The following is a 57671-nucleotide window of genomic DNA, read 5'->3' as shown; positions in this document are numbered from 1 at the left end:
TCAGCCTCTTGGTAAGTTAATGGCTTTGGAATAATAGTATTATTTACTTTTTCAGCTATAACAGCTAAATCTTCATCTTCTTTTTTAATATTAGATATAACTAATGTCACAGTGCTTATTACAAGGATGCACAAAGCAATAATCAAAAGCTTATTATTTTTAATCTTCAAATTTAATCCTCCTTAAAATTTCTTTCAACACTATTTTATGACCTAAAATTTATACTATACATTTGTTGAAATTATTCTTTATTTTTATGAACATATCCTTTAAATAACATAGCTTTTTCTTTAGGTAATTTCTTTTTAGATAAAATATCATAAAATGCAGAAATAATATAACTAACTGTCATCACTAAAATTATTGCTATCATTTCTTCTCCACCAAAATATTCTAAAGCCATAGCTATTGAAGTCATTGGCAGAGATGTTGCACTACAAAATACACCTATCATTCCAAGGGCCGTTACTGATGGTAATGGTAAATTAATATACTGTGAAACAAAACTTCCTAATGTAGCCCCTACAAAAAATGTGGGATTTCCCCTTCCACCTTGAAATACTGAGCCTAATGCTACAGCAGTAAATATTATTTTCCATATACAATCCATTATACTTACATAGTTATTAAAGGAATCATTTATAAAGGATTGACCTAAACCATTATAGTTATCTCCTACTAAGAAAAACAAAATTATAGTTATTACTCCACCTAAAATAGCTTTAATATATGGATTCTTGGTTATCTTGTTATAAACCCTACTGCTATTATCTAAGACAAAATTAAATATAAATCCGCCTAAGCCGAAAATAATACCTAATATTATTAACTTAATAATTACCATTACACTTAAGTCATCCAATATTAAATTTGGATATTGTACCGACTTACTTCCAACTCTTATAGCAATTTCATTAGATACTACTGTAGTAAAAAAAGCAGGAATCAAAGCTGTATAATGAAATCTTCCCTTTAATACTAATTCCATTCCAAGTATCGCTCCTGCAAAAGGAACATCATATATAACTCCAAAAGCACTTCCAACTCCACAGATAACAAGGGTTCTTTGCTCATCATCTGATAAGTTAAATTTCCTAGCTATAAAATCTCCAAAAGTTCCTCCCATCGCTACCGCTGATCCTTCTTTACCTGCAGATCCACCAAAAAATGTTGTTAAAACTGATCCTATAAATACTACAAAGCTCATATAAAAAGGTATATCTTTCGCAGCAGATTGAACTTCTGACTTAAGTAAATTTTCTCCTGAATAAGCATTTCTCTTAGTTCTTAAATACATAAAAGTAATTAATATCCCTGCAATTGGTAAGAATAATATTAATAATTCATGTTCTTTTCTAAAACTATTTGCTGCTGTTAACAACCTATTATACAAACCTACTACAATACCAATTGGTATTGCTAATAAAATGCTAAGTCTCACCCATCTCACTACTTTTTTTATTAATATATAATACTCCTTATTACCATTACTATTTACTTCTTCTATCATAAGTTTTTCCTCTTATTTTCTCTCTTTATAATTATTATCTTTAAAATAAAGAAAACAATTCATAAAAAGGTAAATCGATGACTTTTAATCTTTCTAGGCTTCACTTATATTAATAACTAACTTATAAATCCACACTTAATCTAAAGAAAATATAAAAAAATAGCTATACCAGAATATAACTGATATAGCTATTATTTTAATATTTAATTATATAATTACTTTCAGATGGAACATCTACTTCCTTATTTCTTTGGAAATAATCTATTATAAGTTCGCTCATATCCATATTTATTTCCTTAACTACTTCAGCATTTTCATAAGCTGGATATATAGCAGTGTTACTTGCTCTATAGTTATTTAATACTATAGTGTAGTCTTTATTTAAATCTATCTCTTCTCCATTTTTCTTCATGGAAACCACACGGTCTCCAAAGTCCTTATTTAAATCTATTTCATAAGTTAAACCTGCAAAAGTATCATAATTGTAATTTTGAACCTTTGGCACTAAAAATTCATTATTTATTTTAACTTCATTATTTTCTAAAACAAAATATGTGGCACTTTTTTCAATAGCCTCTTTAACTTTACTTCCCTTTATTTTTAGGACCTTTAAAGTATTAGGATATGGATAATTTATTAGTACATCTCTAATGGAGACATTTCTCTTAAACCCAATAGCAGTATCAAATAATGATAAAGCTGAAAAATCTGCATTAGAAACATCTAATTGAACATCATGTAAGAAATTTATAAAAGGATGTCCTTTAAGTCTTGCAATAAATATATTATCAAGAATTATGTCATTCTTAAAATGTCCTATTTCTTTATCTAAGTACTTTTGTAATTCTATATTAGTTTCAACAAATCTTTTTTCTAAATCTTTATTAACTTCATCTTTTAATGAAGAAACATCTACTAATTCATAGCTTGATTCCATAGTTTCAGTATCTATCACTATCTTACTGAAATTTTGTCCGTTATGCATAGGTTGTGTGCAAATAACACCATTTATCTTAGTTATAAATGATCTATGCTGATGACCACTTAAAACTATATCAATTGAATCATAAGTTTCTAATAATTCACTAGCTTGATTTTCTTTATTTAGCTTCTCAGTAGGAATATTTTTACCATCTATACTTTTTTCAAATCCTCCATGATAACAAACTATTATAATATCACTTTTTTCTTTTAATTCTTTTTCATATTTACCATATACTTTAACTGGATCTAAAAATTCTAATCCCTTAATATTCTTTTCTTGTTCCCAGTTAGGTATAAATGATGTAGTAAATCCAATACATCCTACTTTAAAACCATTAAAATCAAAAATTCTATATGGCTTACTATCAAAAGATAGTCCTCTAATATTAGCATTAATAATTTTTCTTGAAATATCTCTGTATGCTGTATTTAAATAGTCTAATCCATAATTAAATTCATGGTTACCTAATATATAAGCATCGTATCCAATATCCTCTAAAAGTTCTGTAATTGGATTAGTTTCCAATTTCTGTTTGGATAAATAGTGAGTTAATGCTGAACCTTGAACTAAATCACCACAATCTATTTTTAATGATGCATCATAATTTTTTTCATCCTTTAATATATATGTTCCTATTTTTAGAATCCCTAAAGATTGTTCAGTAACATAATTAGTTGGATATACAAATCCATGTAAATCACTAGTTTGATAAATTACTAATTTCATAGTACCTCCTTTATAAAAAGGGATGTTAAAAAACTTCCTAGTTTTCTAACATCCCCCATGATTTATTTAATAAAAATATCTATAACCTTATTCCCAAATAGAAGTTAAAGTAGTTTTAAACTCTTCTAATTTCTTAGTTACATCAGTAGTTGGGTCAGCTAATGTTGCTTCTAAAACAGTACCAGCTTCACGATATGCTGCATCAGCACCAGTCATAACTGGATTAGTGTAAAGATTCTTAGTTGCATCAGCAAGTATTGGAGCTATTAAGCTTCCAGAGTTCTTGTATTCATCTGATTCAATAGCACTTTGTCTGATTGGCATATATCCAGTTTCAATACCCCATTGAATTTGCTTTTCTTTGCTAGTTAAGAACTTTAAGAATTCATAAGCAGCAGTCTTTTGCTCTGGAGTAGCACTTGAGAATACATATAAATCAGTACCTTGTTGTAGTGATGCATTTGTTGGGTATGGAGCAGCTCCTACTTCAAACTTATCGCCTACACCTTGCTTAACAAAGTTTTCACCAGCATTTGAACCAACGTACATTCCTACAGTTTCATTACCAAATGGTCCTGATAAGTACTTATCTGTTCCAGCAATTCTAAAGTAACCTTCTTTAACTCCTTCTAAATAGTAGTTAAAAGCTTTAGCTGATTCTTCACTAGTTACATCAAAGTTATTATCGAAGATTTTTCCTTCGCTCTTTAAGAAAGTTGTATAGTAGTTATTTAATGAGTCAAATCCAGCTCCTGGGATGCCCTTCTTTTCTTTTATTGTCTTAGCAACTTGAACAAGTTCATCATAGTTTGTTGGAGCTTTTAATCCTAATTCATCAAATAAAGTTTTGTTATACCATATAACTTCTGTTGACTTATTAAATGGCATACCATATATTTTTCCATCTATAGTAGCTGCTTCTCTAAGACTTGGTAATATATCTTCATAATTATCAAATTTTAAAGTTTCATTTTCAATATATGGAGCTAAATCAGTTACTAGTCCATCTTGAATTGGATTGAACATCCAATCTGGATAAGCTTGAGTTAAAGTTGGTAAATCTTTAGGGCTTGCAACTGTAGCAGTTATTTTTTGTTGTAAATCTGGGTAACTTGATTGATTTTGTAAAGTTACTGTTATATTAGAGTTTTGAGCCATAAACTCATCTGTTAATTTTTGTAGAGATTTTTCTAATTCTCCATTCATTGCATGCCAGAAAGTAATTTCAACAGGTGAAGTAATTTCTGTAACAATGTCTTCGTTAGATGTTTCTGCTCCCTTTGTTCCACATCCAGTTAATAAACCTAATGAAAGTGTAAGAGCAATTAACTTTTTAAATTTCATTATTTTCCCCTCCGGTTATATAGTTTGTTTCTTTTCTGGTAAAAGAACGTCGCCATTTTCATTATAAAGTTTTTCAGGACGATAAGAATGTATTGGTACTAATAACTTAGGTTTAATTAAGTTAATTATCTTAATTAAATCATAAGGATGAGCATGCCCACTACATGAAACTCTTTCGAATTTAATATTTCTTTCTTCAAATTTGTTTACAAATGGTGTGTATGCTGGATCAAAATCACCTAATGGCACTGCATTAGAATGAATATAAATTCCACCTTCCTGTAATTTATCTATATATTCAATGGCAAGTTTATCTAATTGCCAGAAAAAGCTACCTTTATCATTTAATAATTCTTCAAAATCAATCTTAAGCTTTTCATCTAATCCATAATCTGTATTATCTAATTGATAGTAATAAGACTCATATCCTGTTGCTTCCTTAAGAACATATGAATAATATGCATCTAGCACAACTTTTCTTGAATTAGTTTTTATAATATTTAATATTCTTTCTATATTAGAAATATAGTAATTAAATGTTATTTGCTTATTAGGATTATTATTAACTATTTCATTTATCTTATCTATTAATTCTGGTTCATTTGATATTTCTCTATCACTTACATCATCATCAAAGTCTTGGAATGAAACACTTACGCCTTCTATTAATAAGACGTCACAGTTTTCACTTTCCTTACAGAATTTTAATGTTGCATCTTTTCTATATCCATGAAGTCTTATATCTCCAGTATAAGAGATAACTAAATCTGGAGTTTCAATTAATAATCCACAAGCACCATAGGCATCATGATCAACTGGCATTACCTTAACTTTAATCTTACCAATTTCTATTATGTCATATTCCTTAACTCCAATTATGTCCCTTGTGTTCTTACCATTATTTTCATATAGAGGGAATAAGAAATCATTATTAATATTTAAGGTATTTAATAGTGATTTTGTTCCTTCTAACATATATAAAGGTACTTCTGGATTTAAGTAGTTAATAATCTTAGAATGATCTAAATGCATGTGTGATAAAAATACTGCTGTATTCTTAAATTTATTTTCTTTTGACTCAAATCCTTTTAATGGAATCTTAGGATCAAACATATTATCTAAATATGGTACTAAATTTTCATCTAATAAATCTTGTAAGTTTTCAGGCTGTACTGGAGCCTTTGGGTTGTACTCACTACCAAAATCGAAGAATATATGACTATCCTCATAAACTACTTCAATTATTGTTCCACCAATAGTTAATATACCATTGTGAAAAGTGATTTTTGTCTTCTTATCCTTTAACGCCACTCTTAACAACTCCTCTAATTATTTGTTTTCTAAATATTAAGTATAGAATTAGTATTGGAACAATAGCTATTGTTGATGCTGCCATTTGAAGATGTACATTAGTACCACTTTCTGTTGCAAAGGAGCTTAATCCATTACTTAATAATCTCATTTCCTTACTATTTGTAACTAGAATTGGCCATAAGAATGAGTTCCATCCATTAATGAAACTTAAAATTCCCATAGTAAATAATGCAGGCTTTGCTAAAGGTATTAATATTCTTTTAACAAATTCCATATCTGAACATCCATCTACTTTCGCAGCTTTGTAGTAAGATATAGGAATACTAGTTAAATACTCTTTTAAGTAAAATATATAAAATACACTTGCAAGAGATGGTATTATTAATGCCGTATATGTGTCTAGCAAACCAAGCTGTGCTATAGTTTTATAGTTTGTAAATACTGTAACTTCATAAGGAACCATTAATAAAGCAGCCATACCTAATACTAAGATATTTTTGTATTTGAATTCCAATTTAACTAGCGCAAAACTAGCTAATATAGATGTAATTACCGTTCCAATTGTTGATATACCAGCAACAAATATTGTATTAAAGAAATATCTTACAAATGGAGCCTGCTCCATTGCAAGAGAAAAGTTATTCCATTGTAATTCCTTTGGAAATAATGTTGGTGGTATACTTGTTGCTTCCTGATAAGTCATTAAGCTTGATAAAATCATATATACAAAAGGAAATAATGTAATAATTGCCATTAATACTATAAAGGTTTTTGATAAAACTAAATTAACTTTTTTCATATTTTCACCTACTTAGATATTCTTTTTAATATACGATTTTGAATTAATGTGAAAACTAAAATTAAACCAAATAAGATAACTGCTGCTGCCATACCTTGGCCATAACGATTTTCTACATAGAACTTATTGAATATATAGAATACTGCTGTTGTAGCACTATCAGCAATACCCGCTTTACCGTTAAATATAGAGAATACTTGAGCATATACCTTAAATGCATTAATAAAATTAACCATTAATAAAAACGTAATAATTGGTATCATTTGAGGTAAAGTTATTCTAAAGAACTGCTCCATCTTTGTTGCCCCAAACATATCTGCAACCTTATAATAGCTTTTATCAACATTTCTAAGGCCTGAAAGTAATATTATTATATTAAAGGCAAGTCCTGACCAAATTCCAAATATTATTAGAGTAATCATACTCATATTTGGGTCATCTAAGAAATTAAATGGTCCTACATTGAAAAACCCTAATACGTAATTTACAAATCCATACTCACCATTTAATAAAAATCTAAATACAATACCAACTGCAATTACACTTGTTAAATATGGTATAAAGAATATTGTTTCAAATACATCCTTATACTTAATTTTTTCATATATTGTAATAGCAATAAACATAGATATAATTAACCCTACAGGTACTACAACAAAAGCAAAAAGCGCAGTATTACCTATAGCTGTATGAAACTTAGGATCTTTAAGCACTACTTCGAAATTATTAAATCCATTAAATGTTAAGTTATTTAAAGTTCCCTTTTGGAAAGACATAATAAATGTTCTTATTAAAGGTAACACATTAAATATTCCGACGATTATTAAAGCAGGCATTAAAAACAGCCATGCTTGTGGTGAATTCTCTGCTCTATACTTAAACTTCTTCATTAGTACACTCTAACTCCATTCTCTTGGAATAAATAAATTCCGTTATAGTCAATATCAAAGCCTATTTTATCTCCCTCTGATACTTTCTTACTTATATCTGTAATAGACTTTACATTTGTATCATTAACATTAAAGTTTATAATACAATCTTTACCTATTAATTCTATTGATTCAACTTCAGCTGTAAATAATGGATTTGTACTTAATTCAAAGTATTCTGGTCTTATACCTACTATATAGTTTTCTTCTGTTAAGTCGCCTTTAAATCTATCTTTATTTAGAAGACTTAAATCAATATTAAAATCATTAGACTTTAATATATTTCCCTCTTTTTTCATATCAACTAAATTTATAATTGGATTTCCCATAAACTTAGCTACAAAAAGATTTTCTGGTTCTAGATAAAGATTTTGTGGAATATCAAATTGTTGAACTATACCTTCATTCATTAATACAATTCTATCACTTATAGATAATGCTTCTTCTTGATCATGAGTAACGAAGATTGTAGTTATACCTATTTCTTTAACTAATCTTCTAATTTCTTCTCTAATTCTTAATCTTAATCTAGCATCTAAATTACTTAAAGGCTCATCAAGTAATAATATTTTTGGATTTTGAACTAATGCTCTTGTAATTGCTACTCTTTGTTGTTGTCCACCAGACATCTCACCTGGTTTTTTATCTGCAAGTTCTTCAATACTAGTAACTTTCATATACTTCTTTGCTATTTCCATAGCTTCATTCTTTGACTTTTTATTTTTACCAACAGTAAGTGGAAACATTACGTTCTCTAAAACTGTCATATGAGGATACAAAGCATAGTTTTGGAATACTAAGCCAATACCTCTATCTTTAGGATGTTTGTCAATAACTGATTCTCCATCAAATTTAATGTCCCCACCACTAGGATCTAGAAGTCCAGCTAATAAGTTAAGAATAGTTGTTTTTCCGCAACCACTTGGACCTAAAAGACAAACAAGTTCACCTTCGTTAATTTTAAGATCGATGCTTTTTAAAGCCTCATAACCATTGCTATAAACTTTTTTAAGTTTTTCAATATGTATCATGTGCCACCTCATGTATTTATTTTTTATCTTCATCATTTATATCTACTTGTATACTATACTAAATATATATTTCTATGACAATATATTATATATTTTTACTTAATTTTTAACATTATATTAACTTTTAAAATCCAATTAAATTATACTCATTATTTATTTAATATATTTACTTTTCTTTTATTAATAGTAAGTTTTTCTTTCAATACTTTAATTGTTTTAATATTTAATCATTCTTATTATTTAATATTTTAATTATAGTTTTTGAAATATATAATTAAATATACTAGCTCAAATTTTATTAATTCGTAACATTATAATATACCATATTTTTCATATATATTGAATAATTTTTTCTTCATTTTTTATAATTTTCATAATAATAACCGAATATATTATCATAAATATAATAAATCATATGTAAATTAACCCTTTTCTGTGATATTATAAAATCTAGAGGTGATTTTACTGTGAAGAATATTATTAAAGTTGTTGGAGCAATAATAGAGAATGAAAATAATGAAGTTCTTTGTTCCCTTCCTTCGAAAAATATGAGTATAAGTAAACTTTGGGAATTTCCTGGTGGTGAAATTAATGATGGTGAAAATCCTGAAGTAGCTATTGTAAGAAAAATAAAAGACACTCTTAATTGTACTGTTAAATTTGAATCTTTATTCAGCGCAACTACATATGAATATGAAGATTATATACTTAATCTAATGGTAGCTAAATGCTCTTTAGTTGATGGACAACCCCTTCCTAAAGATTATCTAAAATTAATATGGTTACCTATTGAATACATAGAAAGTTTAAACTGGAGCCAAACTGATATTCCTACTGTAAAAAAACTAGTTTTAAAAAACAGTAAAAAAGCTAGAATATAACTTTCATTTTTATTATTAAATACATTGAATAATTAAATTGTACATAATTCAAAACTCTATTATTTGAAAGTTTATGAATAATTATAAAATATTTATTCTACTCTTTCATTAAATTTATAAATCAAAATAGAAAAAGAGGTTTCTGATACTTATTCAGAAACCTCTTTTTTTATTTATCTATTTCATTATAATACTCTTCTTTTTTCTTTTCCCAATACACCTTATCTTCTTCAGTAATTTTTCTTAAAACCCTACAAGGATTTCCTACAGCTATTACATTATCAGGTATGTCCTTTGTTACTACTGACCCAGATCCTATAACTACGTTATTACCTATAGTAACTCCTGGGTTTATAACTGTACTACCTCCAACCCATACATTATTTCCAATCTTAACAGCTTTACCAAACTCTAAACCAGTATTTCTAACTTCAGCATCTATAGGATGCCCTGCTGTATAAATACATACTCTAGGAGCAAAAAACACATTTTCTCCTATATCTACATTACATACATCTAAAATTATACAATCAAAATTAGCATAAAAATTATTCCCTACAGAAATATTGCATCCATAATCACATTTAAAAGAAGGTTCAATATAAATATTATCCCCAGTTTTTTTAAATAACTCTTTTAATAGTTCTTTTCTATACTCTTTTTGCTCTTCAGTAGTGCTGTTAAATAATCTAGTTAACACCCTAGATTTCTTTGCATCAGCTTTAAGCTCTTTATCATTAGCCATATATAAATCTCCAGCTAACATTTTTTCTTTTTCAGTCATTACATCAACCTCTTTCCCAAAACTTATTATTCAGAATTATATTTTCCTTTATCTCATATAGATTATTAAAGCTTTTATAGCAGTATTTTTTTATTTCCTCATCTGCTTCCTTAAAATCTACAACATGAAAAACTGTCATACCAGCACTATATGCTGCTTTAACCCCAGCTAAAGAATCTTCTATAACTAAACAATTTTCAGGACTAACTCCCAACTTCTTTGCAACTTTTAAATATATATCTGGATTAGGCTTTATCTTTTCAACTTCATCTCTACATATTATTTGTTCAAAATATCCTCTAATATTTGCTTTCTCTAAATGATTATTCATTCTCTCTCTATCTGAAGAAGTAGCTAAAGCAATTCTATACCCTTCATCCTTTAAATAACTTAAAATATCAAACACTCCATCTTTTATAGGTAGATTTTTTTCTATTTCTTCCCTTAAAGCAATATCTTTTTCTAAATACATCTTATCTATAGGAAGATTTGCTCCAAATTCCCTAAGGAAAACTCTTTTCACATTATCTCTACCAGTAGCAATAACTTGGCTATATATTTCCTCAGTCATTATATAACCATATTTTCTAAATATATTTTTCCAAACCTTTAAATATATACTTTCTGTATCAAAAAGTACTCCATCCATATCAAATATAATTGCTTGTATTTTATTCATAAAACTAGTATAACTCTCCATTAACTTTTATCTAAAATATTATTAATTGCTCTAATAATCTTACTTATTATCTAGATATTCTACTAGCTCACCGTAATTTTTCTCTGATATTGCAAGCTTATCTTTATAATGTTCTTGATTAACACTAGAATTAACTATTTCATCATAATTAGATAATGTTTCTAAAAGGGACTTTTTAAATTCTGGAATAGTATCTATTATTTTTTTCATTCCTTTTACATATTCATCGTCACTTATATTAAAACATTTAAATATTCCTGAAGTATATCTTCCATCAGAGAACATATAAATATATCTATCTTTCATTTCATCAGAAAAATCAATTTCTATTTTATGTTTATATAACCTATAGGCAATATTATCACTTTTCACTAATATAGGAAAAATCGCTGAAAATAGCATAACTATCTTCTCTTCATCATCTGCTAACCCAGTAAAATCATGTTCATTTAACTTTTCTAAAATATCATCAGTAAAAATACTATCTTTTATTTTTTTAGCAAGCCTACCTTTTAATTTTTGTTCCTTTTCTTCACTAAATAAATTATCTATTGTACTAAATAAATCACTAATTTTCCTCATGATATCTCCTTTCAAGAAAAAATTATTTCTTTTGTATTCTAAGTTTTTCTATATCATTATTATACTATATAATTATTAAAATCCCCTAAATAAACTTAATAGACTTGAACATACAGCTGTTCAAGTCTTTATTAATTTAAAGATTATTTTCAGATTTTAAAATTTTATTTAACTCATTATCAACTGCATAATTAATTGCCTTCGCAACACCTAAATCATTATTAGATGAAGTTATGTATTTTGCTATAGCTTTAACTTCATCTATTGCATTTTCCATAGCGACACTTTCTTCGAAGATTTCAAACATAGAATAGTCATTAAAACTATCTCCAAGAATCATAACCTCGTTGTTTGCAAGACCATTTCTTGATGTTATTTTTTCTAATATAATTCCTTTTTGAGCATTAATATCTGTAACTTCAATATTATCTCTAAAAGAGGAAGAAACTGCTAATCCTTCTATTTCACCTAATGTCTTTTTCATCTCATCAATAAGCTCAATATCATTATGGAAAGCAACGAATTTTCTTACTTCTACTCCACCCTTAAAAAACTCTTCAACATCATCTATATATTGAAGCGAAGTAAAGAACCCTAAATTTTCAGCCACTTCTCTAGCTTCATCTTCAGATAATTCCGGATTAAAGCTCATAGTTCTAAAGATAACTTCTCTTAAAGCTTCCTCCTCAGTTGATGTTGTAAATGTTCCTTTATCAGTAAAAATCCTAGCAGAAAGATGATTCTTATCTAATAATTCTATTATTTTCTTTGCACTTTCTTCTTTAATATTAATTACTTCTAAAATATTTCCATCTTCATCTCTGTACTCTGCCCCATTTGAAAGAACACATTGAACTCTTAAATTATGCTTTTCTAAAAGTCCTTTTACGCTTTCATATTCTCTACCTGTAGATATCGCAAAAGTAATTCCTGCATTTTCTGCTCTATTTATTGCTTCTACCGTTTCCTTATCTATATCATGATCTCCATTTAATAATGTTCCATCCATATCAGATGCTATAAATTTTATCATAACTCATTGCCTCCATTTTATATTTTATCCTTTATTGTATATTATCCCTTACTTTATATTATCATACCTATTTAATAATTCAATTAATAGTCACTATAGCCTATTTCTTTACCTCATTAATACTATTCACAATATTATCTTTTTTCCTCAATTCGTATTTCATATCATTTGCTGTCATAGGTTTAAAATAATAATACCCTTGCGCAATATCAAATCCTTTTTCTCTTAAGAAATTAGCTTGAAGAGTATTTTCCACCCCTTCTGCAACTGTACAAATATTTATATCCTTGGCCATATTAACTAAATTATGCAATATTGATTGACCTTTTTTATTATCCTCTAAGTTAGTTAGAAACTCTCTATCAAATTTTAAATAATCTACTTTTAAATCCTTTAAAGTATTTAATGATGAGTATCCTGAACCAAAGTCATCAATATATATTTTAAATCCTGCATCTTTTAGCTTGTCCATCATATTAATAATTAAATCCTTATCTTCAAAGAATGCACTTTCTGTAAGTTCAATACCAATTCTATTAGGAGACACATTATGTGCTTCTAGTATTCTAACTAGTTTATCGGATAAATCTACATCAGATAAATGAATTCTTGATAGATTTATAGAGAAAGTTTTAGGAAGAGCTATACCTTCTGCCTCCCAATTTTGAATATAAGATGCTACCTCATTAAACATATAATAATCAAGTTTTTTTATGAATTGATTTCTTTCGAAAAGTGGAATGAATTTGTCTGGATAGATTATACCCTTTTCTGAATGATACCATCTTACCAATGCTTCAGCCCCTATAATTTCCCCAGTAGAAAAAGATACCTCCGGTTGGAAATACACTTTAAATTGCTTTTCTCTTAAAGCTTTATCCATATAGTTCTCTAATTCTTTCTCCATCAGTATTTTTTCCCTTAAATCTTTTGTATAGAAAGCTCCTGTAGTTTTATGACTACCCTTTACACTTTTCTTTGCAAGATTAGATCTATCAACTAATATATCTAAAGGATCCTTCCTATTCTTTATAATACAAATTCCATAAGTTAAAATAAATTTATACGAGTCCACTCTTTCATTCATACTTTTAATAACTGATTCTAAACTAATCAATATATCATTAGTCATATCTTCCATACGCTTTAAAATATTTTTATCACTAGTATATTCTAAAATTATTAGAAAATTATCTGCATTATATCTAGCATAAATCTCATTAGATTTTAAATTTTTACAAATCCCTAAAGCAATATTTTTTAAAATAGTATTACCATTTTCATATCCAAAAGCATCGTTAATCACTTTAAATTTATCCATATCTAACGAAACTAAAGCATAGTTTACTCCATCATCTTTTTTCATAATATCATTAAAATCAGATATAAATGCATTATAATTAGGACCATTTATAAGTGGGTCTACAAATGCTATGTTTTCTAGTTTTTCATCACTCTTTCTTCTAGAATATATAATGTAACTTACTACAATTAAAAGTAAAACAGAAACACTTATCCACATAAATGCAGAAATTTTGTTTAAACTGGTAATACTTTTTTCAATAACATTAGCTGGTACTATAGATATTATATACCAATTATTTATTCCTATAGGTGCATATGCAACATATTTGCTATTACCAGTATCTGATTTAGTTTTTAATACCCCTTTATCTGATTCATTTAAATTATTCTTAAAAGTTTCATTATTTTCAAATTTGACCTTACTTAAATCTTTAATGCTACTATCATAGTTTTTATGATTTTGATTAATAACTACACTACCATTAGAATTTGCTAAAATTAAACAACCTTCCCCATCTAAAATGTTTACATTTAATATATCCTTAAATTCAGATATTGGTTTAGATGCCGCTAGCACTCCAACAACTTTATTGTACTCATCATAAACTGGTACTGCAAATGTACTCTCTATTTCTCCGCTTACCCTATCCTCCATAAACTTTGAAATATTCTTTTCACCATTCATAGCTTTTTGAAAATACTCTCTATCTGAAAAGTTAATTCCCTTTAAATCCTCTGAATATCCATCACCGTTTGCCTTAATAAAACCCATATTACTAAAATTAGATACTTGAACATAGTTATCTAAAATATTTATCAATTCATCTTCATCATATCCGCTTTTTAAAGAAAGTATTGTACTTAAATTTTCAAGTTCAGTTATGCTTGATTCAAACTTAATATTCATTATATCTGTAGTTTCATCTGCTATTTCTAATAATCTTTCTTTCGTATTTTCATCTAAAATATGACTCATATAAGTTAAATATGTAAATGAACAAATCAATGCAAATACTATCGTAACAAAAAAAGCAGTAACTACTTTCAGAATATAGTATTTCTTCAGTTTCATTATTTTACCTCCTATGTCCAAAGCAAGTATTAATATAATTATTTTCTATTTTTACATATTTTTATTATAACATAGACAAGAAAATTTTGTCTCTATTTTCTATAATTTAGCATTTCAAAAACATTTAGAAAGTATATTTTTAGATTATATTTAATTGAATTAAACATATACATGAACTTCCCTTATACTTAAGCCTTTTTTACTTATAATTAATCTCCATTTAATATATAAAATATAAAAAAATGGGCTAGAACAAACCAAAAGTTCTAACCAATTTAAGAGTTGATACTATTCAATACATTCTACAATAATTCCATTTTTTTATGTTAATTATGCTATTTGATTATTTTCTTTTCTAAATTGTGTATCATACAACTTCTTATATAATCCACCTTCATTTAACAATTCATTATGACTTCCCGATTGAACTATTTTCCCCTCTTCAAAAACTAAGATATTAATCGAGACTTTAGATCTCAACTATTATTAGTATTATATTAAATATTGTGGTAATATTAGATATATTAATAATAGAAAAATAAATTTATATATTATCGGAGGTACCTGTGGCTAATAACAAAAGTGTAAAAAGAAATTTTCATTACAATAATATAGAAAAGAAAGATAAAAACTTTATGTATCAAAATCTTGAAAGAAGCAATTGCTACAACTGCAATTTTTCAGGATCTAATTTTGATTATGTAAACTTTAGAGGAGCTCATTTTAAATCATCTAGCTTCTTAAACTGTAGCTTTAAATGGTCTGAATTTATAGGAACAAATTTTAGAAAGAGTAATTTCAAAATGGCAAACTTTGAGAATGCTATATTTGATTCTGTTAAATTAGATGATATTAATTTCAAAGATGCAAAATTTAAGAATACGATTTTTGTTTCTTGTGATGTAAGTAAGGCTAAAAATTTAGATCTAGACAATCCCGAAATAAGAGTTTTTAATGAAATGCCTAATATAGAAATAAGTGAAAATCTTAAAAATGCTACTCTTAATACCTTCAATAATAAATATGTAAAAGCTTCAAGAATATTAGATACAAAGGATGGAGACCTTAATACCTTAAGCCTTATGATTCTTTTAGAAAATTTTGATGAAGAAACATTAATTAATGGATTAAATTATATTAGTGATAATTTAGATAGGGATTTCTATACTCTAAGCTACTTAATAAAATATATTAAAAATATGCCAAGAGATTAATTCTATCCTTATTAGTAATTATTACAGTAAAATATATGAAAGGATAAGTATATATTAAATAAACATAATTATATATAATACATTACTTATCCTATAATACTTTTCTTATTTAAATCACCCATACAATAAAAATTTTATTTATAATTATCTATAGCAATATCATCTATAGCTTCATTATTATAAAATAAATCCTCTATAACTTTAGACAAATTCATAACTTCCTTCATTTCATAAAATCCAACTTTATTATAGATAAATTCTATTGCTTTTATAGCTCCTGCTGCAAATATTTTTCTTGAAAATGATTCATGAGAAATTGTAATTCTATCATCTTCTCCTACTATAAGCACTTCATGTTTACCCACTACTCCTCCAGCTCTAACTGAGTTAATAGGAATAATATTTTCACTTATATTCTCTCCAGTATATTTTAAACCATTAATTATTTCATCTTTGATTTTCACCGCTGTACCTGATGGTATATCTTTTTTGTGCTTATGATGAATTTCAGTAATTTGAAAATCATAATTATTCAACAACACAGATGATATTTTTGTTAATGTCATCAATACATTTACACCAACAGTAATATTAGGTGCATAGATTATTCCAAATTTCTTTAATCTAGCTATGTTTTCTATCTTCTTTAGATCCCCTTCTGAAAATCCTGTAGTCCCTATAATAATATTAATTCCTAGTTTTGAAATAATACTCATATTATTTATAGTTGCCTCTGAATTTGAGAAATCCACTATTACATCTGGCTTTGAATTAATCAAGTTTTTCTCTAAATTATCACTACTATCTATAAATACTCCAAAGTCCCTTACTCCAATTACTTCACCCAAGCTTTTATTTTTCTTATCACTATTAGGTCTACATATAGCTGATACTAACTTCATATCATCTCTATCATAAACCATCCTGGCTATTTCTTTACCCGCTCTTCCAAGACCTATTAAGCAAACTCTAATCATAAATTCTCCTCCTACATAAAATATGTGACAACTTCATTTTATCATTAAGTTGTATTATTTGTCAATTTTTTACAGTTGTGTTTTGAAAAATAAAAACTCCCCTATTATATTAGAGGAGTAAAGCTTAATTTTAATTTTTAATATAAATTATCCATATTCTAATTATTTTGCCTTAGAAAACAATATAGGTATTGTGGTAGCTACTACTAAAATTATAAGTAGTATTATTGCCATTAGATTACTTGAAGAGAATCCTAAAGGTATTCTTGGAGTTATTACTCCTGTAACTTGTAGTATTATACCTATTAATCCTATTATGGAACCTCCTGCAACAAGCCCTGAAGACAGACTGATTCCATTAGACACCTTAACTTCTTTATCTTGCTCATTAGCACTCATCTTTTCTACAAATACACGTATTAATGCACCTACTAATATTATTGAAGTAGTTGCTATAGGTAGATAGAATCCTATAGCAACAGTCATTATTGGTAAATCTAAAAAGAATAAGAATAAAGCCATAACAACACCTACTATTATCATTGGCCAAGGTAAATCTCCAGACATTATTCCTGAAGTTAATGTTGCCATTAAGTTAGCTTGTGGCAATGCAAATTGTGCATCTACTCCTGTAACTGCTAATTGATTAGATAATAGCATTATAGTTCCTGTAACAACAATTACTCCAATTATACTCGCAATAGCAAAGGAATTTTGCATTTCCTTCTTACTTCCGCCTATAATATAACTTACCTTTTGAGATTGACTATATCCTCCTGCTACAGATATGGCTACTACCATAAAGGCAGCAAATAATAATAATGATTTATTATCTGCATTTGTAGTCCATCCAAAAACAACAAAGAATAAAGTTAATATAACTAAAGATGCTATAGTCATTCCTGATACAGGTAAGTTAGAAGTTCCTATTGTTCCTGTTAAACGTCCAGAAACTATTACAAACAATAGTGAAAGTATTAATGCAACTATAGTTGCAATTATAGCCATCTTAATACTATGAGAAATTATAAATCCAGCTACAAAAGCAATAACTACCCCTGCTAGAAGTATTATTATTTCTCCTGAATTCTTTTCTGATTTATCTTCATTACCTGACTTTGCTTTTAATGTTTCTTTTATTGATACAACTATAGTTGGAATAAGCTTAAGAGCTCCAATAATCCCTCCACATAACATCATCCCAGCACCTATATACTTTACATAACTACTAGATATTGAGTTTACATCCATTTGATGAAGTAATAATGAAGCATCATTCCAAGATTGTATATTCTTATCAGCTAAATCAGTAAAATATCCTATTAATGGAGCAATACCAAAGTTAGCTAATATTGAACCAGCAAACATAGTTAAAGAAACTTCTAATCCTACTATAAAACCAATTCCAACTAAAAGTGGATTTACCTCAGTAGCAAACTTCCATTTATAAAATCTGCTACCTAAATAAGAAATCGTATTATTAACTATATTTAAAAATGACCCTGTTAAAACATTTATAATACCACTTATCACAAATCCAATCCCCATATATTTAATAGCATCACCACCACCTTCTGATGCTATTAGAGTTTCAGAAATTGCCATTGATTCAGGATACATAAGACTTCCATGCTCTTCAACAATTAGATAATTATATACTAAGGATAGTGATCCAATTCCAAATAATATTCCTCCTACACCTACTATAAGACCTTCAAAAAAAGTAATATTATTTCCTATTAATATAATTGCAGGTAGGACATAAATCATACCACTTGCTATGGACTCACCACCACTAGACATACCTTGGGTAATGTTCTTCCCTAGAATACCTTTGCTCTTTGCAAATACTCCAATAAGCATAGATCCTATTATAGCTCCTGGGATACCCGCAGCAACAGTCAATCCAGATTTCATACCTGAATATGCAGTAGATGCAGCAAAGATAGCAGATAAGACTGCTCCAATTAAAATTACAGATATATTAGTTCCTTTTTTAGTTTTATCGGTTATATAAGGAACATAATCTTTACCATGTACACCGCCATAAGCTTCTTTAGGTAATTTCTTTTCCATATATATTCTCCTTCTTTTGTTTATAATTTGAATAATCTTTAGTATATCCATTTATACGAAAAAAATAACCAGAACTGATTTTTAACAATTCTGGTTAAATACTATTTATCGCTATTTATTAAAGTAATCTTTTCTTCAACTGATGTTCTAGGTCGTGAATTTGGAATCATCTCTGGATATCCAACATGTAATATTGCTACAATCTTCTCACCAGGTAATACGCCAACCGCTTCCCTAAATGAAGGTAAAGTTAAATATGCATCACTTTTCCAAAATACTCCTATACCTCTTTCCCAAGCTGCAAGTTGAAAGTTTTGAATTAATGCGCATACAGCTGCATAATCTTCTTCCTTAATTAATGGCTGTGGATCTTCAGGCATTACTACTAAAATATGTGTTGGAATAGATGAAAAATATTTTTTCATTTCTTCAGGATTTTTCTTCATGTTTCTTCCATTAGAAGCTACCTCATAAATTATATTTCCTAAAGCCTTACTTCCATCACCTGAATAAACTATAAATCTCCATGGTTCCTTTAATTTATGATTAGGAGCCCAAGATGCTACTTGAAGTAATTCATTTAAAACCTCATTTGGTATATTTTCTTCTTTAAATTTTCTTATTGTTCTTCTATTTGCTATTAAATCTGCAACTGGATATTTATTTTCCATTTATATCATCCTTTCTAAAATTTATATGTACAGTGAACATGTATAAACTTAATTAGCATGTCCACATAATAGGTGTGTAAATTTATTATAAACTTGCATTTATCTAATTGATATTAATTATCATTATCTTTTAATTGTATTCTAATACTTTTTTCTTGATATTGTCAATAGCGGTGCTGTCGCACAATGAAAAATTAAGAAGTTAATTTTAGTAATTCTGTAAGAATTACATCAATAATTCTTCATTTTTAATTTTCAATTCTTAATTTGGGTTGTTTGTGCGACAGCCCCATTCCAATATACTATTTTATTAAAATAATCCTTATACCAATTTACTTATATTTAATAAAAGGAGCTGTCGTAATGACAGCTCAATCTTCTTTGTGCGACAGCTCCTAATCTTTATAGATACTAATTATATTCTTATTGATTGAGGAAAATTAAAGAAATTTAAGGGATCAAATTTCTTCTTAACTTCAACTAACCTACATGCATTTCCTCCATAATATGCCTCTTCATAGTTTGATAATAAATCATATGGAAAGTTTACATAAAATCCTTCTGTTATCTTTTTCAAATAATTAACTTTAGAATCTAGCCACTTTCTATTTTCTTTAGCATATTTTGACTCTTCCCATACTGATTGCATACCAATAATATAATTTGAATCTCTATAATAAAAAGCTGTTTCTTTATTGCTTTTATCTTTAACTGCCCCTCCAAGACCATAGAAGGTTACTGCAGTAAAGACAGACCCTTGAGGTCTACTATTTACAACTCCAGCTAAATTATATAGTTCATCTTTTGTATACATCCTATTAGAAAAAGCTCCTGTTGATTTAAATTTTTCACTAGCAGGGTATAATTCTTCAATTATACTTATTGCTTCTAAGAATGTTGTATATCTAAACAAATACTGTGCATTTGGAACTCTTAAAAATTGTTTTAGTATTTTTTTTATTTCTTTTTCTTTTCCATAAAATAATCCTGCAATATCTATTCCTTTACCTTCTACATAAGAGTTATAAAAACTAGCCCGTAAATTAGCTCTTCTATCTAAATGTTTAAATAAATTTTGATAAAGATTCATTATATACGCTTGTTCTTTTTGACTAGATTTAGGATAAAGAATTCTAAATATAGTTACATTCTCAACCTTAGGTGGAAGCTTAAACTTTAAGGAAGTAACAACCCCAAAATTGCTACCCCCTGCACCTCTTAAGGCCCAAAACAAATCTGGATTAACTCTACTATTTGCTTTAATAACTTGTCCCTTATAATTAACCATTTCAACTTCAACTAAATTATCTGTTCCAAGTCCAAATAGCCTTGCAGATAATCCCCATCCACCACCTAGCGCATAACCTGATAATCCTACTGTCGGGCAAGTACCTCCTGGGAATGGATATCCCCTTTTACCTAGAAAATCGTAAAGCATAGAATTTTCTACACCAGATTGAATTTTTACTGTATTCTCTTTGTAATCTATACTAATCTTTCTCATCTTACTAACATCTATAACTACAACGTTATTGCCTACTGAATACCCTTCATAGTTGTGTCCTCCTGATCTTATTCTTACTGGACTATTCTTTTTAAAGGCATCTTTTACGGCACAAGCAACATCAATTGTACTTTTGCAATATACTATTTCTTTAGGAAATTTCTGAATAGATTTATTATATATTTGCCTATCTTTATTATAATTTTTACTTTTCTTAGTTACTATTTTCCCTTTAAAACAGGTTTCTTCTTTTGATTTCATACTATCAATCCCCACTTTATAACTTTATAATGATTTATCTATCATTACAGTATATGGAGAAATTTTCTTTTTTGATAAACATTTATAACATAATAATAAATTTAAACTATAATATTACTAACGTCTAATTTTTTAATAGACTTTATTAAATATCTTCTAGAAATAATTCCAGATAATAAATCTGCAAAGGCATATGATAACCAACAACCAATAGGTCCAAGCAGATTCCCTAGTATTGAAATACATGGTATAAAAATAATAACCATTCTTAAAAGTGAAAATAAATATGCCTTATTTGCCATACCAATAGCTCTAAAAGCAGTTCCTCCTACCCATTGCAATGCTCCAATAGCTGCAAATAATAATGCAATTCTTATATTAGGCACTGCATATTCTAAAATAGATGCATCTCCTTCAAGAAATAACCAAGCTATTTCTCTAGTGAATACCATTGCCATCATACTAGTAAATAAAACTATAAAAAATACATACTTTAATGTTAGTTTAATAGCTTTAAGTACTTTATCTATCCTCTTATCACCATAGTTATATCCTAATATTGGTTGCATTGCTTGAGTTACTCCTGAAACAGGCATAAAAACAAGATTTTGAATCATTCCAAAAAGACCTATCGCTGGCATTAATTCTATTCCACCAACATTTATCATTACTTTATTAGCAACTAATAGTCCTAAATTTGAAACAATCTGGCTAATAAAAGAAGATACTCCTATAGAAAACATTTCTCTCACTAACTTAAAATCTAATTTAAAGTATTTCCACTTTATTTCTAAGATACTACTGCCTTTTAACATCTTAATAATTCCATATATAAAGGATAAAAAATTTGCAATTGTCGTTGCTAAAGCTGCACCCTGTATCCCCCATTTAAAAATAATCATAAAGATATAATCTAAGATTATATTTGTAAGTGAACCAATAACTAATATAATCATTGATTCCTTTGATTTTCCCTCTGATCTAAGAAGTTGTCCAAATATAAATGCAGTAGCCATAAATGGTATTCCAATTAGAAAAATACTAAAATATTCTTTTCCTAATAGTAATATCTCACCTTTTGCACCTAATATTCCTAAAATAGGTTCTAAAAATATTATAGAAATAATAGATATAATTATTGAAATACTAACTATAATAGTCAGGCTATTACCATAACATGCCTTTGCTCTTTCTATATTCTTTTCTCCAAGACTTCTTGATAAAATATTTGCTCCTCCAGTTGCTACTAACATAGTAAAAGTCATAATTACTCCTATAAATGGAATAACAATAGCTACTGCTCCAATAGCTAACTCACCTATAATTCTTCCTATAAATATTGAATCAATAACTTGATAGAGATTATTGACAAATACAGCTAAAATAGATGGTATAGCTATATTTATTAATAATCTACCGATATCGTCATCCCCTAAATCTACTTTTCCAAATAAATATTCTTTACATTTATTTATACTATTCATAATATACTCCCCCTAAAACCTTATATTTAGATTTTAACAAGAATAATATTTTATATGTTGTTTCCTTTTGCTGTATTTATCATCTTATATTGCTTTCATTTATATTCTTTATTCGTATTAATATCTATAGCAATTTTTATCTATTAATCTCTACAAAATATTGCTCTCCTACCTTACAGCTTAATGTAAATTCCTCATTGTCAATTATATTAAAACTGCACTGTGGCATTGCACTTCTCCTTATAACTTCTTTTTCTCTTTCATTAATAGGAAATTGATAACTAGGATAATTTAAATTTAATTTATGGACAATAATTTTATTAAATCCTTTTGGTAATTTAATAGTAATATCTTCTCTTACATCTTTATTATTTATATCTTCTTTCTTACCTATAATAAATATTTTATATTCTAATTCCTCTTCTCCAGTTATTAGATAATTTTCAGTACACTCTAATATATTGGGATTAAGTATATTTAAAAAAACATAGAAGTAATATAATGATGTTTCTATACCATTTTCTAATATTAAATCATTTATAGAAATACATTCTTCATAAACAATATCTTCTTTTATACTTCTTAATAAATTTCTATATCTATAATAAATATTATATTTCTTATCACTTATTTCATTACTAATATTAAATCTCCCTAAATCAAGATTATATAAAGAATCTCTATCTTTTAGCTTTAAAATATCTTCTATAGGACTAGTACTATTTAAAATAAAATTGAATTTCGGCATAAGTTTTTTGCTTTTTTTATTTATAGATGATAAATCAATGATAGTGTCCTTCTCAGTATTTCCCTTAAATTTCTCTATAAATTCTAAATAGTTTTCCATATTATTTTTAAGAAAATCTTCGATATTATCATCTTCTAATTCAGCATATATCTCATCTTCCTTCACTATTTCATGCATTTTTCTATATTCACTAGGAGTATATGAAAAAATTTCTTTAAACTTTTTAATAAATGCTGCCGAAGAGCTAAAACCAATAATTTCACTTATTTCATTTATATTTTTATTTGTCTTAAAAAGTAAATCTCTCCCCTTATATACTCTTATATTATTTATATAGTTATTTAACCCTCCAAAACCTTTATAATTTAAAAGGTGGGAGATATAGTACTTATTAAAATTTAGGATTCTTGCTAATTTATCTAAGGTTATTTTTTCTCTATAGTTTTCACTAATATATCTACTGAATTCATAATTTTTTTTAAGAATATCCTCATCTAAATTTGCAACTCTTCTATAAAATTCCGTTAGATCAAATTCCTCAATAATTAACTCAATTAAACTTTCTTCATAATAATCATATAAGGACTTATTATTATTTAACCATTTAAGTTTACCTTTGTTCCTAGAGGCTTCTTCAAATAATTTATTAATTAAATAAATTTTTAATATATATTCTATAACTTTATCTACAGCACTCTTTTTTTCCACTAAATATTCTGGATTGCAAAGATAATCATCATCAGCAATACTTCTTATATATCTACATCTAAATATTTCTCCACTAAGCTCACCATGAAGTTCTCTTATTAATTCTTCATTTATATGTACCATAATTATTGAATTTTCTTTTCCAATAGTTTTTATTTTATGAATATCTTCATTATTAAGTATGTATAAATCACCAGAAGCTAGAATATATTTATGATCTATTTTATTTACTTCTAACTTCCCATTTATTACATATAACATCTCTATACTATTGTGATAATGATATGATGTTCCTATTTCTTTAATAAATTTTACATTTATTTTAATATCCTTATCTAAATAATCAACCCTTTTATACATAACTCTCCCCCATATCTCAATTCTCATATCTATATTTTACTATAAATACCATTCATATTATTGATTATTTTTCCAAATATACTGTATTAAATTACTTTCTTAGACTATAAATAAATTAGAGCTATCTCTAATGAATTTTTACCTTCTTATAGATAGCTCTAATTTATTATATTAAGTTGCTTTTACTTTGTTTTATTCATTCTAGGTATAAATACAGCTAATGAAAATTTATTAATTATAAATGTATTCAATACTTTTATTTACTATATCTATCATTTCATTAATTGTAAGCTTATTATTTTCAGAATAATACGGACTTTTTTCACATTCTATTTTATTAAACTTTTCAAGTACATTATTTGATATATCTAACATCTTAGCATTATTAAGCATTTTTATATATCTTTCATTCATTATATTTAAGTCATGATCTTTTGAACAATCTTCTATAATTACTTCATAACCTTTATCTTCTAATCCATTTAAGAAATTCTTATAAGCTAATATTTTATCTAATATTTCTCTACCGTAAGTACTTCTTTTTAAGATAAATACTGATGAAGACAAAGCTATAACTGGTGCTATAGTCACTGATAATAATGTACTAAATTGAACATTAACTTCCGATGCAGACATCTCATACAATATAAATCCTATATATATAAAGCATACTAATATTGTATTGATTATATTCTTCGCAGTAAACCTCTTATCATTTATAGCTTTGTTATTAAAAAATAAAATACTATAAATAGTAATTAAAATCGGAATATACATTACTACGGAATTCAAAGATTCACTATAAGTGTAAAGACTAAACTTAGATACTTCTAAGTGAAACTGATTTATAGGAATAAATGATATTCCCAAAAGTACAATTGATAAAATAACTGAAAATATACTTATTAATTTTTTTGATCTCTTAAATTCTGATTTAACAGCTTTCATTGCTTTTTTAATCTCTTTATCTATCAATTCACTTTTTAAGTTTTTACTAGTTATCTTATTTTCATATTTAAATAATGCATTAAAAAGATTAATCTCATAGTTTTTATGATTACCTTCTAAATCTTTAATTCTAGTAATTGTAAACTCGTCCTTATTTATAACTTCTATACTTAAATATCCTTCTGCTGCCCAATTATTAATTAATGATATAATATCTTTTGCTGAAATACTATTTTTGTAAGCAAAAGCTAATTCAGCAGAGTTAAATTCATCAAAACTATTATATTTCGATTTAAAGGAATATTTTTTTTCCTTGAAAATTAAAAACATTAGAATAGAAATTATAACTACCGCACCTGAAGTATATGCTATAGTTGTTTTTGCTTCTATATTCTCTCTTACAAACAAATTACTATCACTCTTTAATGTCATAGCAACAGTATCTTCTGGATAAATTCTTCCTAAAACTTTAAAGGCTAATGTGTTATCTGTAGTTTTTAGTGTATACCCCTCATTTTCACTGCCGTAACCATTAATTAATGTTACTTCATTGGATAGTATAGGAATTTCAGAATTTATATTTACTTCTAAATTATTTAACCAATAGTATCCACTTTGCATTTTAAATATAAACTTTTGATCTCCTTTTAAATCTGGTGTTACTTTATAGGATGCAATAAATTTATAAGTCCCTTTTTCCTTTGGAATTCTTATATATATTCCATCAAAGACTTCTATTTTACTATTATCCATACTAGTTTCAGTTATATCTATTTCACTAACTATATCAGCAAAGTCTCCCTTCCAAAGGATAATATAATCATCATATGGATATACTTCAGCAGAGTTAACAACTATCTCAAATCTTCTCTCAATTAAATATTCCTTTGCTTTATTAATATTTATATTCATTATGTCTTTATTAACAATGTACGGATACTTTTTCACTGGTGCATTCTTAAAAAGCCCATCATTGAACTTTGCCTTAATAACAATATCATCATATATATTTATAGGTTTAATTGATTCTATAATAATTTTATTATCCTCAAGACTATATTTAGCTAAATCAGTCTCTTTACTATCAGTAACATATTCACCCAAATTTAAGTCCTCAATTTTACCATCAGTTGGATATACTATTTCCACTTTAAACTTCTCTACTCGTGCATTTAAATCTCCTAATAGATTTAATCTAAAATAATCTCCATCAGGAACTTCGTTTTCATAATAATTAAGAGTATAACTAATTACATATCTTTTATTACCAGATACCCCACTATTATTTATTTCAATATATGCATCCCTACTATCTTCTCTTACTTCAATAGCCTGGCCATCAACATATACATCTGATATTGTCCACTCTTCATAAACTCCATTTAATTCAATTGTTTGAGTTATAAGATCTATTGGTTCTTTAAAAAACATATCTATTGTTTCAGTAATCATACATTGCTTTTTATCATTTACCTCAACATTTACATTGATATTCTTTATATAATAACCTGGATCATAACTATAATCTTCATCATCAGCTTTAACACTTACTGTAGTTGATAAGAAAAAGATTATAAAAATACTTATAAATATAGTAAGTATTGTTTTCGTAACCCTTCTCATAATTAACACTCTCCCCTAAAAGCATCTTATATAATAATTATTACATATGAATTTTTAAAATAAAACTAAAAATGAATATTTTTCCATAATTTTTGTAAACGTATTTTTTTATTTACTTAATTGCAATTTAAACCTCAATAATTATCAATTTATAATCTAATAATATAAAGTAATATTTTGATTAATTCCCCCTAAAAAAAGAAAAAGTGCCAACTTCGTCGACACTTAAAATATAACTAAAATAATTCTTTGTTAAATTGTTAATATATAAAAACTTTATTATTTAATCTGCATTATAAACTGCTTCGTCAAGCATTCCCTCAGATTTTGCAACTACAACACTTGTTGCTGCATCTCCTACTACATTTAAAGATGTTACAAGCATTTCTATAGGTCTATTTATAGCAAGAATTAATGAGTAAGCTAGTATTGCAGCATCATTGTTATATCCCATACCTGAAAGTACAGTAAATAATATTATTGCTCCTGCTCCTGGCGCTGCTGGAGTACCAACTGATGCTATTAATGCTATTAATGAAATAACAACTATATTTCCTAATGTTACATCATATCCTGCTGATGATGCTATAAATATTGTTGCTATAACTTGCATTATTGCAGTTCCGTTCATATTTATAGTCATTCCAAGAGGTAATATAAATGATGCTATATCCTTATCAACACCTAACTCTTCAGTTGTAGTCTTTGTATTTAAAGGTAGTGTTGCCGCTGATGATGAAGTTGAGAAACCAAATAAAGCAACTTTCCCCATTTTCTTTACAAATTTAATTGGGTTAAGTCTAGCTGCTATTGCCACAAATATTGCATAACCAAATATTAAGAATAGTAATAAAGATATTACTGTTACTACTACATACACTAATGCTGGTTTTAAATTATCTACTCCATATATTGCAAAAGTTCTTGTTATAAGTACAAAGATTGCAATTGGTCCAAACTTAGTTATTACAAAAGTTAAAAATACAGTAATAATTGAATTAACCTCTTCTAATACAGTCTTTAGTACTTTTATCTTATCACCTAAATTATTAATGCATAATCCTGTTACCACTGCTATAAATACAACTGCAAGTACTTCACTGTTCTTTGAGAAAACAGATAAAATATTATTTGGTATTACATTTACTATTACAAGTAATGGATTTTTAGAACTTGCAACTCCAACTTGTGCTGTAACATTATCTACATTTGCAGTAAATAAACCTAAGTTTTTAATTAAAAATCCTATTATTCCAGCTAATGCTAATGCAAATATTGATGTTATTAAAAATCCTGATATAGTTTTAAATGAAATACGTCCAAGCTTCTTAGTATCACTTATCTTACACATAGCTAACGCTATAGAAGTAAATACCATTGGTACAATTATAAGTTGAAGTGAGTTAACAAATAACTGTCCTATAATATAAAAAATACCTAAAGCATTTGTTGCACCTTCTGCTGATATATCTTGGAATAAAATATTATTTATTTTTGTCCATGTATCTACATTTCCATTTGAAACTAAACTTTCTCTTAGTAATAAACAACCTATACCTACTACTAATCCTAAGATAAGAGCAATTGCCATTTTTATAGCTACTTTATTAGTATTATTGTTATTTCCTTTCATGTCACATTCTCCTAATTAGTTATTTCCCTATTTATAAAATCTAAACAACTATAAGAGTTACTAGCTAGCTTGTCTTTTATAATAAATAAAAAAGCCTTCCTAGTAAGGAAGGCTAATATAATTCTACTCTTAGTTTTCTATAATTATATATTTCTTATTATAGAACTAAAACTTATAAGCATACTATAACTTCCTTGCTGATTTCTCGAATCAATTTAAAGGGATTTTTTCTTATGTTAGATTATCATCCATTGCAAGTCTTGTCAATGCTTTCAGCTGATTTTTATACAATATACTATAAGTTTTTATTTTCTAAATATTCATTCAGTAATACTTTTACATATATTAATATTATTTTTATCCTAATTTCTAATTTTATATTACTAATTATTCATCTACTTTATCATTATCTGCTTTAGAAGCCATTAACTCTAATATATCCCTAGAAGTAGCCATTAAATCTGTTTGCTTACTAGAATTTTTAAGCATTTTTATCATCCATTCACAAACTGCATATAAAAATACTGATATAACCATTGCAAATGTGCCAAAAATAACATTGACTAAAGAAATCCCTTCTGAATTTCCATAAAATACTGTATAAAAGCTTTTACTCACCATTAGTAATACTCCACCAATCATACCAGATATAAGTATAACAATGCCCACAATTTCTAACAATCTACATAACTTATTATTCTCCACTTCTAATACTCCTTATATTTAAAGTTTTATAGTCTCTACCTTTTTTCTCAATCCTTTTACAGCTTCATTAGTGTCGTTAGCTTTCATAATAGCTGAAACTACAGCTATTCCACTAATCTTAGCTCCTTTAAGTATATCAGAGTTTTCTTCATTTAGTCCACCAATAGCTACAACTGGTATATCTACTAATTCACAAATTTCTTTTAGTGTTGAAACTTCAGTTATTACAGTTTTAACCTTTGTTGTAGTTGGATATATAGCCCCAACTCCTAGATAATCTGCACCCTCTCTAACAGCTTCTTCAGCCTGCTTAAGGGTTTTAGTTGTAGCACCTATTATCTTATTACTTCCAAGTATTTTCCTTGCATATCTTACATTAATATCACTTTGCCCTAAATGAACTCCTGCAGCATCTACAGCCATAGCAATATCTATTCTATCATCAATAATTAATGGTATATTGTACTTATTAGTAATTTCTTTAACTTTAAAGGCTAATTCAAGATATTCTCTACTTGTTTTATCCTTTTCTCTTAATTGAACTAAGGTAACTCCTGCATTACAAGCCTCTTCTATTTTATTTAAAAACTCCTTTTCTTCAAATCCTGTACTATCTGTTACTAAATATAAACTACAATCAAATTTCATTTATTCCACCACCCTTATCTTAGATTTTTCTATTATATCCTTATCATTAATAGTTGAAATATTATCTAATAAATCTACTTTAAAGGATGCTGTTCCCTTTGCTTTATTAGATAATTCTCCACTTATTCCCATAATCAAAGTTCCAAGTATTGCTCCTTCTAATACAAAGCCACTACTTATACATGTTGCAATTAAAGCATTTAACATACATCCTGTACCAGTTATCATAGAAAGTTCTATGCATCCATTCTCAATTACATAAGTTTCATTTCCATTACTTATTAAATCTATCTCACCAGTTGCAACTACTATTGAATTAGTTTTATTTGAAAGATTCTTTACTATATTAATATTATTATTAATAGTCTTCTCAGTTGTATTATCTTCATCATTAACATCGACGCCTTTAGAATTAGTAACTAATCCTAAAACTGCTTTTATTTCTGACATATTTCCCTTTATAACATTTGGTTTGCATTTATTTATAAACTCTAATGCAAACTTTAACCTAAGGTTACTACAATTAACCCCAACTATATCAATAATTGAAGGTATATTATTTTTATATGCTACCTCTCCAGAAATCATCATTGAAATCATTCTATTATCACTTATATTACCTAAGTTTACTGCTAAGGCCTTAGCAGAAGTTGTTATATCTGAAACTTCTCTTTTGTTTTCTGCCATTATAGGTTTCCCACCAATAGCTAGTACAACATTTGCACAGTCATTAATAGTAATATGATTGGTTATACAATGAATAAGAGGCTTTTCAATTATTAATTTATTTTTGATATCCAGTAGCTTCTTTATTGAAAAATCTTCTTCCTTCATACACCTTGCCCCCTAATCTATCTTGAATTTTAGCAAGCATTCCAGTTTTTCTAAGAGCAATTAAGAATACATATGCCGCAGCTCCTCCCATAATAGTTGCTGTTATAAACATTGGAACATAGAAAAATGCTGTTAATCCTTCTTTTCCAACTAAGTAAGTCATCACAGGATATGAAACTATTGCACCTATTACTCCTGTTCCAATAATTTCACCCAATACAGCAAAAATAAGATTTCCCTTAGAAAATCTATATAAAACTCCTGATAAAAAGGCTCCAAACACTGCCCCAGTTAAAGCTAGTGGAGGTATACCCATAAACATCATTCTAATAATTCCTATTAATGTTGCACATAAAAGTGAATACCAAGGTCCTAAGAATACTGAACATACAATATTTATTAAATGAGCTGTTGGACACATACCCTCAATACGCAATATTGGAGAAATTACTACTCCTATAGCTACCATAATTGATAAAAAGACTGTTTTTAATACTTTTGATTGATTATTCATTTTGTTCCTTCCCTTCAGAAAATATTTATTTTAAGCTTTTTGCTTAATGACTAACTATTTATGATAGAGTCCTTTCTTAAAACAAATATTGCTAAAGGCATATTGTAAACAAAATAAACAGCGCGTTAAAAGAAAGGATCCTATCCTCTTCTAAATCGGTCGCAGCTCAAAAGCTACCTCTCATCTTGAAACACAAGCTCCCTCGCTATTTAATTGTTCTGCCCACACATACCTTAAGGCGCTCCCCTAAAGATATGATAAAAACTATTGGTATTTTTAAAATAATTTTTATAAGGCTTTTATGCAAAATAAAAAGCTCTCCTCTTATAAGGAAAGCTTTTACTAACATTCATATCAATATTAATATTAAAATCAATTTGCTTCCCTTCGTAAGAATTACCTTAATCAGGTTATTAGGGTCTTTGAGTTTAGGCTCTTTTCTCAGCTGCCCGATTGCAGCTCCCCTAGCTATATTATTTTGTATCTCTTTTTGAATTTTATAATTTTATGGTATCACTATAAAAATTATTTGTCAATATATTGATATTAAGCCTTTATTATCTATTTACCTTTGATTCCTTCATAATCTCTAGGATTTTTTAAACATATTAATTAATGTATTTTTTTAATATTTATACTTAGTATTAATATATATTTCACCATATAAATGTAATTTATATAATATTATTTGCTAAAAAGTCCAGCTCCCTCTACTATCTCCTGCTCATTAAATAAATCTAAAACCGCTTCATTATATCCCTTTATATTTTGAGATTTTTTAATTTTCTTACCATATTTCTTGTTATCAGAAAAAATATAAATCATATATCCCCAAAGTTCTTTCATTCTATATAAGGCTATATTATCATCTTTAAATACTTCTCTATAGTTAAATAAAATATCATCATGGAAATCTTTTAACACTTTCTTATCTAATAGTTTTCCATCAGTAATTTCATATATTAATCCTGGATTTGCAAGAATACCTCTTCCTATCATTATTTCATTTGCTTCAGAAAAGTCACTTTTAAAATCTTTATAATTCTCTACTGTAAAAATATCGCCATTATAACATACTGGATTAGTACTAGATGTTAAGGCATATTTAAAAACTTCTAAATTAGGTTTATTACCATAAAAATCTTCTCTAGTTCTAGGATGGATTATCAACTCTTTTATAGGATATTTATTATATATTTTTATTAACTCATAGAACTCTTCTGGTTCATCTCTTCCTATTCTAGTTTTTATTGAAATTTCTATATCATCTTTTTTATATATTTCATCTAAAAATCTATCTAACTCTTCTCTTTTAGCTAAAAACCCTGATCCTCTTCCTTTAGATACAACCGTTCCAGAAGGACATCCTAAATTTAAATTAATTTCATTATATCCAAGATGTTGCAATTTTTCTGCTGTATTTATAAACCCCTCTGAGTCATTAGTAAGTATTTGAGGAACTATGTACATTTCTTTATTGTTTTCAGGTAATATATCTCTAAGCTCTTTTGTTTTAAAACTTCTACTACTAGTGGGAACTATAAAGGGTGTAAAGTATTTATCTATATTATGAAAATATTTTTCATATGAATTTCTATATACGAATCCTGTGATTCCTTCCATTGGTGCTAAATAAAATTTCATTTAATGACTCCTTTATTATTAATCTAGAAATATTATATCAGCCTTCTTTTATATCATCTACTTATTCTATGTTTTTTCTTTATAAAAATTATTATCCACACTTTATAATATTCTATTATTTCCTAGGTAATAAAATGCGAAGCATTTTGAAATAAAAAAATAGAGATAATGAAAAAATGAAAAAATGAAGGAAGAGGTTTTGCTATGCAAAACCTCCTTTATTTATAGATGCTCTAATAAAAATCTCTAAAGATTTTTATTAACATTTTTTCATTATTTAATTTTTTCATTCTTTCATTTAATAAAATGCTTCGCATTTTATTACTCTTTCTTTAAATTTCATTTCTTTTTCCTATTGGTAATAATAAACCTGATTTTTTCAATATAGGTCTTATTGCATTATAAATAATTACTACTAATATTACAGAAACTACCGCATTTATAAATGTAGTAACTGCACTTAATTTAGCTAAAATAACAGCTGCATCTTGAGGTTGTCCTAATATATATTGCTTATAAAAGAACCCAACAACAGGATCTGCCACTACATTAAAAGCTAGTCCCCCAATTGATGCAATAATACTCCATTTGAAAATATACTTCTTATCATCACTTTCACTGATTTTTGCAATTCTATGTGCAATTAATCCTGTGATTAATCCAATACATAATTTTAAAATAAATGTTTTAGGTGCCACTGTTATATATACAGGATCTATTAAGTCTGCAATTGTCAATCCAACTGCTCCTGCAAATCCCCCATACCATCCCCCAAGTAACAATGCTGCTAAAACACAAAATGCATTTCCAATATGAATTGAACTTGCATCTCCACTTGGTAGTGGAATTTTAATTTGTAGATAAGTAAAAGATACAAAACATAGTGCTGCTAATAATGCTGTTTGAATTAGTTTCTTAAATCTAACTTCTTTGTTCAAAATAATTGCCCCCTTTTAATTATAAAACTTATAATAAATTCTATGACCCCATGGCAAATATGTCAATTGTATCCATACAATTCCGCAAATACATTCTAATCTATCAATATTATTAAGTTTATTATGCTTAATTTTTAAATTACGAACTAAAAAATACCACATATTCATTTGAATAATACGGTATTTTAACAAGTTAATATTTATTTTTATCTTCGTAATAGATTAATATTGTGTTGTATTAAATTAAACATAAATCTTTTAGATATATGGTCAGTTGTAATGCTCTTAAAAACTGTTACTAATTATTTGTAGAATAGATTATTAAAAACAGTATTCCAATAACAACAATACTGGTAATAATCCTTGTAAGCAAAGACCCTTTTGTTAAGTTACTTAAATCACTTATTTGTGAACGATTTACGGAATCTGCAAAGTTAGCCATTGGATTTTTTTTATATTCCTCAATTTTACGTTTATCTTCTTTATCCATAATTTTACCCCCTATTATTTACTGAGTAGTTAATAATATATTACAATTACGAATTAATTATACCATATTTTTACAATGACGTGCTATTCAATTTTCAAAGATCAAATTTTCTTAATTAGTTTGCAATAATTTCATTTTCCGAATCAAAAGTAAAAATGAGGAGGGTTTTAATATCAAAACCTTCCTCATTATGCATAGTTATTATCAGTTTATTACCATTCGTTGTAATTTCATAAAAACTATTCTAATATATCACCATTTGATGATATAACTTCTTTATACCAATCAAAGGATTTCTTTTTCTTACGAGAATAATCTCCTGTTCCATCATCTTGCTTATCTACATAAATAAAGCCATAACGTTTCTTCATTTCACCTGTAGTTGCACTAACTAAATCAATAGGCCCCCACATTAAGTAACCAAAGCAATCTACTTGATCTTCTTCAACAGCTTTCTTTAGCTGAGTTAAATGCTTACTTAAATAATCAATTCTATAATCATCTTGAACACTACCATCTTCCTCAAGCTTGTCTATAGCTCCAAGTCCATTTTCTGTAACTATAATTGGAAGTGAATATTTACGATAAACATAGTTTAATAAGTATCTAAGTCCTATTGGGTCAATAGCCCATCCCCATTTACTCTTTTCTAAATATGGATTTTGAACTCCTCCAAAAAGTGTCTCTTCTCCATCTTCATCACCCTCATGATGTCCAACACTAGTTGAATAGTAATTAACTCCTATAAAATCTAACTTTCCATTAAAGAATGACATTTCATCTTCCTTAGAAATTTCAATATCAATATTTAATTCTTCATATTCCTTAAGTTTGTATCTTGGGAAAGTACCATTACACATAGCATCTATTTGATAAAAGTCACGATCCATATCTTTAAAAGCATTTAGTACATTAACTGGATTGCAATTAACAGGATAAACTGGTGTTAATCCAAATACGCATCCAACTTTATTATTAGGGTCAACTTCATGTGCTAATTCAACAGCTTTAACACCTGCTAAAGTCATATTATATCCAATAGTAGCTAATGTTTGCTTCTTTTCTTCCATTTCACTAAACTTAAGACCAGCTATAATATAAGTAAATATATCTGATGCTTCAGTTTGTGGATCTATATGATTCATTTCATTAAAGGTTACCCAGTACTTAACTTTACCCTTTAAGGCTTCTAACATAGTCTTACAATACTTTAAGTAAAAATCAACTACTTTTCTATTAGTCCATGAACCATATTTTCTTACTAAATTCACAGGCATCTCAAAGTGATATAGAGTTATAATTGGTTCTATATCATTTTTTATCAATTCATCTACAACATTTATATAGTATTCAATTCCTTTTTGATTTGGCTCTTCATCATCACCATTTGGATAAATTCTAGACCAATCAATAGAAATTCTAAGAGCTTTAAAGCCCATTTCTTTAAATAAAGCAATATCCTCTTTATATCTATGATAAAAATCAATACCTTCATGAGATGGATATCTTTTTCCCTCTTCAATCTCTTTACATATTTCACGAGGAACCTCATAGGAACCAGTAGTAACTAAATCCATGATTCCTATTCCTTTTCCATCCTTATTCCAAGCACCTTCACATTGATGGGCAGCTATACTTCCACCCCATAAAAAATCTTCTTTAAGTTTCATATTAAAAACCTCACTCTATATTATAGAACTACTTTAATACATTCCTCTTCGCTAGTTATAAAATCTTCTTTTACTGGAATTACATCTAAGTAATCTGCAGTGTTTGTAACTACCATTATTATAGTTGGATCATATCCTTCTTCTTTTACCTTTTCAAAATCAACTTCAACTAAAGGTTGTCCTACAGTTACCATATCACCTTGCTTAACTTTTAAATCAAAATGCTTTCCTTCAAGTTCTACTGTATTAATTCCTATGTGAATCAATATTTCAACTCCATCATCTGTTTTAATTCCAAAAGCATGTTTAGTTGGGAATACAGTAACTACTTCTCCATTAGCTGGTGCAACTACTGAATTAGTATTAGCTACTATACCAACCCCTTTACCTAAAGCACCACTTGAAAATGCTTTATCATCAACTTTAGCTAATTCTATTAAATCACCTTTTGCACATCCATTAATTACAGTTTTTTTCATTATTGAACCATTAACTTCTGAATCAACAGCTTTAACTTCTGCTATTTTTCTATCATTAGATTTCTCATCTTTTTCTTTAGGAATTCCTAATATATATGCGGCAATGGCTGCTGCAACAAAACCGATAATAACTGCAATAATCATTGAATAGAAGTTTTTATAGTCACTATTTCCAATGTATGATGGTAATCCAGCTAATCCCCAAGCCATAGCATAAGTTTTAACGTTAGTTATACCTGCAAATAGACCTCCAAGTCCACCACCAATCATAACTGCAATAAATGGTCTTCTAAATTTAACAAAAGCACCATATATAGCCGGTTCTGTAACTCCCATTAATGCACTAAATCCAAAAGTACCAAATAATTGTTTTTGTTTTTCATTCTTAGCTCTTAAGAAATATCCAACCATTGCACCAGCAACCGCTATATCAGAAATTGTACAAGCTGCATAGAATACTGGATCATACCCAATTTCGGCATGGAATTGAACAACTATAGGAATAATAAAGTTTCCTGCTCCAAGCATAATTAAGAATGGTTGAAGAGCAGCATATAATGCAATAACACTCCAGTTACCTAAAGTATCCATAAGGAAAGTACAAACATAACTCATACCATTTCCTATCCAAGTTCCCACTGGTCCAAAGAACATTAAAGTAATAGGTAAACAAATTATTAAAGTAAATACTGGTACTAAGAAATAATGTAAAAATTGTGGCATTATCTTCTTTAAGAATTTTTGCACATATCCCATAAACCATACAGCTAATATTATTGGAATAAATGAGTTAGAGTAAGTAGTTGCAGGAAGTGAAATTCCAAATATACTTAATCCTTCAACTCCATTAATTCCTTCTGATAAAAGTGCTGCTGCAAGAGCAACTGCTAAATATGGACTAGCATTTAACCTCTTTGCACAAGACATTGCCATGAATATTGGCAAGAAGAAAAATACTGCTGAACGAATATTATCTAATAATAAATATGTAGGACTTTCTGCTGAAACTAATCCTGTTAAAGTAAGTAATGATAAAACCCCTGCAAGCATTCCAGCAGCTATAATTGGCTCTAATATCGGAGTCATAGACTCTGAGAATAAATCTAAAACTGCCTTTACTGGATTCTTCTTAACTTTTTTATCAGATGCATCACTTTCACCACTAATTCCAAGCATAGAGATTAATTCACTATGTACTTCATTTACATGAGTTCCAACTATAATTTGATAAGCAACATCATTAGATACTACATCAACTACTCCATCCATATTTTTAATTTCTTCTGTTTTAGCTTTTGAACGATCCTTTAAAGTAAATCTAAGTCTAGTCATACAATGAACAACAGCTTGAACGTTATCTTTTCCACCAACTAACTCTATAATCTTTTTATTAAAATCTTGATACTTCATTATTCTTCCTCTCTTCTACTTCTGTTTGTAACTCTATGAATATGAAGCATTAAGTAAGTTTCTTCATCTATAGAAAGCTCACAATTAAATTGCTCCTTTACATAGAGTTCTATCTTTTGTATGCATGCATATGCTTCTGGATAAAGAATTCTGATTTGTGAGTTTAAATCTTTATCATTATCGTTATAAATTTTTCCATTTTGTATTCTGTGTATAAAATATTGAAGATGGGTTATTAATCTCATGTAATTTAATGATGATTCATCAATTTTCAATCCATAATGATATTGAATGATGGAAATAATATCTCTTAAAACTTCCATACTTTTAATGGTTTCATTTAAATTACTTTTTCCCTCTTGTAAGTTAACAAAATGCAAGGCAATGGAAACAGCCTCATCCTCTGGAAATTCTATATTATATTTTTTCTTCATCTGATCTAAGGCATAAATTCCTATTTCAAAATGCTTTGGATAGAATTTCTTCACTTCCCATGTTAATGGGCTACGAATAAATTGTCCTTTAGCAGCACGTTTTAGTGCAAAGTTAATATGATCTAGTAATGTCAAACTTAAATAGTCCCCAGCTTTTTCATTTAGTAGTTTTTCACCATACTCTATTATGTCGTTTAGCATAATAATTTCACTTTCATCTGTATTAGCTAAAAGATAACTAAAGTGCTCTAACATATCATTAGAATCTAATACATATGTCTTCTCTATTTCACTTTCAGTAATTGTTTGCCCTACCTTTTTTTTGAAAGATATTCCTCTTGAATAAACTATTACCTCATTTTTACCTCTTTTAACAACTGCCACATTATTATTTAAAATTTGACTTACTTTCATCTTAAAATACTCCTTTCTAGAAAAAAAACTCAGATTAGATAGAAAAGGACCTTTCTATCTAATCTGAGTTCTGCCTGCTTACCAGTTACATACTCAAAGTAATAACTACATCGTTACTACTAGTTTTTCTTCTAGCGTCATTATAATATAGATTTTTTTTAGTGTCAACGCTTACAATAAGTTTTTTTAAGAATTTTTATAATAACTTACAATACAAATAAATACCTACTATATAAATAACAGTATCATTTTTTTATAATTAAAATCCACATCATCTCCTTCAAATACTAAATGATGTGGATTTATTTACTTATTATTTTATGTTTAATGTCTTAAAATTTATTGAACTTTCCGCAACAAATTTATCTAGAGTACTATATAAAATTTCTTTATCAATTGGCTTTGCAATGTGATCATCCATCCCATATTCTAGTGCTTTAGAAACATCTTCATTAAAAGCATTTGCAGTCATTGCGATAATAGGAATAATTTTACTATCTAAGTGACCAGACCTACGTATTTTCTTAGTAGCCTCATATCCATTTAGAACTGGCATTCTTACATCCATTAAAATAGCATCATAATAACCTGGTGATGAATTATCAAACTTCTCAAATGCTATCTGTCCATTCTCTGCTGTTTCAATATTTGCTCCCTTATATTTAAGAATTTCACTGGCTATCTCAAGATTTAACTCATTATCTTCAACTATTAAGAATCTCTTTCCAGAGAAATCATAGTTTACCTCTTTATTTTGGTCCTCTACTCTAAACCTATCTGACTTTATTTCAATATATGAGTTATCATCAATATTACTCTCATCAACTTCAAAAGGTATTTCTACAGTGAATTGACTTCCTTCCCCCTTAATACTACTAACATTAATGCTTCCATTCATTAATTCAACTAAGTTTTTTGTAATAGAAAGTCCAAGGCCAGTTCCACCATGTTTTATACTAGTATCCATGTTAGCTTGTTCAAAAGGTCGGAAAATCCTTTCTAACTCTTCTTCATCCATTCCAATACCTGTATCCTTAATTATAAAACGTATTCTTAGCTTTCCTTTTCTTTGAATTACTTTAATTGTTAATGTTATTTCCCCGCCCCTTGGCGTAAACTTTAAAGCGTTTGATAATATATTAATTAAAATCTGATTAACTCTCAGTTGATCTCCTATAATGTTATTGTATTTTATTTCTGAGAAAATAATATTAAATTTAATATCCTTTAACTTTGCTTGTGGATTAATAATAGATTCAATATTCGAAGTGAAGCTATTTAAAGTAAACTTCTCTGACGTAATACTCATCTTTCCACTTTCTATTTTGGACATATCAAGAATATCATTAATAATACCTAAAAGAAATTTTGAAGATATCTCTATCTTATTTAAACAATCCACTATCCTGTTCTTATCATCTATATTTGAATTAGCAATATCAGTCATTCCTATAATTGCATTAATTGGAGTTCTTATTTCATGACTCATACGTGATAAAAAATTCCTTTTAGCATTATTTGCACTTTGAGCTAAATTAAGTGCATCCTTTAAATCTCTTTGTGAATTTAAAATTTCAGTAATATCGGTTAAATTAATAACATATCTTGTTAATTCCTCATCTTGTATTACTGGATATATTCTTATATGTAACCATCTACTTTCTAAGGTTTCTGGATTTTTTATTTCTATTTCCCTTTCTTTTACTTTTCTTTGATTAGTATTGCATAATTCTTTTAAGTTATCTAAGTCCTCATTGCTTATATATCTCCTAAGTACATTTGTATCAGCTAATACTTTTTCTATTGTAATACCAAACTTTTTTTCAAAGTTACTACTTACAAATTCAATTTTATTATCTTCTATATTATACATTAAATATACATCATCAATATTTTCTGTAAGCATATTAAACAATACTTCTCTCGACAAAACATCATGACGACTTCTTTTTGATATGATAAATGCAAAGAAAATAGATGTAATACTAATAGCAATAGAAATAACAATTAAAAATATACTTGTAAAAGAATATGTTCCTTTCCCCTCATCAACAATATATGATGCTCTCCTTAATGTAGAATTAATCATTTCATTTAACAAATCATCAAGGCTATTTACTATAGGCAAAAATTCTTCCAGATACATTTGTCTTCCTCTATCTATTTCACCACTTTTAGAAATTTTTATAATTTCATATTGCTTATTTCTCATCTCATAAATTTTATCAACGAAAACTTTTTTCTCTGCTCCAGTATATTTTTCATAAATTATATGATAATCTTCTTCTATACTTCTATAAATATCACTTATTTCATCCTCAATCTCTTCAATAGGAGTACTGTCATATTTATTGGTTATTTGCCTCATATATTGACTTATACTAGATAATTTCCAGCGTATATTCCATTCAGCATTAGATAGCTCATAAGGAGAATCATATATTTTCTCTGTCATTTTATTCATTTGAACAATATTACGAAGAGTTACAAATGAAAGTATAATAGCTAATATGCAAATAATAGCTATTATTGGATATGTAATTTTATTCGACTCCAAAATTTTACTTTTCTTAAAGCTACTAATCATGTTCTTTTACCTCATCTAAATTTTCAAATGAAATACTTAAATATACTCCAATCAATAATCTATTTCTAAAGTGTTATATCATTATAAGTTTAAAATAATTCTTTAATAATTCATCTAAATCTAAGAGCTTAATCCTTTAATTTTTATCTGAATATAAGCTCGATAATTCCTTAAACCTATTTGAAGCAATCTTAAGGCACTCCTTCAATTTTGGAGAAAACACTCCACACTTATCATTTAGTATCATATAAATAGCCTCCTCGTGACTATAAGCTTCCTTATATGGCCTTTCTGTAGTCAATGCATCATAGCAATCAGCTAAAGATACTATTTGCGCCCAAATAGGTATATCGTCACCTTTTAACCCATATGGATAGCCACTTCCATCCCATTTTTCATGATGATATTTACAAATATCATAACAATACCTTAAGTACTCATCATCACTTATATTATTTATTAAACTTAGGATTTCACTTCCTTTTGAACAATGAGTTTTCATAATTTCAAATTCTTCTTCAGTTAATTTATCTGGCTTTAATAGGATAGAGTCTGGTATTGCAATTTTCCCAATATCATGCATAGTAGATGCTGCTGCTATTACTTCAATTAATTCATCAGTTATTCCATACTCAGTATAGAATTGTGACAGAACCCTTAATAATTCATATGTAAAATAACGTATTCTTTTTACGTGTTTACCTGAATCCATATCCCTATATTCAATTACAGCACCTAAAATTTCTATTATATTATTATTAAAATCGTTTATTCTCTTTGCCTGATTAATTATTTTTTTGTTTTGCTCATTTAACAAATTAACCTGCTCTTCTATCAATACTTCCATTTCATTTTTATGCTTAAAAAGCTCTACTAAATTTCTTACACGTCTTTTAATAATAATAGAATTAAATGGTTTTTTTATAACATCTAAAACCCCTAACTCATAACCCTTTTCTTGATATTCTTCTGAGTCAAAGGAGGTAATAAGCATAACTGGTATATAGTTTAATAAGCCTTTACTTTTTAGTATTTCTATAGTTTCAAATCCACCCATTACAGGCATAACAATATCTAATAAAATAAGTGCTATTCGTTCTTGACACTTATCTATAATACTTATAGCTTCACTTCCATTTTCTGCTTCTAAAATATTATAGCTATCCTTAAGTAGCTCTTTTAAAATATCTCTATTTATCTCCACATCATCTACAATAAGAATAGTATCACGCTTTACCATAATACTCCTCCTTACTTTTAAAACATCCTAATCAAAGTAGTTAACTCCATATATTGTGATTTTATTCTCTTCACTACTTCATCCAATGAATCGAACTCTTCTTTTCTTACACTCTCAACCATTTCAGCACATGTTTTAGATAACTCTACAAAGCCTAAGTTACCACTTAAGCCTTTTAGGGTATGGGCATATATTTCAATATTTTTATAATCTTTTTTTTCTAAAGAATATATTAACATTTCAAAATTCTTGTCTTCTAAAAATTTATTTAATAATTTTTTATATAGAACCAAATTATTACATAATCTGGAGGTTGCTCCATCTATATCTACTCCAACTTCCTTTAATTCTAATAAAAACCTCTCTTGCATAATATCTCATCTCCTATGTTAAATCTATTTATCACTATTAAATGCTTCTAAATAATTTATCTATTCTATCTATAATAAAGTTTTTACTATAAGGTTTTAGTAAATAACCATTAACTTTATATTTTGATACTCTTTTAATTGCATCGTGATCATTTCTTGCTGATGATATTAAGACTGCTGTACTTTCAAATTTTTTAGTTTCCCTTAAATATTTAAGCATTGTAAAACCATCTATAACAGGCATCATTAAATCTAATATAAATAAATCTATTTTTTTACCATGCTTTCTCATTTCTTTAATTTTCTTTATCGCTTCCATACTTTCATTAAAAATTGTAACTTCATAACCATATGTTTTTAAAAGATTCGCTAATACTAATAATGATATATCATCATCATCTACTATAACTATATGCTTTTTCCTTTTAACAACACTCTTAGTATTTATAGAAATACTAAAATTATCTCTAAATTTATCTAATGAATCTATTTTTTCTAATAATTCTATATCATCTGATATTAAAGAAGATTCTTCTTTAACTTCGCCTTTTATTTCTGCTCCATATTTAATAAATATATCTCTATAAGTTTTCATTAACTCATCTTTAGATACAATTTCAAATTTACTATTATCATTCTTTTCATATTTACTATTTGAAATTAAAATCAATCTCTTATCACTATATCTTCTTGCTAGCAATCTAATAAGATTAAACTTCTGTTTACTACTAGTATCATCTTCCACCAAAATAATATCATAATTCATTTCGTTAATTATATTTATTAAACCTTCTGTGTATCCTTCTAAAACATTAACTCTTATATTTGAATAAGTTAATTTATTTATTAACTTCTTATATTCTAAAGAATCATTTAATAAAAATAAAGTTTTTATCATATTATCCCCCTCAAAAATACAAAAATCCCCTTAAAAATAACCATATAAACTTCTAATTATTTTATTAAACTTCTAAATATTTTAAACAATAATTATACATTTAATATTTTTATTTTTTTACTCCACCATTTATTGACATTAATTTAATATTTTATTATTATATTAAACTGAAATATATTTTTAAATATGTGTGACTTAATTTTCACAGTGACAATTTTGTTAAAGGAGGAAATGATTTGAATAATCTTGGGTTTAGTTATCTATTAAAAAGCTTAAACATTTCACCTTCAGAAATGGCAAAAGAATTAAATGTAGATAGAACTTTAGTTAGTAAATGGAAAAATGGTTCAAGGAAAATAGATTTAAATGCACTCTATTTTGATAACGCTATATCTTTTATAATTAATAAAAATATGGAACTAAAAAATAATTTTCTAGAAAATTTATTTTTATCTATTTATAATGAATCTATAAACCATTCCAATTATGAAAATCATTTAAGAGAACTATTAAAAAGATTTATTATTGATAATTCTGATAAAAAAAATGTTTCAAATATAAATAAAACTTCAAATAATTCCTTATACACTACTAATATATCAATTTATAATAATCAACATGAAAGTTTTTTAGGAATTCTTCATATACTAGATTCAGCTATTAATTATGGCGAACCTCAAAAGCTTTATTTTGTCTTTAATAAGTCCTTTGACTCATTTAGTGATAATAAGGAAATTAGAAATGATTGGTTAGATAAGGTTATAAAACTTTTAGATATGGGTTGTGACTTAGATCTTATTTATTCCTTTAGTAAAAGTTCAAAGTTACTTTTATATCTTACCCCTATACTATTGCATAAAAATTGTAAATCTTCATATTTTATTGATTCATTTGACGACACTCAAAACTATTCTTTACATATTATAGAGAATAAGGGCGTTTTTTACTCTTCTTCTCAACGTGTCGATTATGAAACTTTTAACTATGGTGCACTTTTTACGGATCCTTTTACTACTAACTTTTACATTGCGCTTACAAAAAATATTCTTTCAAAATCATTTAATACATTTTTTGCATCTACTCTTTATAATGTTCTAGGTAGTTATGAGTTAAATAATAATAATAGACTTAATAATGAACTTACTAAATATAATACTACATATTATTGTAATACTTTTCCTATTCATACTGTAATGAATGATGAATTATTCTATGAAGTACTTTGCAATTCAGTAAGCAATAAGGAAGATATAGATAAGTATTTTGAACTCTTTAAAATAGCTAAAAAAGATATGTATGAAAGTTCAACCTTAAGTACTATTGACTTTTATTCTATAGATTCCCTTATAAACTTTTCTACCTCAGAAAACATAGTCTATGAAAGTGAATCTGATATATCACCAAAGCTAATTCTTACAAATCAGCAGTTTAAGGAGCATTTAAATGACTTAGCTAATTACTTATTGTCTACGGAGAATTATAATATTTGCTTAATTCCTGAAACAACAATAACTAATAATGAATTATTTTATTGTTGGTGCAAAAAAAATGAATTTCTTGTTACCTTCACTAATAGAAACTTATCAGACATTAAATTATGTACTGAAACCTCTTATATTAATTCTGTTTCTAACATATTTGAGAGGTACTTTTTACTAGCATCAGAAAACTATAAGAATAAAGATATAGTTGCAAATTTCTTAAGAAGTTTATAAAATGCAAAAATATGAGGTTAAATAATATTTTTTATTTAACCTCATATTTTATAGATTATATTTTAAATACAAAGAATTACTAAAGTATCAAAAATAGAGAATATTTTTAAATATCTACGTCCTCTTAATTAATTCTACATTAGTAGTTTAATATAAATCTACTTTCTCATTTTATACTTTATTTCAAATTTCTTCTTGGTATTTTAAATTTTATTTCTTCTTCTATTTCCCCTAAAAGTCTTGAATCTTTTGGATCTACAAATAGACAAGTATATCCATCTTCGCCAGCTCTTCCTGTTCTTCCTATACGATGTATATATGTTTCAACCTTTTCTGGAATATCATAATTATAAATATGACTTACTCCACTTATGTCTAATCCTCTTGAAGCTACATCTGTAGCTATTAAATACTGAATATCAGCATCTCTAAAGGATTTTATAATTCTTTCACGTTTATTTTGTGGTATATCACTATGAATAACTTTACAGTTATATCCTCTTCTATGCATTACTGCTTCAAGCTCGTCAGCTCTTCTTTTTGTTCTACAGAAAATAATAGCCATAAAAGGATTATCTTCATCTAGAACTGTACATAAAGCTTCTCTTTTTAATCTATCTACAGTTTCTACAACTTCCTGTTTAATTTTATCTAAAGTTACTTCTTCTTTCTTAACTGAAATAACTACTGGCTCATTCATATATCTATAAGCTAATTTCTTAACTGAAGAATCCATTGTTGCCGAAAAACATAAAGTTTGAACCTTCTTTGGTCTTTCCTTCATTACTAAGTCTATTTCATTTCTAAACCCCATAAGTAACATTTGATCTGCTTCATCAATAACTATAGTCTTAAGCTTCTTTAAATCAACAGTTTTTCTCTTAATATGATCAAGAAGCCTTCCTGGTGTAGCAATTATCATATGAATATTTCCACTTAGCTTCTTTACCTGTGAACCAACATCCTTACCTCCATACATTGCTAAAACTCCAATATCTTTACCTTCCTTTAGCTTTGTAGCTTCTTCAGTAATTTGTATTGCAAGCTCTCTAGTTGGAGTAATTATTAAACATTGAATATCCTTAGATGATGGTGATATATTTTCAAATATAGGTAGTAAAAACGCTAAAGTTTTCCCTGTCCCTGTTTGTGCTTCACCTATTATATCCCTGCCATTTATAATATCCTTAATACTCTTATTTTGAATTTCAGTTGGAGTTGTTATTCCACTCTTTTTTAATGTATTTATTATGTTTTCACTTATTCCTAATTCTTTAAAATTCATTTATTTTACCTCGTAATCTTATGTTTCGAATAATTATAACATAGAATCAACTAAAACATGTTAATTTTATTTAGATATAATCTTTAATTCTCTATGTCATAAAAGAAAAGGATACATCAAAATTATTTTATACCAACTTTGATGCATCCACCTTTATTAATATTTATGTTTATATATTTTAAAAGTTTTATAATAACTCTTTTCTTAATTCCTCACCTGATTTTGGTGATAAATAAGCAAATGGTATATCTAGTACTGTACGTGCTCCAGTTTGACCTTCTTTAGATAATCTATAAACTGCTCTTGCATAAGCTACTAATACACTTGAAGTAAATTCAGGATTACTATCAAGATTTAAGCTAAATTCCATTCTTTGATTTGTACCAGCTCCGCTAACTCCCGTTCTAATAACAAATCCACCATGAGGCATTCCTCTATGATTTTTATTCATTTCCTCTTCAGTTATAAAGTTTACTGTTGTATTATAATCTGCAAAGTAATTTGGCATATTAATAATTTCATTTTTAATCTTTTCTAAATCTGCACCTTCTTCTGCTACAACATAGCAAACTCTTTCATGCTTTTCTCTAGTTGAAAGTTCTACATTTTTTTCTGTACGAACCTTATCAATTGCATTTTCAATAGGTACAGTATATTGTACTCCATCTTTAACACCATCTACTCTTCTAATAGCATCTGAATGTCCTTGGCTTACACCTTTTCCCCAAAAAGTATAATCTTTTCCTTCTGGAAGTACTACTTGTCCTAAAAGACGGTTTAATGAAAATAGTCCTGGATCCCAACCTACTGAAATAAGTCCAATTGTACCAGCACCTTTTGTTACCTTATCTATTACATTAAAATATTCCGGTATTTTTGCATGAGTATCAAAGCTATCTACTGTATTAAACATCTTTGCTATTTCTGGTGTTTGCTGTGGTAAATCAGTTGCAGAACCACCACAAAGAATCATAACATCAATTTTATCTCTATAACTTTCAATTTCAGAGATATGTACCATCTTTGATTTAGCTGATAAATTTTCTGGATTTCTTCTTGTAAAAATAGCCTCTAATTCAAAATCTGTATTTTGTGCTAAAGCTAATTCTACACCTTTACCTAGATTTCCATAACCTACTATACCTAATCTTATCTTATTGCTCATATATTTCCCTGACAAAACGCCAAGTGCCCCCCTTTTTTATTATTTTTTGACTTTATAACAATATTATCACATTTTCCAGTTCTTTGCATTATTTATTGTTTGTATTTATAATTTAAGTCTATCTATTTACTAATTTTACCTATCTCTACCTGATGTGTACTTATATCCATTAACTACACTATTATTTACTACTGGTATAATACTAATTGCATAAGTATCCGTTCTAGGTATTTTCATTATTGTTTTCTTAATAAGATTATATTCATCAATAAAAGTAGCATTTTCTACTTTCTCCTTGATTTTAGAATCAAAATACATTCTCATACCTTCTGTTCTTATATGCTTAAAAATTTTAGTTCCCTCAATTTCTATTTCTTCAATCCAATTAATTATTTCTTCTTGCTCCCATCTACAGTTTACTAATACCATAAAAAACCTCCCATACACACTTCATATTTCCTAAGTTTTTATCTTTTCTATTTTTACTATTCTTTTAAAATACTCATTTATTCCAATCAAATGTAATTTCCAGCAGAAATCCATATATATTCTAATTTAATAATATTGCTTCACCGCAATCATTACAACCCTAAATTTAATTAAATATAAAATTTTAATAAAATATGCATAATTATTTACTATAAAACATTTTTTATAGTACTTTTAGTAGAAATCTATCTAAATATCTTAATTAAATATTGTATAAAATACTTCATAAAAATATATTTTATACAATTAAGTAAATCAAAAATATAAATAATAAATGTGATACTAGTAATTATATAAAAACAAAAATAACACCTAGTAGCAACTAGGTGTTATTTCTGTGATTTTTATTAGGGTAAACTTAGTAAATATAAATATGTACACTTATTAATAATTAATTTTAATATCATATAATAATTTAAGTTCATTTAGGGAAAATGTACTTATTTGGATTTATTAATAAGTATTTTTATTTAATTATAATTATTTCTTTACAAACTGTCAATAATATTTATACATATTTTAACTCTTTTTCCTTTCTATAATTTTCTTCTATTTAGAGTTACCCATATATCTAAATATTTTTAATTCATCTAGTAATCTATCCACAAACTCTTTAGGTAATATTTTTCTACTATTAAACAATTCAATATATAGATAAAATTCATCTTCCTTATCTATTATCTGTCTTATTTCCTTGCTTCTACTTTTCTTTATAATAACCTTTTGGTTATTTTTTAACGCTTTCAATCCTTCTATAACTGCATCTTTTATATATCCATACTTAATTTCATATTGTCTAGCTTTTACATTAATATTGGGTCCACAAAAAGATTTTGATTTTGCATATTCCCAATATTCTTTAGTCATATAAATACATTCAAAATCATCATAAATAACAAATGTATTTTCTTCATTTTTAATTGAACCAAATACTCTCTCCATTGCAGAATAAGTTGTAATCCATACATTTCCAGCTTGCTTTATTTCATTTTGTTCAAACTTACCTCTTTCAATAGCCTTCCTAATAGTAGATCCATCAGATAATCCCCACTTCTTTGCTGCTTCAGATAAGGTCATTACACTCTCTAATTCATTACCTGTTTCTACATTTTTTGAAGCAAATAAAGCTTTTATATCTGACTTTCCAAGTTCTCCGTTAAAGACTTTAAGTTCTTTTCCATATTGATCAAATTGAATAGCCATTACTAAAATATTTTGATTATTATATAGCAAATTATAAATATCATCGATATCAAAGATTGGTTTTTTTAATTCTTTATCTTCAATAACATATACCATAGCTGGATAAAGCCTTCTATTTTCAGATGTAATAATGGTAATATTCACTAATCAATCACTCCTTATATTGATCTATTATTTATAAACTTAGTTAAATCAAAATTTTTAATTATTCTTTATGTCCACATACAGTATATTGGTAACCTTCAACCACACTACCATTTATGAAAGGTAAAATACTAATTGCAAGAGTATTAATTCTTGGAATCTTAATTAGTGCTCTCATGATAAGGCTATTTTCATCTTCAATCATAGACTTTCTTTCTTCAGCAGTTATATTATAGTCAAAAAACATTCTCATCCCATCAGTCTTTACATGCTTATAAATCTTAATTTCATTAACTTCTATACCCTCCATTCCTTGAATTATCTCTTCTTGTTGCCATCTACAATTTACTAATAACATAATTACATCCTCCCATATTTTAATCTTAATAATTTCTCTTTACCCTCTGTTTTAAAATAGTTTTAAATATTTCTCTCTTTATTTATAATATATTCTTCAATCGTATTATTGTCACAACATCGTGACAATTTAATCATAACTCTTCACAATTAGTATTGCAAGTTTTAAATATTCAAATATAAAATAGATTGTATTATAGCTTATTTTTTCTTTTTTATATGGTTTATTTACATTAATATACTTTGCTTCCTCCCCCCTACTCATTTAGGCATTAATTAACTTTGCATCCTTACTATAACTGGTATTATAATGAGCTTGTATAGTTTTTATTTTAAGGGGATGTGTATTATGCTTAACGAAACAATTTTAAAAGACGAATTAATAATCAAAATTGATTCATCATCTATATCTAGTATTGATAAATTTATCAGTTTATTGAATTCTAATAATATAGATGTTAAGGCTATTGGAAGAGATGAATATTTAATTAGACTTTAGGGAAAAAATTAGCTAGATACAAATTGTATCTAGCTTTTATAATATTAATTAAATTAATAAAACAACTTTAACTTAAAGTATTTTCCCAGATATAAAACTTGTCTTATATCGGACACCAGTCAAATATACGATATAGGTTTGATTTATTCCTTGAAAATAATTAACTTGAAAGGTTTCTGGATTCCTTCCATCTTTTACATCTGCACTTATAGTTATCATCTTATTATCAAATGCTCTTTCCTTTAAATCAAGTATCCACGAATCACCTGTTATTAGATTTCCACTTGTCACTACATGTCCATTTTCTCCAATGGCTTTAATTTTAACACTAGTTAATAAATTGTTATAAATAATAAGTGCACTACAAGTTTGATTATGCGCCATAAAACTCCCTCCTAATACACATACTTCATAAAACATATTTGATATAAATGATATGTTTTATAGAGTATATTATTATTTTACCCCTTATCTATTTATAGATTGAGCCATCTTAAAGTATGTATGTCTCTTTCCTCTTACTGTTATTGATAATGCCATTATATTTTCTGGATCTGCCATTCTTCCATATCCACCATCTCCAATATGATGTATATCAGCTCCAATTCTCTTATTGCTCATACCTATTAATCTTATAGTATCTACATCTGCACTTTCTTGACTTGTGCCAATTGCACTCATTACTAAAGCACCTTTTGATTTTATTTTCCTAACTATATCTGATAATAAATTTTCATTTATACCTGGAACTGTACCAACCGCTGGTAGTAAAATACCATCAGCACCATTTTCTACAAAAGAAAGTATCATCTTTTCATCTACTAAGTTTTCTACCATTCCAGCTCCATGCATCTTACCAGCTAAAATTAATCCTGAAAAATATTTTTTAGCATTTGCTATAGAATTATTTATTGCTTCATTTGATACACCTGTAGATGGATTACCTGTTAAGCATATAAAATCAACACCTAATTTTTCTGCTTCTTTAAATGTATCAATAGTTGCTAATCTTCCACTTGATAATTTAACTTTTTCATCTATTAAATTAGCGCTTTCATCTACTGGCTCTAAATTAATACCTACTGGTCTTCCTACAAGATTCTTAATTTTACTTATTGGATTTTCTTCATCTTTCATGCCATTGATCTTCTTTAAGAATACATCAAACTCATTTAAAAGTATTAAATCTGCTCCAAAAGCACTCATAACTTCAACATTTGTAACACCTTCTAAAAGTGGTGCTGCCGTTACTACAGTTTCTCCTAAAATAGTTCTTCCTTCACTTGCTAAAATTGCATTTTTTAATTCATCTGCTTTCATATCCCTAAAATCACTAGCATAACAACTTAACAATCTCTTCATTTTATTCTCTCCTCTTAACTTTTAATATCTATAGTTTAACTATAAACTGTTCAATCGGTTGCACGTCAAGATTAATTTTTGATATAATTTTTTAAAAGGAGTGAGCTAAATTGAGTACTATATATGATATTTCAAAAAAGTCTGGATTTTCACCTTCTACTGTTTCTAGAGCATTAAATAATAGTAGTCGAATATCAGAGGAAACTAAGGAAACTATATTTAAAATAGCTAATGAACTAAATTATGTACCTAATAACAAAGCTATTAGCTTAAGTACTGGAAAAAGTTATACTCTTGGAATAATAATTCCTTATGTAACTTATAATTCTTATTATAGCTCACTAATTAATTCTATTATTTATGAAAGCTTTAAAAAAAATTATAGAGTTACTTTTCTGCCAACTAATTATGATAAAGATGCAGAAATAAATTATTTAAAATTACTGTCTACAAAGGAATTTGATGGAATAATAATTACATCAGCAGCTAACTCTTATGATATTATTGAAAAATACTTAGAATATGGTCATATAGTAAGCTGTGAGGATACAGGTAATTCAGCTATTCCTTCTGTAACTCTAGATAAAAGTAACACTTATAGAGCTATTTTAGAAATATTAAAAAATAATGGTATATATAATGTAGGCTTAACCTTTAGTAGATTTCCTAATAGTAGTCTAAACTCTCAAAATACATATTCAGCCTTTTCTGAAAGCTTAAATATATTTAGTGAGAAAAATATATTTTCTAATTGTAGAAATTTTGAAGATGGTATAAAGGCAGCAGCTTACTTTAATAGTATTACTCCTAAGTTACAATGTATTTTTTCTAATAGTGATGAAATAGCTTCTGGAATCTACTGGTACTTTAAGAATAATAATTTAGAACCACCTATTATAATAGGTCAAGATAATTCTTCAAATAGTAAGGTTCTTAACTTATCTACAATAGACTTTCATCTTGAAGATTTAGGAATTGAAGCAGTAAGACTTTGTATTTCAGGCAATAAAGAAAATAAGGTTATTGAAGGAACCTTTATTGATAGAAATAATTTAAATTTAAAAACTCAATAAACTATAATATATAAAATAAAAAAATCACTACATTAACATATTTAAATATCATGAATTCTATCTAGAAAAGTTACTCAATTAGCAAGCTTAAATATTCTAAATTAAAACTACAAAAAATACTAAATTATAGAAAAACCCTCTGTTCTTACACAGAGGGTTTTCATCAAACTTAGGATATTTTCATCTTCAAAGAATATCCTTATATAAATTTCATATATGGTCTTTCTCTTATATACGCAAGAATAACTTCCATTACTCTTTATTCTCTATTTATCTAACTGGACAAATTCCAGTTTCACAACCATCATTTCCAATATCAATCTCAGTTTCTTCTTTTTCATATTTAGATATTAAAGAAGGTATAAAAGGTTTCATTTCATTAATCCTCTTTTCATACTCCTCTTTCTCTATAGCTTCATAAGGTAATAACTCATAGAAACTATCATCTAGTGGTAAAAATGATATAGCAACAACTGAATCCCAATTATCCCATACCCAGTTTTCAACTTCTTCCCACTCGTGATCTCTAACATGAACTGTTATTGAACAATTATGCTCAACGTAATTATCCATAAACATCTTGTAATTTTCTAATTGCTCTAAAGCAGTTACATCATACTTAGTTTTACCTTCAGGTGCCTTAACTGGGAACTCCACTACCTTAGTAGTACAGTTTTCAACACTTTGACCTACTTCTGGTAATACTGGATATCCTAACTCTTCGCATACCTTAACTAATGGATCATCGCTTGATATTCTAACACGTCTTATAAAGTATGGTGAATGTGAATAGTGAACTCCACTTGATACTGAAGGTAATTGCGATAATGTACCTTCAGGTTTAATTGTAGTTACTAATAAAGGTTCATTTTGTCCAAGTTCCTTTGCATAATCAGCTACAGCATCCTTTGCTGCCTTTTTTAATTTCTTAAGTAACTCAGCTTCTTGTTCCTTAGTTAATTTAATTGCATTAACCATGTCCTGCCAACCAGTTAAGGAACATCCAACTAACTTATCTCTTTGTTGGACTCTATCCCAATCTGGAAGTTCAAGTTCTACGCAAGTCATTCTATATCCTGCTCTTGCAGATAACTTTTGTGCCTCTAGTAATGATTTTTCATCTAGGCTTCCATCTTCTTTAACAAAAGCATATACATTTACAGTAGTTAAGTTACATAAACCTTGTGAATCTAATAATATTTCACCACAAGGGTTAACGCCATTCATATTTGGTCTTCTCTTCTCAGCAGCTTCTGCATTGATCCAACCTGGTTCCCCTGAATATCTCATTTTTTCTATATTCCATTTTAATCTTTCTCTTGATGGCTTTTCAGTATAATAAATTGAATTATTACTCATTTGTCTATGAATTAATTCCTTATTAACACTCCACTTACCATCTTCTTGCTTATATAGATTAGATTTTGCTTCTATACATTCTGTATCATTTTCATCTATTATAACCATTTCAGCAGTTCTTCTAACACCACCAACTACAACATTTTCTCCAATAATATTAGCTATATCTAAACAATCTATAGGTGAAAGCTTAACATTATCCTTTTCTAGTAGAAGTGATTTTCTCTTTATTACCTTATCTATCTTATAGAACATATTCTTTAAACTTTCATGTCCAGAGGCTGTACCTCCAAATGTGTTTAATCTTTCTCCCTTTGGCCTTACATGGGAATAATCTATAATTATAGTATTTATATTTCTATATTGACTTCTTCCAACAATATTTAAGAAATGTTCTAAAGCTTGAACCCAACCTTCCTTAGAATCTCCTATTACAATTTCAGCTGAAGTATTATTATAAAAAGTTAATGAAGTACTATCTTCTCTTATGATCTTAGGAACTTCTTTATAATCCTTATGAATTAATTTATAATTAGTCCTAAGTTTTGGTATCTTATTTACATCTTCCTTCAGAACTCTAACTCCCACTCCAGATCCTATCATTAATAAATAAAATAAGTCCGTAAAAGCTTGGAATGAATCTATTATTTGAAATGCACAGTTAAAATTACTCATAGGATATTGCTTTGAAACCTTTGTGTTTCCTACCCAAAAAGTTCTTCCAGATAAGAATTGTCTAAGATTAAAAATATTATCATATAACTTTTCTGCTTCTTCCTTTGAAGTTGGTATTATTGAAGTATTATACTCTACAGCTCTTCTAACTGTCTCCCACCAATATTCCCTTCTTCCTTGTTCTGATAAAAATCTTGAATATGTTCTATAATAAACAAAGTTACCTAATTGCCCCATAGGAGATTTACTATGTTTATACTTACTTACAAAATCATCCTTTATCATCTTATAAGTTTCCTTACTAGAATTTTTTCTTCTTTCCTTTTCTTTTTCGCTTCTATATATAATATATCTCTTAGCAACATCTTTTCTTTCACTGTCCATAAGTTTAAACTCTACCATATCTTGAATATCTTCCACTTCATAATACTTTTCATTGAACTTTGATAGACTTCCAAAAATCTCATCAGCTATTTTAGAGCTTAAATTATGGTCTACTCCAATCTTAGTTTCTTCCATAGCTTTTTCAATAGCTTTAGTGATTTTCTCTTTAGTGAAATTTACTAGATTCCCATCTCTTTTTCTTACCTTCACACTAACACCCCTCTAGAATATAGTTAATTTTTATAGTACTAGATAAATATTACATTTTATCCATAAATACAATTATACTACATATTGTATTTAAATCTAGATGATTTTTTAAAATAATACAATATGTAGTTATTTTAACAATCTACTTTACTTAACTTTGAAAATTCTACATAATATAATTAAAAGCTTAAATATTTAAATATAAAATTATGAGAATTATGGAGGTTTATTATATGAATCAAACAATTGAAATTTTAATGAATCATGTTACTATAAGAAAATATCATGCAGATAAACCTGTATCAGATGAAATTGTAAAAACTATTGTTTCTTGTGCTCAAATGGCACCTACTTCCAGTCACTTTCAAGCATATTCAATTATTCAAGTTAAGAATAATGAGAAAAAAAATATTTTAGTAAAAGCTTCAGGAGGACAAGAGTATTTAAATGAAGCACCAGTAGTTTTACTGTTTTGTGCTGATTTACATCGTGCTGAAAAATACTATGAAAATATTGATGAAAATATTTTATCAAATACAGAATCATATACTATTGCCGTTATAGATGCTACTCTAGCTGCTCAAAAAGCATTAATTGCAGCTCAAAGTTTAGGTTTAGGTGGAGTAGTTATTGGAGGAATCCGTAATGATATGGATGTCCTTGCTAACACCTTTAAGCTTCCAAACTTAGTATTCCCAATGTTCGCTCTATGCTTAGGATATGCAGCTGAAGCTCCTGATAAAAAACCAAGACTACCTATTGAAGCAGTACTAAAAGAAGATTTTTATGATGAAAGTCATGATGATGAGCTAATAAAATCATATAATGAAGCTATAAGTAATTACTATAATGAGCGTACAAATGGGACTTCAAAGGATCGTTGGACTGAACGTTGTGGTAAATATTTAATGGCAAAACCAAGAGAGAATGTAGGTATATTCCTAAGAAAGATAGGATTTTTAAAGCGTTAGTTATTTATTAAAGATAAATGAGCTACCTTATCTTATACGTAAAAATATTAACAATAGTTTTAAATATCCTAATAATTATTATAAATTATTTTTTTATTATATTTATATATTAGAAAAAATAATAAAAGGATACTGGAAAATTCCAATATCCTTTTCTTGTATTTATATATTATACGAGGATGTAGAAAGATTTGTGTAAAAGCAAATCTACTACATCCTTTTATGTATTTTTAAGTGGTAGATTTGGAATAATATTCTTATAATTAAAAGGAGGATTCCAAATGAAAGAAATAAAAGTACCA

Annotated in this window: 49 protein-coding genes and 1 riboswitch (1 of these 50 running past the window's edge); of the genes, 6 read left to right on the top strand and 43 right to left on the bottom strand. The window is 27.3% G+C overall.

The annotated features are described in order from the left end of the window. The 8 genes from GPX08_RS11300 to GPX08_RS11265 all read right to left on the bottom strand — a co-directional run. On the bottom strand, nt 1-164 hold the 5' portion of the coding sequence (locus GPX08_RS11300) for a family 20 glycosylhydrolase (RefSeq protein WP_156626937.1). It extends 1429 nt beyond the left edge of the window; the window shows 164 of its 1593 coding nt (coding positions 1-164); it begins with the start codon at nt 162-164; its stop codon lies off the left edge, out of view. A 77-nt stretch (nt 165-241) separates the two neighbouring features. Next, a complete protein-coding gene (locus tag GPX08_RS11295) occupies nt 242-1510 on the bottom strand; it encodes a voltage-gated chloride channel (RefSeq protein ID WP_156626921.1) in 1269 nt (422 codons plus the stop codon). 196 nt (nt 1511-1706) lie between these two features. After that, nucleotides 1707-3221: a bifunctional metallophosphatase/5'-nucleotidase gene (locus tag GPX08_RS11290; protein ID WP_156626920.1), complete on the bottom strand. Its 1515-nt coding sequence runs from the start codon at nt 3219-3221 to the stop codon at nt 1707-1709. Nucleotides 3222-3308: 87 nt separating this feature from the next. Next, on the bottom strand, nt 3309-4568 hold the full coding sequence (locus GPX08_RS11285; RefSeq protein ID WP_156626919.1) for an extracellular solute-binding protein: 1260 nt from the start codon (nt 4566-4568) through the stop codon (nt 3309-3311). Nucleotides 4569-4580: 12 nt separating this feature from the next. Beyond that, nucleotides 4581-5876 (bottom strand): MBL fold metallo-hydrolase, encoded by a 1296-nt coding sequence (locus GPX08_RS11280; RefSeq protein WP_156626918.1) that lies wholly within the window; start codon nt 5874-5876, stop codon nt 4581-4583. After that, a complete protein-coding gene (locus tag GPX08_RS11275) occupies nt 5860-6678 on the bottom strand; it encodes an ABC transporter permease subunit (protein WP_156626917.1) in 819 nt (272 codons plus the stop codon). The genes GPX08_RS11280 and GPX08_RS11275 overlap by 17 nt, the downstream gene beginning before the upstream one ends. 8 nt (nt 6679-6686) lie before the next feature. Continuing rightward, nucleotides 6687-7568, bottom strand: a complete 882-nt coding sequence (locus GPX08_RS11270; RefSeq protein ID WP_156626916.1) for an ABC transporter permease subunit — start codon at nt 7566-7568, stop codon at nt 6687-6689. After that, nucleotides 7568-8638 carry an ATP-binding cassette domain-containing protein gene (locus GPX08_RS11265; RefSeq protein WP_156626915.1) on the bottom strand — a complete coding sequence of 357 codons (1071 nt, stop codon included), beginning with the start codon at nt 8636-8638 and terminating at the stop codon, nt 7568-7570. The genes GPX08_RS11270 and GPX08_RS11265 overlap by 1 nt, the downstream gene beginning before the upstream one ends. Nucleotides 8639-9105: 467 nt before the next feature. On the opposite strand from GPX08_RS11265, the gene GPX08_RS11260 reads away from it, so the two are divergent. Further along, on the top strand, nt 9106-9519 hold the full coding sequence (locus tag GPX08_RS11260; protein ID WP_156626914.1) for an NUDIX domain-containing protein: 414 nt from the start codon (nt 9106-9108) through the stop codon (nt 9517-9519). Between the two features lie 169 nt (nt 9520-9688). On the opposite strand, the gene GPX08_RS11255 is transcribed toward GPX08_RS11260, so the two are convergent. The 5 genes from GPX08_RS11255 to GPX08_RS11235 all read right to left on the bottom strand — a co-directional run bounded on the left by GPX08_RS11255 (nt 9689) and on the right by GPX08_RS11235 (nt 14995). Continuing rightward, entirely contained in the window at nt 9689-10303 is a 615-nt protein-coding gene (locus GPX08_RS11255; protein ID WP_156626913.1) for a sugar O-acetyltransferase, read from the bottom strand. Nucleotides 10304-10307: 4 nt separating this feature from the next. Further along, nucleotides 10308-10982, bottom strand: coding sequence for an HAD-IA family hydrolase (locus tag GPX08_RS11250; protein WP_156626912.1), 675 nt, complete (start codon nt 10980-10982; stop codon nt 10308-10310). 60 nt (nt 10983-11042) lie between these two features. Continuing rightward, on the bottom strand, nt 11043-11585 hold the full coding sequence (locus GPX08_RS11245) for a hypothetical protein (RefSeq protein ID WP_156626911.1): 543 nt from the start codon (nt 11583-11585) through the stop codon (nt 11043-11045). Between the two features lie 136 nt (nt 11586-11721). Next, entirely contained in the window at nt 11722-12618 is an 897-nt protein-coding gene (locus GPX08_RS11240; protein ID WP_156626910.1) for a Cof-type HAD-IIB family hydrolase, read from the bottom strand. A 100-nt stretch (nt 12619-12718) separates the two neighbouring features. Continuing rightward, nucleotides 12719-14995, bottom strand: a complete 2277-nt coding sequence (locus tag GPX08_RS11235) for an EAL domain-containing protein (protein WP_156626909.1) — start codon at nt 14993-14995, stop codon at nt 12719-12721. 566 nt (nt 14996-15561) lie between these two features. Here GPX08_RS11235 and GPX08_RS11230 point away from each other — a divergent pair. After that, entirely contained in the window at nt 15562-16209 is a 648-nt protein-coding gene (locus GPX08_RS11230) for a pentapeptide repeat-containing protein (protein WP_156626908.1), read from the top strand. Between the two features lie 134 nt (nt 16210-16343). Here the strand turns inward: GPX08_RS11230 and dapB are convergent, their stop codons facing one another. The 22 genes from dapB to GPX08_RS11120 form a co-directional block, all read right to left on the bottom strand. Then, nucleotides 16344-17186: a 4-hydroxy-tetrahydrodipicolinate reductase gene (dapB, locus tag GPX08_RS11225; RefSeq protein WP_156626907.1), complete on the bottom strand. Its 843-nt coding sequence runs from the start codon at nt 17184-17186 to the stop codon at nt 16344-16346. Nucleotides 17187-17348: 162 nt separating this feature from the next. Then, a complete protein-coding gene (locus GPX08_RS11220) occupies nt 17349-19262 on the bottom strand; it encodes an oligopeptide transporter, OPT family (RefSeq protein ID WP_156626906.1) in 1914 nt (637 codons plus the stop codon). Nucleotides 19263-19363: 101 nt separating this feature from the next. Next, nucleotides 19364-19933 carry a nitroreductase gene (locus GPX08_RS11215; RefSeq protein ID WP_156626905.1) on the bottom strand — a complete coding sequence of 190 codons (570 nt, stop codon included), beginning with the start codon at nt 19931-19933 and terminating at the stop codon, nt 19364-19366. 415 nt (nt 19934-20348) lie between these two features. Continuing rightward, nucleotides 20349-21698 carry an FAD-binding protein gene (locus GPX08_RS11210; RefSeq protein ID WP_156626904.1) on the bottom strand — a complete coding sequence of 450 codons (1350 nt, stop codon included), beginning with the start codon at nt 21696-21698 and terminating at the stop codon, nt 20349-20351. A 101-nt stretch (nt 21699-21799) separates the two neighbouring features. Further along, nucleotides 21800-23182, bottom strand: a complete 1383-nt coding sequence (locus GPX08_RS11205; RefSeq protein WP_156626903.1) for an MATE family efflux transporter — start codon at nt 23180-23182, stop codon at nt 21800-21802. A gap of 136 nt (nt 23183-23318) precedes the next feature. Then, nucleotides 23319-25025 (bottom strand): helix-turn-helix domain-containing protein, encoded by a 1707-nt coding sequence (locus GPX08_RS11200; RefSeq protein ID WP_156626902.1) that lies wholly within the window; start codon nt 25023-25025, stop codon nt 23319-23321. 204 nt (nt 25026-25229) lie between these two features. After that, nucleotides 25230-27569, bottom strand: a complete 2340-nt coding sequence (locus GPX08_RS11195) for a DUF2207 domain-containing protein (protein WP_156626901.1) — start codon at nt 27567-27569, stop codon at nt 25230-25232. A gap of 283 nt (nt 27570-27852) precedes the next feature. Next, the gene (locus GPX08_RS11190) at nt 27853-29202 is read right to left on the bottom strand and encodes a cation:dicarboxylase symporter family transporter (protein ID WP_156626900.1); all 1350 of its coding nucleotides are present in this window, start codon (nt 29200-29202) and stop codon (nt 27853-27855) included. A gap of 387 nt (nt 29203-29589) precedes the next feature. Continuing rightward, nucleotides 29590-29907, bottom strand: a complete 318-nt coding sequence (locus GPX08_RS11185) for a hypothetical protein (RefSeq protein WP_156626899.1) — start codon at nt 29905-29907, stop codon at nt 29590-29592. 18 nt (nt 29908-29925) lie between these two features. Next, nucleotides 29926-30555 carry a thiamine phosphate synthase gene (thiE, locus tag GPX08_RS11180; protein WP_156626898.1) on the bottom strand — a complete coding sequence of 210 codons (630 nt, stop codon included), beginning with the start codon at nt 30553-30555 and terminating at the stop codon, nt 29926-29928. After that, complete coding sequence (gene thiM / locus GPX08_RS11175) at nt 30556-31389, bottom strand: hydroxyethylthiazole kinase (RefSeq protein ID WP_156626897.1); 834 nt, start codon at nt 31387-31389, stop codon at nt 30556-30558. Beyond that, nucleotides 31340-31903 (bottom strand): energy coupling factor transporter S component ThiW, encoded by a 564-nt coding sequence (thiW, locus tag GPX08_RS11170; protein WP_156626896.1) that lies wholly within the window; start codon nt 31901-31903, stop codon nt 31340-31342. The genes thiM and thiW overlap by 50 nt, the downstream gene beginning before the upstream one ends. A gap of 365 nt (nt 31904-32268) precedes the next feature. Further along, nucleotides 32269-32379, bottom strand: a riboswitch (TPP riboswitch). A gap of 208 nt (nt 32380-32587) precedes the next feature. Continuing rightward, nucleotides 32588-33547, bottom strand: a complete 960-nt coding sequence (locus tag GPX08_RS11165) for a diguanylate cyclase (protein ID WP_156626895.1) — start codon at nt 33545-33547, stop codon at nt 32588-32590. 332 nt (nt 33548-33879) lie between these two features. Further along, the gene (locus GPX08_RS11160) at nt 33880-34485 is read right to left on the bottom strand and encodes an ECF transporter S component (RefSeq protein WP_156626894.1); all 606 of its coding nucleotides are present in this window, start codon (nt 34483-34485) and stop codon (nt 33880-33882) included. 298 nt (nt 34486-34783) lie between these two features. Then, complete coding sequence (locus tag GPX08_RS11155) at nt 34784-34975, bottom strand: hypothetical protein (RefSeq protein ID WP_156626893.1); 192 nt, start codon at nt 34973-34975, stop codon at nt 34784-34786. 239 nt (nt 34976-35214) lie between these two features. Next, entirely contained in the window at nt 35215-36645 is a 1431-nt protein-coding gene (locus GPX08_RS11150; RefSeq protein ID WP_156626892.1) for a family 1 glycosylhydrolase, read from the bottom strand. 20 nt (nt 36646-36665) lie between these two features. Beyond that, nucleotides 36666-38534 carry a PTS beta-glucoside transporter subunit IIBCA gene (locus tag GPX08_RS11145; protein ID WP_156626891.1) on the bottom strand — a complete coding sequence of 623 codons (1869 nt, stop codon included), beginning with the start codon at nt 38532-38534 and terminating at the stop codon, nt 36666-36668. Beyond that, the gene (locus GPX08_RS11140; RefSeq protein ID WP_156626890.1) at nt 38534-39382 is read right to left on the bottom strand and encodes a PRD domain-containing protein; all 849 of its coding nucleotides are present in this window, start codon (nt 39380-39382) and stop codon (nt 38534-38536) included. Before GPX08_RS11140 ends, GPX08_RS11145 begins: the two co-directional genes overlap by 1 nt. Before the next feature lie 313 nt (nt 39383-39695). Then, entirely contained in the window at nt 39696-41969 is a 2274-nt protein-coding gene (locus GPX08_RS11135) for a response regulator (protein ID WP_156626889.1), read from the bottom strand. A gap of 136 nt (nt 41970-42105) precedes the next feature. Further along, complete coding sequence (locus tag GPX08_RS11130) at nt 42106-43209, bottom strand: response regulator (protein ID WP_156626888.1); 1104 nt, start codon at nt 43207-43209, stop codon at nt 42106-42108. A 17-nt stretch (nt 43210-43226) separates the two neighbouring features. Continuing rightward, nucleotides 43227-43580, bottom strand: a complete 354-nt coding sequence (locus tag GPX08_RS11125) for a hypothetical protein (RefSeq protein ID WP_156626887.1) — start codon at nt 43578-43580, stop codon at nt 43227-43229. Nucleotides 43581-43617: 37 nt separating this feature from the next. Further along, complete coding sequence (locus GPX08_RS11120; protein ID WP_156626886.1) at nt 43618-44478, bottom strand: response regulator; 861 nt, start codon at nt 44476-44478, stop codon at nt 43618-43620. A 236-nt stretch (nt 44479-44714) separates the two neighbouring features. Between GPX08_RS11120 and GPX08_RS11115 the strand changes: the two genes are divergently transcribed. Continuing rightward, nucleotides 44715-46193 (top strand): hypothetical protein, encoded by a 1479-nt coding sequence (locus tag GPX08_RS11115; RefSeq protein WP_156626885.1) that lies wholly within the window; start codon nt 44715-44717, stop codon nt 46191-46193. Nucleotides 46194-46371: 178 nt separating this feature from the next. On the opposite strand, the gene GPX08_RS11110 is transcribed toward GPX08_RS11115, so the two are convergent. The 5 genes from GPX08_RS11110 to GPX08_RS11090 all read right to left on the bottom strand — a co-directional run bounded on the left by GPX08_RS11110 (nt 46372) and on the right by GPX08_RS11090 (nt 50837). Next, nucleotides 46372-47478 carry a DEAD/DEAH box helicase gene (locus GPX08_RS11110; protein WP_156626884.1) on the bottom strand — a complete coding sequence of 369 codons (1107 nt, stop codon included), beginning with the start codon at nt 47476-47478 and terminating at the stop codon, nt 46372-46374. 187 nt (nt 47479-47665) lie between these two features. Continuing rightward, on the bottom strand, nt 47666-48643 hold the full coding sequence (locus GPX08_RS11105) for a diaminopimelate dehydrogenase (protein WP_156626936.1): 978 nt from the start codon (nt 48641-48643) through the stop codon (nt 47666-47668). A gap of 135 nt (nt 48644-48778) precedes the next feature. Further along, nucleotides 48779-49072 carry a hypothetical protein gene (locus tag GPX08_RS11100; RefSeq protein WP_156626883.1) on the bottom strand — a complete coding sequence of 98 codons (294 nt, stop codon included), beginning with the start codon at nt 49070-49072 and terminating at the stop codon, nt 48779-48781. A gap of 609 nt (nt 49073-49681) precedes the next feature. Next, nucleotides 49682-50479 (bottom strand): hypothetical protein, encoded by a 798-nt coding sequence (locus GPX08_RS11095; RefSeq protein WP_156626882.1) that lies wholly within the window; start codon nt 50477-50479, stop codon nt 49682-49684. 61 nt (nt 50480-50540) lie between these two features. Continuing rightward, nucleotides 50541-50837: a hypothetical protein gene (locus GPX08_RS11090; protein ID WP_156626881.1), complete on the bottom strand. Its 297-nt coding sequence runs from the start codon at nt 50835-50837 to the stop codon at nt 50541-50543. Between the two features lie 348 nt (nt 50838-51185). On the opposite strand from GPX08_RS11090, the gene GPX08_RS11085 reads away from it, so the two are divergent. Next, nucleotides 51186-51335 (top strand): hypothetical protein, encoded by a 150-nt coding sequence (locus GPX08_RS11085; protein ID WP_156626880.1) that lies wholly within the window; start codon nt 51186-51188, stop codon nt 51333-51335. Between the two features lie 72 nt (nt 51336-51407). Here the strand turns inward: GPX08_RS11085 and GPX08_RS11080 are convergent, their stop codons facing one another. Both GPX08_RS11080 and GPX08_RS11075 read right to left on the bottom strand, forming a co-directional pair. Then, entirely contained in the window at nt 51408-51719 is a 312-nt protein-coding gene (locus tag GPX08_RS11080) for a hypothetical protein (protein ID WP_156626879.1), read from the bottom strand. A gap of 84 nt (nt 51720-51803) precedes the next feature. After that, the gene (locus tag GPX08_RS11075; protein WP_156626878.1) at nt 51804-52697 is read right to left on the bottom strand and encodes a haloacid dehalogenase-like hydrolase; all 894 of its coding nucleotides are present in this window, start codon (nt 52695-52697) and stop codon (nt 51804-51806) included. 110 nt (nt 52698-52807) lie between these two features. On the opposite strand from GPX08_RS11075, the gene GPX08_RS11070 reads away from it, so the two are divergent. Next, nucleotides 52808-53770: a LacI family DNA-binding transcriptional regulator gene (locus GPX08_RS11070; protein ID WP_156626877.1), complete on the top strand. Its 963-nt coding sequence runs from the start codon at nt 52808-52810 to the stop codon at nt 53768-53770. Nucleotides 53771-54040: 270 nt separating this feature from the next. On the opposite strand, the gene nrdJ is transcribed toward GPX08_RS11070, so the two are convergent. Beyond that, nucleotides 54041-56398: a ribonucleoside-triphosphate reductase, adenosylcobalamin-dependent gene (nrdJ, locus tag GPX08_RS11065; RefSeq protein WP_156626876.1), complete on the bottom strand. Its 2358-nt coding sequence runs from the start codon at nt 56396-56398 to the stop codon at nt 54041-54043. Nucleotides 56399-56631: 233 nt separating this feature from the next. Here nrdJ and nfsA point away from each other — a divergent pair, with 233 nt between their 5' ends. Next, nucleotides 56632-57369 carry an oxygen-insensitive NADPH nitroreductase gene (nfsA, locus tag GPX08_RS11060; protein ID WP_156626875.1) on the top strand — a complete coding sequence of 246 codons (738 nt, stop codon included), beginning with the start codon at nt 56632-56634 and terminating at the stop codon, nt 57367-57369. The last annotated feature ends 302 nt before the right edge of the window (nt 57370-57671 follow it).

The sequence above is a fragment of the Clostridium tertium genome, from assembly GCF_902652255.1.
Lineage (GTDB): Bacteria > Bacillota > Clostridia > Clostridiales > Clostridiaceae > Clostridium > Clostridium tertium_A.
This window is presented reverse-complemented; position numbering and strand designations above follow the sequence as displayed.

Excerpts from the sequence above, each read along its gene's own strand:
- GPX08_RS11295 (WP_156626921.1), bottom strand. The coding sequence starts at position 1,510 with ATGATAGAAGAAGTAAATAGTAATGGTAATAAGGAGTATTATATATTA.
- GPX08_RS11290 (WP_156626920.1), bottom strand. The coding sequence starts at position 3,221 with ATGAAATTAGTAATTTATCAAACTAGTGATTTACATGGATTTGTATAT.
- GPX08_RS11275 (WP_156626917.1), bottom strand. The coding sequence starts at position 6,678 with ATGAAAAAAGTTAATTTAGTTTTATCAAAAACCTTTATAGTATTAATG.
- GPX08_RS11270 (WP_156626916.1), bottom strand. The coding sequence starts at position 7,568 with ATGAAGAAGTTTAAGTATAGAGCAGAGAATTCACCACAAGCATGGCTG.
- GPX08_RS11265 (WP_156626915.1), bottom strand. The coding sequence starts at position 8,638 with ATGATACATATTGAAAAACTTAAAAAAGTTTATAGCAATGGTTATGAG.
- GPX08_RS11255 (WP_156626913.1), bottom strand. The coding sequence starts at position 10,303 with ATGACTGAAAAAGAAAAAATGTTAGCTGGAGATTTATATATGGCTAAT.
- GPX08_RS11250 (WP_156626912.1), bottom strand. The coding sequence starts at position 10,982 with ATGAATAAAATACAAGCAATTATATTTGATATGGATGGAGTACTTTTT.
- GPX08_RS11245 (WP_156626911.1), bottom strand. The coding sequence starts at position 11,585 with ATGAGGAAAATTAGTGATTTATTTAGTACAATAGATAATTTATTTAGT.
- GPX08_RS11240 (WP_156626910.1), bottom strand. The coding sequence starts at position 12,618 with ATGATAAAATTTATAGCATCTGATATGGATGGAACATTATTAAATGGA.
- GPX08_RS11235 (WP_156626909.1), bottom strand. The coding sequence starts at position 14,995 with ATGAAACTGAAGAAATACTATATTCTGAAAGTAGTTACTGCTTTTTTT.
- dapB (WP_156626907.1), bottom strand. The coding sequence starts at position 17,186 with ATGATTAGAGTTTGCTTAATAGGTCTTGGAAGAGCGGGTAAAGAAATA.
- GPX08_RS11220 (WP_156626906.1), bottom strand. The coding sequence starts at position 19,262 with ATGGAAAAGAAATTACCTAAAGAAGCTTATGGCGGTGTACATGGTAAA.
- GPX08_RS11215 (WP_156626905.1), bottom strand. The coding sequence starts at position 19,933 with ATGGAAAATAAATATCCAGTTGCAGATTTAATAGCAAATAGAAGAACA.
- GPX08_RS11210 (WP_156626904.1), bottom strand. The coding sequence starts at position 21,698 with ATGAAATCAAAAGAAGAAACCTGTTTTAAAGGGAAAATAGTAACTAAG.
- GPX08_RS11205 (WP_156626903.1), bottom strand. The coding sequence starts at position 23,182 with ATGAATAGTATAAATAAATGTAAAGAATATTTATTTGGAAAAGTAGAT.
- GPX08_RS11200 (WP_156626902.1), bottom strand. The coding sequence starts at position 25,025 with ATGAGAATTGAGATATGGGGGAGAGTTATGTATAAAAGGGTTGATTAT.
- GPX08_RS11195 (WP_156626901.1), bottom strand. The coding sequence starts at position 27,569 with ATGAGAAGGGTTACGAAAACAATACTTACTATATTTATAAGTATTTTT.
- GPX08_RS11190 (WP_156626900.1), bottom strand. The coding sequence starts at position 29,202 with ATGAAAGGAAATAACAATAATACTAATAAAGTAGCTATAAAAATGGCA.
- thiE (WP_156626898.1), bottom strand. The coding sequence starts at position 30,555 with ATGAAATTTGATTGTAGTTTATATTTAGTAACAGATAGTACAGGATTT.
- thiM (WP_156626897.1), bottom strand. The coding sequence starts at position 31,389 with ATGAAGGAAGAAGATTTTTCAATAAAGAAGCTACTGGATATCAAAAAT.
- thiW (WP_156626896.1), bottom strand. The coding sequence starts at position 31,903 with ATGAATAATCAATCAAAAGTATTAAAAACAGTCTTTTTATCAATTATG.
- GPX08_RS11165 (WP_156626895.1), bottom strand. The coding sequence starts at position 33,547 with ATGAAATTTTATTTAGCACCAATGGAAGGAATCACAGGATTCGTATAT.
- GPX08_RS11155 (WP_156626893.1), bottom strand. The coding sequence starts at position 34,975 with ATGGATAAAGAAGATAAACGTAAAATTGAGGAATATAAAAAAAATCCA.
- GPX08_RS11150 (WP_156626892.1), bottom strand. The coding sequence starts at position 36,645 with ATGAAACTTAAAGAAGATTTTTTATGGGGTGGAAGTATAGCTGCCCAT.
- GPX08_RS11145 (WP_156626891.1), bottom strand. The coding sequence starts at position 38,534 with ATGAAGTATCAAGATTTTAATAAAAAGATTATAGAGTTAGTTGGTGGA.
- GPX08_RS11140 (WP_156626890.1), bottom strand. The coding sequence starts at position 39,382 with ATGAAAGTAAGTCAAATTTTAAATAATAATGTGGCAGTTGTTAAAAGA.
- GPX08_RS11135 (WP_156626889.1), bottom strand. The coding sequence starts at position 41,969 with ATGATTAGTAGCTTTAAGAAAAGTAAAATTTTGGAGTCGAATAAAATT.
- GPX08_RS11130 (WP_156626888.1), bottom strand. The coding sequence starts at position 43,209 with ATGGTAAAGCGTGATACTATTCTTATTGTAGATGATGTGGAGATAAAT.
- GPX08_RS11125 (WP_156626887.1), bottom strand. The coding sequence starts at position 43,580 with ATGCAAGAGAGGTTTTTATTAGAATTAAAGGAAGTTGGAGTAGATATA.
- GPX08_RS11120 (WP_156626886.1), bottom strand. The coding sequence starts at position 44,478 with ATGATAAAAACTTTATTTTTATTAAATGATTCTTTAGAATATAAGAAG.
- GPX08_RS11110 (WP_156626884.1), bottom strand. The coding sequence starts at position 47,478 with ATGAATTTTAAAGAATTAGGAATAAGTGAAAACATAATAAATACATTA.
- GPX08_RS11105 (WP_156626936.1), bottom strand. The coding sequence starts at position 48,643 with ATGAGCAATAAGATAAGATTAGGTATAGTAGGTTATGGAAATCTAGGT.
- GPX08_RS11100 (WP_156626883.1), bottom strand. The coding sequence starts at position 49,072 with ATGGTATTAGTAAACTGTAGATGGGAGCAAGAAGAAATAATTAATTGG.
- GPX08_RS11090 (WP_156626881.1), bottom strand. The coding sequence starts at position 50,837 with ATGTTATTAGTAAATTGTAGATGGCAACAAGAAGAGATAATTCAAGGA.
- GPX08_RS11085 (WP_156626880.1), top strand. The coding sequence starts at position 51,186 with ATGCTTAACGAAACAATTTTAAAAGACGAATTAATAATCAAAATTGAT.
- GPX08_RS11080 (WP_156626879.1), bottom strand. The coding sequence starts at position 51,719 with ATGGCGCATAATCAAACTTGTAGTGCACTTATTATTTATAACAATTTA.
- GPX08_RS11075 (WP_156626878.1), bottom strand. The coding sequence starts at position 52,697 with ATGAAGAGATTGTTAAGTTGTTATGCTAGTGATTTTAGGGATATGAAA.
- nfsA (WP_156626875.1), top strand. The coding sequence starts at position 56,632 with ATGAATCAAACAATTGAAATTTTAATGAATCATGTTACTATAAGAAAA.